The 57,671-nt window shown below is 44.8% G+C and carries 55 protein-coding genes and 1 pseudogene (1 of these 56 running past the window's edge); 23 read left to right on the top strand and 33 right to left on the bottom strand.

Annotation, left to right across the window (positions count from 1 at the left end; all coding sequences use genetic code 11):
- The 11 genes from JKP82_RS19295 to JKP82_RS19245 form a co-directional block, all read right to left on the bottom strand.
- Positions 1-299, bottom strand: partial view of a hypothetical protein gene (locus tag JKP82_RS19295; protein WP_218398317.1) — the 5' portion only. 43 nt of this gene lie to the left of the window's left edge; 299 of the gene's 342 nt are visible here — the first part of the coding sequence; the start codon lies at positions 297-299; its stop codon lies beyond the left edge, outside the window.
- A 125-nt stretch (positions 300-424) separates the two neighbouring features.
- Positions 425-925: a YcxB family protein gene (locus JKP82_RS19290; RefSeq protein ID WP_218398315.1), complete on the bottom strand. Its 501-nt coding sequence runs from the start codon at positions 923-925 to the stop codon at positions 425-427.
- A gap of 127 nt (positions 926-1,052) precedes the next feature.
- Positions 1,053-1,394 carry a hypothetical protein gene (locus JKP82_RS19285; RefSeq protein WP_044056449.1) on the bottom strand — a complete coding sequence of 114 codons (342 nt, stop codon included), beginning with the start codon at positions 1,392-1,394 and terminating at the stop codon, positions 1,053-1,055.
- 121 nt (positions 1,395-1,515) lie between these two features.
- On the bottom strand, positions 1,516-1,920 hold the full coding sequence (locus tag JKP82_RS19280; RefSeq protein ID WP_218398313.1) for an LBP/BPI/CETP family protein: 405 nt from the start codon (positions 1,918-1,920) through the stop codon (positions 1,516-1,518).
- A 126-nt stretch (positions 1,921-2,046) separates the two neighbouring features.
- Entirely contained in the window at positions 2,047-2,436 is a 390-nt protein-coding gene (locus JKP82_RS19275) for a GFA family protein (RefSeq protein ID WP_218398311.1), read from the bottom strand.
- Positions 2,437-2,565: 129 nt separating this feature from the next.
- On the bottom strand, positions 2,566-2,922 hold the full coding sequence (locus tag JKP82_RS19270; RefSeq protein WP_218398310.1) for a hypothetical protein: 357 nt from the start codon (positions 2,920-2,922) through the stop codon (positions 2,566-2,568).
- A gap of 109 nt (positions 2,923-3,031) precedes the next feature.
- Complete coding sequence (locus JKP82_RS19265) at positions 3,032-3,460, bottom strand: hypothetical protein (protein ID WP_218396303.1); 429 nt, start codon at positions 3,458-3,460, stop codon at positions 3,032-3,034.
- 105 nt (positions 3,461-3,565) lie between these two features.
- Positions 3,566-3,994, bottom strand: a complete 429-nt coding sequence (locus tag JKP82_RS19260; protein WP_218398308.1) for a hypothetical protein — start codon at positions 3,992-3,994, stop codon at positions 3,566-3,568.
- A 113-nt stretch (positions 3,995-4,107) separates the two neighbouring features.
- Positions 4,108-4,371, bottom strand: a complete 264-nt coding sequence (locus JKP82_RS19255; protein WP_218396084.1) for a hypothetical protein — start codon at positions 4,369-4,371, stop codon at positions 4,108-4,110.
- A 564-nt stretch (positions 4,372-4,935) separates the two neighbouring features.
- Complete coding sequence (locus JKP82_RS19250) at positions 4,936-5,352, bottom strand: hypothetical protein (RefSeq protein ID WP_218398306.1); 417 nt, start codon at positions 5,350-5,352, stop codon at positions 4,936-4,938.
- Between the two features lie 133 nt (positions 5,353-5,485).
- A complete protein-coding gene (locus JKP82_RS19245; protein ID WP_141152202.1) occupies positions 5,486-5,776 on the bottom strand; it encodes a hypothetical protein in 291 nt (96 codons plus the stop codon).
- Positions 5,777-6,777: 1,001 nt separating this feature from the next.
- On the opposite strand from JKP82_RS19245, the gene JKP82_RS19240 reads away from it, so the two are divergent.
- Positions 6,778-7,746 carry an integron integrase gene (locus JKP82_RS19240; protein ID WP_218398304.1) on the top strand — a complete coding sequence of 323 codons (969 nt, stop codon included), beginning with the start codon at positions 6,778-6,780 and terminating at the stop codon, positions 7,744-7,746.
- An 89-nt stretch (positions 7,747-7,835) separates the two neighbouring features.
- Here the strand turns inward: JKP82_RS19240 and fadA are convergent, their stop codons facing one another.
- Together fadA and fadB are read right to left on the bottom strand one after the other, a co-directional pair.
- Positions 7,836-8,999 carry an acetyl-CoA C-acyltransferase FadA gene (gene fadA, locus JKP82_RS19235; protein WP_013785548.1) on the bottom strand — a complete coding sequence of 388 codons (1,164 nt, stop codon included), beginning with the start codon at positions 8,997-8,999 and terminating at the stop codon, positions 7,836-7,838.
- Between the two features lie 18 nt (positions 9,000-9,017).
- The gene (gene fadB, locus JKP82_RS19230; RefSeq protein ID WP_159528512.1) at positions 9,018-11,168 is read right to left on the bottom strand and encodes a fatty acid oxidation complex subunit alpha FadB; all 2,151 of its coding nucleotides are present in this window, start codon (positions 11,166-11,168) and stop codon (positions 9,018-9,020) included.
- A 449-nt stretch (positions 11,169-11,617) separates the two neighbouring features.
- Here fadB and JKP82_RS19225 point away from each other — a divergent pair, with 449 nt between their 5' ends.
- From JKP82_RS19225 to JKP82_RS19215, 3 genes are all read left to right on the top strand, one after another.
- On the top strand, positions 11,618-13,681 hold the full coding sequence (locus JKP82_RS19225) for a transglycosylase SLT domain-containing protein (protein WP_309475348.1): 2,064 nt from the start codon (positions 11,618-11,620) through the stop codon (positions 13,679-13,681).
- Positions 13,682-13,965: 284 nt separating this feature from the next.
- On the top strand, positions 13,966-15,285 hold the full coding sequence (pepQ, locus tag JKP82_RS19220) for a Xaa-Pro dipeptidase (protein WP_218398301.1): 1,320 nt from the start codon (positions 13,966-13,968) through the stop codon (positions 15,283-15,285).
- Positions 15,286-15,463: 178 nt separating this feature from the next.
- Positions 15,464-16,183, top strand: coding sequence for a ZIP family metal transporter (locus JKP82_RS19215; protein ID WP_159528518.1), 720 nt, complete (start codon positions 15,464-15,466; stop codon positions 16,181-16,183).
- Positions 16,184-16,187: 4 nt separating this feature from the next.
- Here JKP82_RS19215 and ispB read toward each other — a convergent pair whose 3' ends face one another.
- Complete coding sequence (gene ispB / locus JKP82_RS19210; protein WP_218398300.1) at positions 16,188-17,162, bottom strand: octaprenyl diphosphate synthase; 975 nt, start codon at positions 17,160-17,162, stop codon at positions 16,188-16,190.
- Between the two features lie 791 nt (positions 17,163-17,953).
- Here ispB and rplU point away from each other — a divergent pair.
- The 3 genes from rplU to cgtA all read left to right on the top strand — a co-directional run bounded on the left by rplU (position 17,954) and on the right by cgtA (position 19,907).
- Complete coding sequence (rplU, locus tag JKP82_RS19205; RefSeq protein WP_013785542.1) at positions 17,954-18,265, top strand: 50S ribosomal protein L21; 312 nt, start codon at positions 17,954-17,956, stop codon at positions 18,263-18,265.
- A gap of 15 nt (positions 18,266-18,280) precedes the next feature.
- A complete protein-coding gene (gene rpmA / locus JKP82_RS19200) occupies positions 18,281-18,538 on the top strand; it encodes a 50S ribosomal protein L27 (protein WP_013785541.1) in 258 nt (85 codons plus the stop codon).
- 172 nt (positions 18,539-18,710) lie between these two features.
- Positions 18,711-19,907 carry an Obg family GTPase CgtA gene (gene cgtA, locus JKP82_RS19195; protein WP_159528522.1) on the top strand — a complete coding sequence of 399 codons (1,197 nt, stop codon included), beginning with the start codon at positions 18,711-18,713 and terminating at the stop codon, positions 19,905-19,907.
- A 56-nt stretch (positions 19,908-19,963) separates the two neighbouring features.
- Here the strand turns inward: cgtA and JKP82_RS19190 are convergent, their stop codons facing one another.
- Genes JKP82_RS19190 through JKP82_RS19170 form a run of 5 tightly spaced genes read right to left on the bottom strand, consistent with a single transcriptional unit; the run spans position 19,964 to position 21,947 of the window.
- The gene (locus tag JKP82_RS19190; protein ID WP_159528524.1) at positions 19,964-20,278 is read right to left on the bottom strand and encodes a S24/S26 family peptidase; all 315 of its coding nucleotides are present in this window, start codon (positions 20,276-20,278) and stop codon (positions 19,964-19,966) included.
- Positions 20,279-20,280: 2 nt separating this feature from the next.
- The gene (sodN, locus tag JKP82_RS19185) at positions 20,281-20,778 is read right to left on the bottom strand and encodes a superoxide dismutase, Ni (protein ID WP_159528526.1); all 498 of its coding nucleotides are present in this window, start codon (positions 20,776-20,778) and stop codon (positions 20,281-20,283) included.
- Between the two features lie 4 nt (positions 20,779-20,782).
- The gene (locus JKP82_RS19180; protein ID WP_159528528.1) at positions 20,783-20,989 is read right to left on the bottom strand and encodes a hypothetical protein; all 207 of its coding nucleotides are present in this window, start codon (positions 20,987-20,989) and stop codon (positions 20,783-20,785) included.
- A 31-nt stretch (positions 20,990-21,020) separates the two neighbouring features.
- Positions 21,021-21,566, bottom strand: coding sequence for a DUF2753 family protein (locus JKP82_RS19175; RefSeq protein WP_159528530.1), 546 nt, complete (start codon positions 21,564-21,566; stop codon positions 21,021-21,023).
- 12 nt (positions 21,567-21,578) lie between these two features.
- The gene (locus JKP82_RS19170; protein ID WP_159528532.1) at positions 21,579-21,947 is read right to left on the bottom strand and encodes a hypothetical protein; all 369 of its coding nucleotides are present in this window, start codon (positions 21,945-21,947) and stop codon (positions 21,579-21,581) included.
- 346 nt (positions 21,948-22,293) lie between these two features.
- Here JKP82_RS19170 and folA point away from each other — a divergent pair, with 346 nt between their 5' ends.
- Positions 22,294-22,782 (top strand): type 3 dihydrofolate reductase, encoded by a 489-nt coding sequence (folA, locus tag JKP82_RS19165; protein ID WP_159534347.1) that lies wholly within the window; start codon positions 22,294-22,296, stop codon positions 22,780-22,782.
- A gap of 62 nt (positions 22,783-22,844) precedes the next feature.
- Here the strand turns inward: folA and rpoS are convergent, their stop codons facing one another.
- The 11 genes from rpoS to JKP82_RS19110 all read right to left on the bottom strand — a co-directional run bounded on the left by rpoS (position 22,845) and on the right by JKP82_RS19110 (position 32,939).
- The gene (gene rpoS / locus JKP82_RS19160) at positions 22,845-23,837 is read right to left on the bottom strand and encodes an RNA polymerase sigma factor RpoS (protein ID WP_129736278.1); all 993 of its coding nucleotides are present in this window, start codon (positions 23,835-23,837) and stop codon (positions 22,845-22,847) included.
- 72 nt (positions 23,838-23,909) lie between these two features.
- A complete protein-coding gene (locus JKP82_RS19155; protein ID WP_159528533.1) occupies positions 23,910-24,773 on the bottom strand; it encodes a peptidoglycan DD-metalloendopeptidase family protein in 864 nt (287 codons plus the stop codon).
- Positions 24,774-24,783: 10 nt separating this feature from the next.
- Positions 24,784-25,362, bottom strand: a complete 579-nt coding sequence (locus tag JKP82_RS19150; RefSeq protein WP_159528535.1) for a YqaA family protein — start codon at positions 25,360-25,362, stop codon at positions 24,784-24,786.
- On the bottom strand, positions 25,359-25,994 hold the full coding sequence (locus JKP82_RS19145) for a protein-L-isoaspartate(D-aspartate) O-methyltransferase (RefSeq protein ID WP_159528537.1): 636 nt from the start codon (positions 25,992-25,994) through the stop codon (positions 25,359-25,361). Before JKP82_RS19145 ends, JKP82_RS19150 begins: the two co-directional genes overlap by 4 nt.
- A 42-nt stretch (positions 25,995-26,036) precedes the next feature.
- On the bottom strand, positions 26,037-26,780 hold the full coding sequence (gene surE, locus JKP82_RS19140) for a 5'/3'-nucleotidase SurE (protein WP_159528539.1): 744 nt from the start codon (positions 26,778-26,780) through the stop codon (positions 26,037-26,039).
- Between the two features lie 10 nt (positions 26,781-26,790).
- Complete coding sequence (gene truD / locus JKP82_RS19135) at positions 26,791-27,861, bottom strand: tRNA pseudouridine(13) synthase TruD (protein ID WP_159528541.1); 1,071 nt, start codon at positions 27,859-27,861, stop codon at positions 26,791-26,793.
- Entirely contained in the window at positions 27,858-28,331 is a 474-nt protein-coding gene (gene ispF / locus JKP82_RS19130; protein ID WP_159528543.1) for a 2-C-methyl-D-erythritol 2,4-cyclodiphosphate synthase, read from the bottom strand. The genes truD and ispF overlap by 4 nt, the downstream gene beginning before the upstream one ends.
- A complete protein-coding gene (gene ispD / locus JKP82_RS19125; RefSeq protein ID WP_159528545.1) occupies positions 28,322-29,053 on the bottom strand; it encodes a 2-C-methyl-D-erythritol 4-phosphate cytidylyltransferase in 732 nt (243 codons plus the stop codon). Before ispD ends, ispF begins: the two co-directional genes overlap by 10 nt.
- Positions 29,054-29,058: 5 nt before the next feature.
- Entirely contained in the window at positions 29,059-29,349 is a 291-nt protein-coding gene (ftsB, locus tag JKP82_RS19120) for a cell division protein FtsB (protein ID WP_013785529.1), read from the bottom strand.
- Between the two features lie 107 nt (positions 29,350-29,456).
- Positions 29,457-31,175: a TIGR03545 family protein gene (locus JKP82_RS19115; RefSeq protein ID WP_218398298.1), complete on the bottom strand. Its 1,719-nt coding sequence runs from the start codon at positions 31,173-31,175 to the stop codon at positions 29,457-29,459.
- Positions 31,176-31,316: 141 nt separating this feature from the next.
- Positions 31,317-32,939, bottom strand: a complete 1,623-nt coding sequence (locus tag JKP82_RS19110) for a methyl-accepting chemotaxis protein (RefSeq protein ID WP_159528551.1) — start codon at positions 32,937-32,939, stop codon at positions 31,317-31,319.
- 423 nt (positions 32,940-33,362) lie between these two features.
- Between JKP82_RS19110 and putA the strand changes: the two genes are divergently transcribed.
- Positions 33,363-37,160, top strand: a complete 3,798-nt coding sequence (gene putA / locus JKP82_RS19105; protein WP_159528553.1) for a bifunctional proline dehydrogenase/L-glutamate gamma-semialdehyde dehydrogenase PutA — start codon at positions 33,363-33,365, stop codon at positions 37,158-37,160.
- A gap of 148 nt (positions 37,161-37,308) precedes the next feature.
- Here the strand turns inward: putA and JKP82_RS19100 are convergent, their stop codons facing one another.
- Positions 37,309-38,568: a YHYH protein gene (locus JKP82_RS19100; RefSeq protein WP_218398297.1), complete on the bottom strand. Its 1,260-nt coding sequence runs from the start codon at positions 38,566-38,568 to the stop codon at positions 37,309-37,311.
- A 165-nt stretch (positions 38,569-38,733) separates the two neighbouring features.
- Between JKP82_RS19100 and JKP82_RS19095 the strand changes: the two genes are divergently transcribed.
- From JKP82_RS19095 to JKP82_RS19075, 5 genes are read left to right on the top strand one after another with little or no spacing between them, the layout of a single operon-like run.
- Positions 38,734-40,107 (top strand): TolC family protein, encoded by a 1,374-nt coding sequence (locus JKP82_RS19095; protein ID WP_218398295.1) that lies wholly within the window; start codon positions 38,734-38,736, stop codon positions 40,105-40,107.
- On the top strand, positions 40,104-41,480 hold the full coding sequence (locus JKP82_RS19090) for an efflux RND transporter periplasmic adaptor subunit (RefSeq protein WP_218398294.1): 1,377 nt from the start codon (positions 40,104-40,106) through the stop codon (positions 41,478-41,480). Before JKP82_RS19095 ends, JKP82_RS19090 begins: the two co-directional genes overlap by 4 nt.
- On the top strand, positions 41,473-44,604 hold the full coding sequence (locus JKP82_RS19085) for an efflux RND transporter permease subunit (protein WP_218398292.1): 3,132 nt from the start codon (positions 41,473-41,475) through the stop codon (positions 44,602-44,604). The genes JKP82_RS19090 and JKP82_RS19085 overlap by 8 nt, the downstream gene beginning before the upstream one ends.
- A gap of 13 nt (positions 44,605-44,617) precedes the next feature.
- Positions 44,618-45,298, top strand: coding sequence for a response regulator transcription factor (locus tag JKP82_RS19080; RefSeq protein WP_218398290.1), 681 nt, complete (start codon positions 44,618-44,620; stop codon positions 45,296-45,298).
- On the top strand, positions 45,291-46,628 hold the full coding sequence (locus JKP82_RS19075; protein WP_218398288.1) for a sensor histidine kinase: 1,338 nt from the start codon (positions 45,291-45,293) through the stop codon (positions 46,626-46,628). The genes JKP82_RS19080 and JKP82_RS19075 overlap by 8 nt, the downstream gene beginning before the upstream one ends.
- Positions 46,629-46,748: 120 nt before the next feature.
- Here JKP82_RS19075 and JKP82_RS19070 read toward each other — a convergent pair whose 3' ends face one another.
- Entirely contained in the window at positions 46,749-47,351 is a 603-nt protein-coding gene (locus tag JKP82_RS19070; RefSeq protein ID WP_201299236.1) for a TIGR04211 family SH3 domain-containing protein, read from the bottom strand.
- A gap of 177 nt (positions 47,352-47,528) precedes the next feature.
- Here JKP82_RS19070 and JKP82_RS19065 point away from each other — a divergent pair, with 177 nt between their 5' ends.
- Complete coding sequence (locus JKP82_RS19065; protein ID WP_218398286.1) at positions 47,529-49,034, top strand: CYTH domain-containing protein; 1,506 nt, start codon at positions 47,529-47,531, stop codon at positions 49,032-49,034.
- Between the two features lie 36 nt (positions 49,035-49,070).
- Complete coding sequence (locus JKP82_RS19060) at positions 49,071-50,156, top strand: helix-turn-helix domain-containing protein (RefSeq protein ID WP_218398284.1); 1,086 nt, start codon at positions 49,071-49,073, stop codon at positions 50,154-50,156.
- A 60-nt stretch (positions 50,157-50,216) separates the two neighbouring features.
- On the opposite strand, the gene mutH is transcribed toward JKP82_RS19060, so the two are convergent.
- Positions 50,217-50,891, bottom strand: a complete 675-nt coding sequence (gene mutH, locus JKP82_RS19055) for a DNA mismatch repair endonuclease MutH (RefSeq protein ID WP_159528570.1) — start codon at positions 50,889-50,891, stop codon at positions 50,217-50,219.
- 116 nt (positions 50,892-51,007) lie between these two features.
- On the opposite strand from mutH, the gene rppH reads away from it, so the two are divergent.
- The 7 genes and pseudogenes from rppH to JKP82_RS19020 form a co-directional block, all read left to right on the top strand.
- On the top strand, positions 51,008-51,550 hold the full coding sequence (rppH, locus tag JKP82_RS19050; RefSeq protein WP_041453052.1) for an RNA pyrophosphohydrolase: 543 nt from the start codon (positions 51,008-51,010) through the stop codon (positions 51,548-51,550).
- Between the two features lie 56 nt (positions 51,551-51,606).
- Positions 51,607-53,898: a phosphoenolpyruvate--protein phosphotransferase gene (ptsP, locus tag JKP82_RS19045; protein WP_159534349.1), complete on the top strand. Its 2,292-nt coding sequence runs from the start codon at positions 51,607-51,609 to the stop codon at positions 53,896-53,898.
- 60 nt (positions 53,899-53,958) lie between these two features.
- Entirely contained in the window at positions 53,959-54,765 is an 807-nt protein-coding gene (locus tag JKP82_RS19040; RefSeq protein ID WP_218398282.1) for a sulfite exporter TauE/SafE family protein, read from the top strand.
- A 4-nt stretch (positions 54,766-54,769) separates the two neighbouring features.
- Positions 54,770-55,573, top strand: coding sequence for a prolipoprotein diacylglyceryl transferase (gene lgt, locus JKP82_RS19035; RefSeq protein ID WP_218398280.1), 804 nt, complete (start codon positions 54,770-54,772; stop codon positions 55,571-55,573).
- Between the two features lie 12 nt (positions 55,574-55,585).
- Positions 55,586-56,419 (top strand): thymidylate synthase, encoded by an 834-nt coding sequence (locus JKP82_RS19030; protein WP_159528576.1) that lies wholly within the window; start codon positions 55,586-55,588, stop codon positions 56,417-56,419.
- 9 nt (positions 56,420-56,428) lie between these two features.
- The gene (locus JKP82_RS19025) at positions 56,429-57,454 is read left to right on the top strand and encodes a response regulator (RefSeq protein ID WP_159528578.1); all 1,026 of its coding nucleotides are present in this window, start codon (positions 56,429-56,431) and stop codon (positions 57,452-57,454) included.
- A pseudogene (locus JKP82_RS19020) lies at positions 57,454-57,671 on the top strand (PAS domain-containing protein); the annotation flags it as partial. The gene JKP82_RS19025 and the pseudogene JKP82_RS19020, both read left to right, overlap by 1 nt.

Genomic DNA, 57,671 nt, shown 5'->3' with positions numbered 1-57,671 from the left:
CTCTTTTTACTAATTCGGTGACCGCAATCTGGGCAATTAGTAGGAGCACTGACTTTTCCGTCTGCCTTGCCATCCCTTAAGTCAATCTCTTCTATTTTTGACTCAATTTTCTCTTTGCTAACACCTAGTTCATTTAATAACTCTAATGCAGCAAGATTCAATAAATATAAGGAATCAATCTTGTCCTCTAAAACCTTGAGGTGTGACTCATTTCCTTCTGAGCGGTATTTGGCTTGAGAAGTGTCAGCATCATTTCTACCGAATTTGAAATCTTGAAATGAATCATAAAAATTTGCCATGAAACTTCCTTTTATTTAAACCAGCACATAACTTTTAAATAAGGGGCGCAGGCGCGTGGGCTAAAATGCGAAGCAGCCCACGTGTATGCGTCCCAGCGAACGAAGTGAGTGCCTTTATTTTTTTGTTAGGCATGCTCCCAAAACTTCCTTGCAGCATTTGCAAAATCTATAAATGCCTTTGAATCCGAAAAACTACGAGACGGTATTGTATGGAACAATCCTGGTGCTATTTGGATATACAGAATAGGGCCATGCACTTTTACGGAGAGAACTCCAGACCATTTCGTAAGGGTTTCATTCGCATCCGTTTTTTCAAATAACCCAGCTTCCGAAATTTGGTAAATATGAGTGCCTAATACTCCATTTGATTGCTTAGACATTATAAGAAGGCAAAAAACGTTTATTGCGAATGATAGCGCTGCACCTAAAAATCCAGAGAATAAAGCTATGAAGAAAGCAGTAGCCCAGAGAACTGGTGAGTCTGGAAGTCCACTTTTATAAAATGAAAAGCATAGTACGAGTAGAGAGATCCCCAAAATAAAGTAATAAGTTCCTTTACTTCTTAGTGCTACAGATAGATTTAATTTCAGCAGATCCGATCTGACAATGTTAGTTGTAATTTCCATGTTACTCCTGAATGCCTAACTTTTAAATAAGGGGCGCAGGCATGTGGGGCATAATGGCGAAGCCGCCCCGCGTGTATGCGTCCCAGCGAACGCAGTGAGTGACTTAATTTTTTTGTTATATGCCATTCTATAAACAACGCCCCGTACTAGAGATTGAATGTTTGATGACAGCATTGTCTTGGATTTCTGTTGTAGCCACTAAAACCCAATCTTTGCAGGGGATACCATTGCCTTCTATGTTTTCTAATTTAGAAGAAATATTTCCCGATAACAAATTTACGAATGCTTCTGAATCTATTTCTTTTAGTTTATTTAAAGCTTCTTCTTGCGGAGTACCAGTAGGAATAATTTTATATAGTTCACTTTTCCAAAACACTAATCGTTCTTCTACGCGTGTTTCCTTTGCGCAAGAGGCCAAAGCTAGCAAACTAATTAAAAACAGCTGAAACTTAAAATTTTTCACTGGCATATAACGCCCAACTTAGGGGCAATAACACGTAGGCTAAAATTGGAGCGAAGCGACTGAGCCTACGTGTTATTGTCCCAGTGAGCGCCAGCGAATGGCTACAGTTGTTTGTTAGCTGCAAAGCTCAAATTGACGAATGCCTTTCAGTTATAGAATAGACCATATCGCAGGTTTGACACTCGACTTCCCACGCGCCAAACCGTTGAGTAATGTGTAAGTCACCTGAACATACTGGACAAACTTGATCTTGAAAAGTGCTTGGTACGCTATCCCTCAAGCGCTTTGAAAATAACTTTAAGATAGGCCATAAGTTATCGTCTAATGTAATTCTTAAGTCATCTCTGAGTGCTTCACAAAACTCTATGAAAACAATCTCGTCGTGAGAGCGTTTAATCTTGGGGTCTTGGGTGCGTAAAGCAATTAAGTCAAGAATTTCTCTATAGCGTTCGGGATATCTATCTTTATCAATGTTCTGTTTACAGTCCAGCAACTCTTCAATCGAATAGCTTGAAAAATCTGGCTTGCTCAAAAACTTCTCCTTGCAGCTAACTTTCCAATAACGGGCGCATACATGTGGGGCACAATGGCGAAGCCGCCCCGCGTGTATGCGTCCCAGCGAACGAAGTGAGTGCGTTAATTGGCTTGTTATGCTGCATTACGCTAAGCCTTGTTCAAAACACTTTAAACCGCTGATTTTGTCCACCCATTCTAGTTGTGATTCGCAAAAGATGTTTACAGCGGGATTAATTTCTAAATGAGAGTCGATAGCCCCTAGATGAATAATAATTAAACCAGCTAGCTTAGGGTTAGTATTGAAAATAGGTGTACCACAACGAGTGCAAAAATGCTTGGTAGCATGTTCAGACACCTTGAACGAGCTTAGACTTTGACCGGTGATAGAAAACTCGTTTTCGGGTACTACAACATAGGTTGAAAATGATGAACCATTCATTTTCCTGCACAAATTGCAGTGGCAATTTACGAATGCTTTAATTTGTTGGCTAGAGGAAAACGATATGGTTTTACAATTACAACTTCCCTTCATTTTTATTCCTTTATCTTAAACAAGCAGCATAACTTTTAAATAAGGGGCGCAGACGTGTGGGGCACAATGGCGAAGCCGCCCCGCATGTTTGTGTCCCAGCCCGCGCAGCGGGCGAACTTAATTTTTTTGTTAGGTGGCATTGTTTGCTCGAAGATACACACCAATATGGTCGACCGAATACTTATGATTTTTAAAGTTACCACGTTTTACAATTGGTATAGAGCCTAAAGTGTCGGTTATTTGTTGTCGAAGCTCTGGTGTATTGAGTTTAGAGTTTTTTGGAACAACTATGAGCGGCGTAAACAAGAAATGAGAAAAGTCTTGATTGCTATTGATTACTGTATACCCACTTTTTTCTAACTTGGTTCTTAGGCTGGTTAGCTTTGCTTCGTTAATTCCGTTGGAATGCAGATGGATAGTAGGTTTGGCGACTGATGTACACCCAGCTAACACAATGACAATAAATGAAAGTAATATCGTTTTCATCCCTGACACCTAACTTTTAAATAAGGGGCGCAGGCGCGTAGGGCATAATGGCGAAGCCGCCCTGCGTGTATGCGTCCCAGCGAACGAAGTGAGTGACTTAATTTTTTTGTTATGAGGCACGCTTAAAATAACCTACGGAATAATACAAACTGACCAAAAATAAACTAGTTAAATAGGTAAATGCAACTCTTGGATAGAGATTATCTTGAATACAATGTAGCTGCTGACGTGTATTTACTATTTGAGAACAGTCGATATTTGATGTTATGGAAAAAACTAAAAATAGAACTGAAGCAAGCAAAGAAAGGATGCAAAAGATTACAATTAAAAAACGTATTTGGGTAGCTAGCCAATAGACAGCAAAGGCTGCGGCGACAATCGGAACAGAGTTAGCTACAGCTGGTTTAGGGTATTCGTAAAAAGATACGCAGCCTATAACGAATAGCATACCTGCAAACCCAATCCATGTACCAAGAAACTCAAACTCTCGATCGCCGTGAAAGTTTTTGAGGTTAAACTTTACTTTGTATCTATGCATGTTCCTTTGCCACATAACTTCTAAATAAGGGGCGCAGACATGTGGGCTATAATGCGAAGCAGCCCATGTGTTTGCGTCCCAGCCCGCGCCAGCGGGCGACTTAATTTATTTGTTATGTGAAAATTGTTCAAAAGAGTTTATGCAAAATGATTCCACATATGCTTTCTTGTTTTCTTTGACAAAACCATAGTGAATACAAGCGTAAGCGTCCATTAAATTTGGCTTATAGGCAAAAAATACCTCTGGCTCTTTATCTTGGATTAGGGCATCACTCGATGACGCTGTTAAATCATTACCTGATAAATCAGTAGTCCCAAACTGAACTCTCATTGCAACTAAGCCGCTCTCTAGTTCTAGCGGAAATTTAGCTAGTCCGTATCTAAATCCTTCCTCGTCTATTTCTTCTATATGTACAAACCACCCAAGATCTTTAAAGTTAGAAGCGCTAACTTCTGTTACTGGAAGGGGAACACCCGCCACTGTAGTAAATGAAGTCAAAAACAGAATTAATGTAAATATTTTCATCGTTTTCACATAACTTTCCAATAACGGGCGCAGACATGTGGGGCATAATGGCGAAGCCGCCCCGCGTGTATGCGTCCCAGCGAACGAAGTGAGTGCGTTAATTGGTTTGTTATAAGCCATTGCTAATGATTACCATCCGAGCCGGCACCACTGCTATCTCTGGGGCCACCTCCAAACTCAGAATGCTTTTTAATTGGGAGATCTTGGCTTTTGTGAAATTGCCAAAGAGCAATTGCAGCTATATAGGGAATTAACCATACAAGAAAGATTTGCGCAATTTTTTGCACATTATCTAAGTCATCCCTTTTCGCCAAGAAAACTGATACGGCTAGGCTTATTGCAATGTAAATTGCTAGTGCAGCGTATATCATAAAAAGAGAGCCCATCTCATCAATTCCTTTGGCTTATAACTTTAAGCTAAGCGGCGCAGTTGCGTGGGGCATAATGGCGAAGCCGCCCCGCGTAAATGCGTCCGAACGACCAAAGGGAGTGACTTAAGCGCTTTGTTAGAAGCAGAGCCAGTTCCTTTGGTCTGTTTAAAAACTGATGAAGCCAGCATACGATTGATTGTTAACACAAACAAGCAAAACGACTGTGCAGTAAAGGTTTTGATTTGACTGAAGCAAGCCGCCACTTGAACTAACAAACGCATTGGCGCTTACTGGCGGTAAATAAGAACTTGGCGATAAAGCGCCTAATGCGCAACCTTTGAATTTAACGCGGCGACATTAAAGCTACCAAAAGCCCCGGCGATGCTAATGAAAACAGGTGAGGGTAGTTGAACTGATTACTTGATTGAGCCAAACGCAGTTTAGGCTGACGCCTTATAACTTTTAAATAAGGGGCGCAGATACGTGGGGCATAATGGCGAAGCCGCCCCGCGTATAGGAGTCCCAGCGAACGAAGTGAGTGACTTGATTTTTTTGTTATGTGCGTCGCCACTTACAGCGCTATTTTGCATTGAGTTTGCCGATTTCTTCTTGTGAAATTGCCCAAATGTGAACCCGCTCTAATTTCACTTTGCTGAGAGTAACCGCGATGATAAACGCAACAGGGGTAAGAATATAAGTTAGTGGGGTGAGCCCCAGCATGTAGCAGCCGAAAATATGAAGCAATGCGCCAATAGCGCCTACAGGAAGCCTATACTTTAAGCTATACATTTGTCCGGTAAATCGAGCAAACAACCCAATTGATGCTGGCGGGACAGCAAGCATAATGATAATTGCTGCTCCCATTTGTGAAATGAAAAGATAAAAAACAAAGCCGACAAATGCGCCGATGAATGCCCCTAATAGTCCTTGCACCGGTTTTTGCTTTGCGTTTAGTTCTTGTAACGCTGCTATCATTTCTTCATTAGTGAATCTCACAAAACTTCCTTATTTTCAAATTGACTCAAGCACATAACTTTTAAATAAGGGGCGCAGGCGCGTAGGGCATAATGGCGCAGCCGCCCTGCGTGTTTGCGTCCCAGCGAACGAAGTGAGTGACTTGATTTTTTTGTTATGTGCCATCGCTTGATACTTCCACGAAAAAACCACTAACTTTCTGACCTTTAATTTTTGCACACCACCGTTTATAAAATGGATACGCTACTAAGGCCATCATAACGCCATTTACAACCGAAACTGCCGGTGTTGCTACCACTGAAATTAAATCGACTATGGTCGGTTCTCCGAAAAGCGCAATAATAAAAATGAGAACTCCAAATACTAATCCACCTATAAAGTTAATGGTTGCAGATATTTTGATAAGTGACTTTAAGCTAAGTTGAGTATGAAAAATTCTAGTCATAGGTTTCTTATTCTAAGTGGCACATAACATTTAAGTTAAACGGCACGCTTGCCGAGCAAGAGAAACCCGCCGCTGGTATTCGTGTCCGTTTGAACGTTTTGTTATACGAGCACGAGAATCGATGTAAGGCCTTTTACTGAGTTAATTCCGTGTACCTAGCAAATTTTCCCTGTTACTCAGCCGCCGCGCGAGCAGTCTCTCGCAGTTTGAATGCTACACTTTTAGCGTAAGCGAAGCCTTTATCAAGCCGCGTCTTATACGGCTTCGCTTACGCTAAAAGCGTGACATAAAAGCTCAAACGTTACTACTGACCCTTGGGCCTGTTTACGCAGTTTACTACGAGTCAGGTGACCCTGGGAACCTGAATGCTCGTGCCGTATAACGCTTCGCATAAACAGCGGAGCAAGTTGGACGCATTTTTGCGCCGTGTTTTTTTGCAAAAAACCGGCCTACTTGCGGAGTCAGGTTTGATGCGTTTGTTAGGTGCGATTATTATCAATGTCATAACCACAATGATGGCACGTTTTGCTCGGGAGCCGCAATTTATATGGGCTTAATATTATTTGACTTTTTTGGCATTCAGGACAGAAGTAAGAAATCGCTTTTAGGGCGACTAAAATTCCGAGCAACATACCGCCTATGTAAAATGGATTAACAAAAAAATTATCTACTCTGACAATTTGAAATTGAAAACCAAAAATACAAATCACTAACAAAAATAGAATAATTTTGAATTGAACGCTTCTCTGCAAAATGTTGATTCCTTCCTTGAGCACCTAACAATTTAGTGTACGGAAAAAATCCTTTATGCAAGGCGGAAAGTTTCCATATATCACCCAAATAATATTTTAACTTTCTCACGTAAGTTAACTTATATCAATATCCTACACTTTGTATCTGAAAACACTGTACTTAAGTACGGAATGTTTCCTTTTTATTTTACGGCGTACTAAAAAATCGTAATGCTGTATGTAATTACAGTTGAAATGTGAAAAATAAAAATGAAATCAATGTTTATGCAAATGGTGGTTCAACACATGCGAAATCGCCGTTATGCTAAGCGCTCTATACAGCTTTATTGTGGGTGGATTGTTAGTTATATCCGGTTTCACAATACTAGGCATCCTGCCGAGATGGGAGACAAAGAAGTAGAGTTGTTTCTATCTCACTTAGTGAATAAAAAGAATGTAGCGCCGGCTACTCAAGCCAGCGCACTCAATGCGTTGGCATTTCTTTATCGAGACATACTAGAAAAGCCTCTTTCCTTGAGTCTTGATTTTGTTACAAGTCGCAGGCAAGCCAAGTTACCTGTTGTGCTTACGCAAGACGAAGTGGTTGCGCTTTTTGCTCAACTTCCTGCTCATTTAAAGTTACCTATTTCGTTACTTTATGGAAGCGGGTTACGTTTAATGGAGGCTGTGAGGTTGCGGGTAAAAGACATTGATTTCGACTATAACGCTATTCGAATTTGGGATGGGAAAGGCGGGAAACATCGTGTTGTTACTTTAGCAGCAGAGCTAAAACCTGGGCTTAATCGGCAAATAAGTGTAGTTGAAAATTACCTTGTTGCAGATTTAGAAAACCCTAGTTACCAAGGGGTATATTTGCCCCATCGTTTACGTGTTAAATATCAAAATGCACCTAGAGAGCTTGGATGGCATTATCTTTTTCCTTCTGCGCGTTTATCGGTTGATCCCGAGAATGGAAAAACGCGTCGCCATCATATTGATGAGTCAAGCATACAAAAGGCGATAAGAATTACCGCAAGTGCGTGTGGGCTTAAAAAGAAGGTTACGCCGCATACTCTGCGACATTCGTTTGCTACTCACCTTTTACAGTCGGGTGCCGACATTCGTACTGTGCAAACGCAACTTGGTCATTCTGATGTGAAAACTACGCAAATTTACACTCATGTATTACAACAGGGGGCGCAGGGTGTAGTTAGCCCGCTTTCCCGTGTTTTAAAATAGTCGTGTTTGCTCAAGCTGTATTGAGCTTTACGAACCTCATGCAACAAAAAAGGGCCCGAAGGCCCTTTCAATAAAACGTGAATAACTAATTAAACACGTTCAAATACAGTGGCTATACCTTGGCCTAAACCAATACACATGGTGGCTAAGCCTAGCTCTACATCTTGCGATTCCATCAGGTTAATCAAGGTACCTGATATACGTGAACCAGAACAACCTAGAGGGTGGCCTAGTGAAATGGCGCCGCCGTTAAGGTTAATCTTGTCATCAAGATTGTCCATCCAACCTAGTTGCTTAATGCATGATAGTGCTTGGGCAGCAAAGGCTTCGTTGAACTCAGCCAGTTGAATATCGTCCATGCTAAGGCCAGCACGTTTAAGGGCTTTTTGTGTTGCCGGTACTGGGCCGTAACCCATAATAGCTGCATCACAACCTGCCACTGCCATTGAGCGAATTTTAGCGCGAGGTGTTAAACCTAGTGCTTTTGCTTTGTCGGCAGACATAAGCAACATGGCAGACGCACCGTCAGACAACGCCGAAGATGTACCTGCTGTAACTGTACCGTTTACTGGGTCGAACACAGGGCGAAGTTGCGCCATGCTTTCAGCTGTGCTTTCTGGGCGAATAACTTCATCATGGTCAATCAGTTTAAGCGTACCGTTGGCATCATGGCCTTCGATAGGCACAATCTCATTAGCCCAGCGGCCTTCAAGGTGTGCTTTATGCGCTAGCTGATGCGAACGTGCGCCAAACGCATCTTGCATTTCACGAGTGATACCATTTTGACGACCAAGTAGCTCGGCGGTCATACCCATCATGCCAGAGGCTTTTGCGGTGTACTTAGCAAGGCCTGGGTGAAAGTCGATGTTGTAGTTCATAGGTACATGGCCCATGTGCTCAACACCACCAATCATGTATATATCGCCACGACCGCTCATAATGCCGCTAGTCGCATCATGCAATGCTTGCATCGATGAACCGCATAAACGGTTAACGGTTACTGCACCTGTAGTACGTGGAATTTGGGTTAGCAATTGCGCATTACGCGCAATGTTGAAACCTTGTTCTTTGGTTTGCTGTACACAGCCCCAAATAATGTCTTCAATTTCTGCTGGATCAACACCTGGGTTGCGCTCAAGTAATGCGGTCATTAGCGCGGCAGACATAGTCTCTGCACGAACATTTCTAAATACACCGGCTTTCGAGCGTCCCATAGGGGTACGAACACAATCGATAACTACGACTTCTTTCATTATTAGTCTCCTTGGGAATTAAGCGAAGTAAGATTTACCTTCAGCGGCCATCTTGCGAACGCCATCTGAAATTTGGTAAATCGGGCCAAGACTGGCGTATTTGTCAGCGAGTTCGACAAAATTCGCTAATCCCATTGTTTCAATCCAGCGGAATACACCACCGCGGAATGGAGGGAAGCCTAAACCGTAAAGTAAGGCCATATCTGCTTCAGCTGCAGTACCTACAATGCCTTCTTCTAGGCAACGAATTGCTTCGTTAGCCATAGGGATCATCAAGCGTGCAATAATGTCTTGCGCGTCGAAGTCTTTGGTATCGGCAGTAATAGGAGCAAGCAAGCTGTATGCTTCTTCAGCAGCCACTTTCGTAGGCTTACCGCGCTTGTCTTTACCGTAGTTATAAAAGCCTTTGCCATTTTTCTGGCCTAAGCGTTTTTCTTTATAAAGCACGGTTACTGGGTCGTCGCCAATACGTGCCATACGCTCTGGAATACCTGCAGCCATAACGTCTGCAGCGTGGTCGCCAGTATCAATACCAACAACATCCATTAGGTAAGCAGGGCCCATTGGCCAGCCGAACTGTTTTTCCATTACTTTATCAACAGCAACAAAATCAGCGCCATCTATTAGCAACTTACTGAAGCCTGCAAAGTAAGGGAACAATACGCGGTTTACTAAGAACCCTGGGCAATCGTTAACCACAATAGGGGTTTTACCCATGCGAAGTGTGGTGGCCACTACGGCATTGATGGTGTCTTCCGAGGTGTTTTCACCACGAATAATTTCAACCAATGGCATGCGGTGTACGGGGTTAAAGAAGTGCATACCACAGAAGCGTTCTGGCTTATCTAAGCTTTTCGCTAATTGGTTAATTGAAATAGTAGAGGTGTTAGAACAGATGATAGCGTCGTCGGCCACAACGTCTTCTACTTCTTTGAGCACTATGCCTTTCACTTTCGGGTTTTCAACAACGGCTTCAATCACAAGATCTGCATCTTTAAGCGTGTTGTAGTCAAGGGTAGGCGTAATAGCGTTAAGGGTTTTTGCCATTGTTTTGGCATCCACTTTACCGCGCTGCATACCTTTACCAAGAATATTGGCAGCTTCGTTTAAGCCTAGATCTAGTGCTTCAGTGTTAATGTCTTTCATTATCACTGGCATGCCTTTAACAGCACTTTGATACGCAATACCGCCACCCATAATGCCCGCACCCAGTACGGCATTAAGTTTTACCTCTTTTGTGGCAGCTTTGGCTTGTTTCTTACCTTTTCCTTTTACTAGCTGGTCGGCTAGGAAAATTCCAATTTGCGCTTGCGCTGCATCGGTTTTAGTTAGGGCAACAAAGCCAGCGTTTTCAAGCTTAAGTGCGCCATCGCGGTCAAGGCCTGCGGCTTTTTGAACGGTTTCTACCATTTTGTGCGGAGCAGGGTAGTGCTTGCCTGCTTGGGCAAATACCATGGCTTGTGCGGTAGAAAAACTCATCATAGCTTCGTTTTTATTTAGCTGTAATGGGGCTTTCTTCTGAGCACGACGTGCTTCCCATTTAAATTTGCCATCTACCGCGTCTTTCAACATAGAAAGCGCACTGTCGCGTAATGACTCTGGTGCAACTACGGCGTCAACGGCGCCTTCAGCAAGGGCTTTTGCGCCTTTTCTGTCTTTACCTGTGGTCATCCACTCTAGTGCATTGTCGGCACCAATTAAGCGAGGTAAACGTACGGTGCCACCAAAGCCAGGCATTATGCCTAATTTAACTTCTGGTAGGCCAATAGAGGCAGTTGTATCTGCAACGCGAAGGTCACAGGCTAGTGTCATTTCACAGCCACCACCCAATGCAAAACCGTTAATGGCAGCAACGGTAGGGAAAGGCAAATCTTCGAAGCGGTCAAACACCTGAGACGTGTTTGCTACCCAGTTTAGTACTTCGGCTTCATCCATCGCGAATAAGCCGGTAAATTCGGTGATATCAGCACCTACAATAAATGCAGATTTTGCGCTGCGTACTACTAAGCCTTTAACACCGCTTTCTTTAAGCAATGCTTGGGTTGCTTCATCAAGTTCTGTCACCGTTTGGCGGTCGAACTTGTTTACTGAACCTTCGGCATCAAATACCAGTTCAGCAAAGCCGTCATCTAATAGACTGACGGATAAACTCTTGCCTGTGTATATCATTATCATCTCCTTCGGCGTTGGCCGGGATAGTAGTGTAGCAATCTAACCATTCGCTATAAGCGTATAAACCAAACATGCATTCTGGTCGTACCACAACACTAATGCGTTAGGGTGGCTAGCTTTTTAACTAAACTTAAACAAAATATCAATGAAAAATTCAAACGAGTGTTTCAATTGTTAAAAATGGTGGCCATTCATTGAAAATCAAGCTCGATTTCAATAATAGTGCTTGTATAATGGGCACTATTGGCGCAAAGCGCCAATCCAGCATAAGAATAATCTACAATCATGGCACTAATGTTTGTAAGGTATAACTAACAGCGCTGGCACTTTTTACTTCTGTGGCATGGAGCCACGCCGATAATTTATCGGCTTTCAAGCAAGCATCATTCTATAATTACACACAACTCTGGTGTGTTTGAATGCAACAAGGGGTAGGAGTTCATATTGTGTCGAATAAAGTAGGTGTAAGTTTTCTATCAACAGCGGTAACGTGCTTCAAGCGATTACCTTTGCACAAGTCGTTTCACGTTTTCACGTTGATCGCTATCTCAAGCTGCTTTCAGCTAAGTCATGCGCAAGTTTCGCCGTTATTCCCCGATGACATCTACGCCGATGAGCGAGCTCGTTTCTTAATTTTAGAAAAAAGCTTACGAACCTTACCTAAAAGGCGTTTAGAAGATTTAGACGCAGAAATTTACGGGTTAGCGAATTACCCCCTTTATCCCTATCTACTACGTTTGCGATTAGAACGCACCATGTCGCTTAAAACCCAGCGTGAAGTCGAACAGTTCTTAGAGGATTACGCGGGGCAACCTGTCAGTTATGGTTTACGCTATCGCTGGTTAAACTACCTTGCCTCCCGGGGGCACGAAAACGCGTTTTTAAACAGTTATCGAAATGGCATGGGCGCTAAACTTACTTGCCAAGCGTTGGGTTACAAATTAAAACGTACCGACGATCCCAAACCTGTGTTAATTGATGTCGACCCACTTTGGTATAGCGGTCAATCACAGCCCGATGAATGCGACCCTCTATTTGCAAAGTGGCGAAGTAATGGCCTCATGACGCCAGACAAAGTAGTTAAGCGTATAGCCATTGCTGCGAAAGAAGATAATCGCCGCATTATTCCTTACCTTAAGCGCCAATTGCCAGTCAGTCATCAATATCTTGCCGATGCGTGGTCGGCAGTATCTCGCGATGTGAGTTTAGTTAATCGAAGCCGTTTGTTTCCTTTGAAACACAAAAACAGCGAAGCCGAAATATTAACCTGGGGTATAGAAAAGCTGGCGTGGAGAAACCCCAAAGCGGCAATGAAGGCTTACAATACCTACGCTCCGAAAGATATTTTCTCAGGGCCTGAATTACATATTATTCAACGGGCTATTGCGTTAAGCGCTACCTTAGATTTCTTACCTGAAGCCCACGAATGGCTAGATAAAGCCGATATCGCGGGTGCCAGCGATGATGTGAAACTTTGGCATGTATCGTTTTTGCTTCGCGGCAAACAATGGCAGCGGGTCGTCGATGTGATTGATGCCGCTAGTCCTGAACTCCAGCAAGAGGAAAACTTCCGCTATTGGAAAGCCCGCGCGCTCGAAGAACTTGGTAATGTGATGCAGGCTACGGTGATGTATCAGCAGCTAGCCAACGAACGCAATTATTATGGCTTTATGGCCAGTGCTCGTATTAAAAGCCAACCGAACTTGTCGCATACACCCGCGCCTCGAGTGCAAAGTGCGGTGCACGCTATTGCCAATACCCCTGCTACCCAGCGGGCAATGGAATTCTACCGCTTAGAACGTTCTACCAGTGCACGTCGAGAGTGGCGATATTTGCTATCGAATTTACCCGACTCTCAGGTAACCGATGCTGGTGTGCTGGCATACGAATGGGGTATATACGACCAAGCCATCATCAGCTTTGCAAAAAGTGGTTATTGGGACGATGTTGAGCGTCGTTTTCCTTTGGCCTACGAGTCACAATTTAGTGAAAAGAGTGAAACCTATGACGTATCAAAAGCATTTGCGATGGCTATTGCCCGTCGTGAAAGTTCGTTCATGGTAGATGCGGTATCGCCAGTAGGTGCGGCAGGGTTAATGCAACTTATGCCCGGTACAGCGCAGTATTTGGCTAAAGAGAAAGTCAGTCGAAATAGCTTGTTTCAAGTTGATAATAATCTCGACTACGGCGTGCAGTATTTACGTTATTTAGGCGATAAGCTTAACGATAATCCCGTGTTGGTGTCAGCATCGTATAACGCTGGCTGGCGTAAAGTGTTGGAATGGTTACCCGCAGGCGAAGCGTTGCCGGTAGATATCTGGATTGAGAATATTCCTTACAAAGAAACCCGAAGTTACGTGAAAGCGGTATTGGCTTATCAGTATATTTACGAGCATCAGTTGGGGGAAAATAAAAATGTATTTCCGCAGCTTACGCAAGATGTTATTCCTTCATCAAGTGCAGTTAGCACGCATCCTGTAACGGGAACCTTGCAATTAGCGCCTCGCTAGCGCAGATGTATAACTAATGCATACAAGCCGCTCGGTGAAAGCCGAGCGGCTATCGTGGTACACTATTCTCCTTTAAGAGAAGCCTACTTAAGTCGCCTTAAAAGAGAAGCGTATTTAAGTCACTTTAAAAGAGAAGCGCACTTAACGACAATGGCTAATATTATTCTCTTCTCGCATTTTAGCGAAGCTAGCGTGGAACCAGCGCATTTGAAACGGCGGGTAACCCATTGCTAATGGAAGAAGGCCAGTTAGCCATGCAAATTAAAAAACTTAAATGAGGTGTTATGTCAAAACATCAGGCAAGCTATCAGCAACATATCGAGGAACTTCAATCTCGCACTCGCGAAGCACTTCAGCGTGAAGGACTAGAAGGGTTAGTCATCCATTCGGGGCAAGGCAAGCGCTTGTTCTTAGACGACAACCATTACCCGTTTAAGGTAAACCCACAGTTTAAAGCATGGGTGCCGGTTATCGATAACCCCAATTGCTGGTTAGTGGTTAATGGTGAAGATAAGCCCACCCTTATTTTTTATCGCCCTGAAGATTTTTGGCACAAAGTACCGCCAGCGCCACAAGATTTCTGGACCGATAGCTTTAATATCATTTTGCTACAACAAGCCGATGCTGTTGAAAAGCACCTGCCTTACGATAAGCGCGGTTTTGCTTATGTTGGTGAATACATTGAAGTAGCCAAAGCGTTAGGGTTTGAGAACGTAAACCCAGACAGAGTGCTGCATTATTTACATTACCAACGGGCGTATAAAACCGATTACGAACTAGAGTGTATGCGAGAAGCAAACAAGCTGGCGGTAGCGGGGCATAAAGCAGCAGAACAGGCGTTTCTTGAAGGTAAGAGCGAATTCGATATCAATTTAGCGTACAGCGCAGCGTGCCGCCAAGGCGATAACGACGTGCCTTACACCAGTATTATTGCGCTGAATGAACACGCGGCAATACTGCACTACATGCAGTGCGATACCATTGCACCTAAGCAGTCTCGTTCGTTCTTGATTGATGCGGGGGCGAATTACCACGGCTATGCTGCTGATATCACCCGAACCTACAGTCAAAACTCCACGTTATTTTCCGACCTTATTCAAGCCGTTGATAAAGTCACGCTAACCTTGGTTGATTCCCTTAAGCCAAGTGTCGCCTATACCGATATCCATTTGCTTGCCCATGCAGGTATAGCTCAAATCCTACAAGACACTGGCATTGTGAATCTTCCTGCGGCAGATATTGTCGAACAAGGCATTACGCGAACGTTCTTCCCTCACGGTATTGGTCATTTCTTAGGACTACAAGTACACGATGTCGGCGGTTTAGTAAATGACGACAGAGGTACCCCTAAACCTGCTCCTGAAGAACATCCTTTCTTGCGTTGTACGCGCATGATTGAAGCGCGTCAGGTGTTTACCATCGAGCCTGGTTTGTACTTTATTGATAGCTTACTCAGAGACTTAAAAGCAACCCCAGCGTCGAAATACATCAATTGGGATACGGTAGATACGTATCGGCCATTTGGCGGTATTCGTATTGAAGACAATATAATTGTGCACCGCGACAAAAACGAAAACATGACCCGAGATCTTAATTTGAAATGATCTCATAATGGCGCATTACTATATGATTAATAGCGTAAGGCTTTATATTTTATAAATACGCTCAGCGAGAACAATGAAAAAAGACAGCCACTTGAGCTGTCTTTTTTAGTTGTGATTGAGCATTCTGCCAATAGTGCTAGGTCAAACGATGGAATTATTCAACGTATAGGGAGCAAACATGCAGCAACCCGATATCCTAAATCTAATTATTGTGGCAACGTTAGCTGGCCTGGCTATGCCAGCAGGTGCGCTGTTATCGAGGGTGAAAGGTTTGCACCCTAAATGGTTAGAGCAAGAAGTACGTCACGGTATTTTAGCCTTGGGGGCAGGGGCGTTAATTTCAGCGGTCGCATTAGTGTTGGTGCCTGAAGGTATCAAAGACGTATCAGTATTTATGGCGTGTTGCTGCTTTGTCGGCGGGGCACTTGCCTTTATGACGTTGGATATTTATCTGGCAAAAAAGAAAACCGCAGGAAGCCAACTTGCCGCCATGTTAAGTGATTTTGTGCCTGAGTCGGTAGCGCTAGGCACCACTGCCGCATTAGGTGGCGGTACTATGTTGTTAGGCGTGTTAATTGCGGTACAAAATTTACCGGAAGGGTTTAATGCTTATCGTGAAATGACCCCAACGAACAAAAACCGTAGCACTAAGCTTATTTGGATTTTTGTATTGATGAGCTTACTTGGCCCAATAATGAGTGCGATAGGGTTTTATTATTTGGCAGGCTTCCCTGTAGTCATGAGTGGCATTATGCTTTTTGCAGCTGGGGGAATTTTGTATTCAGTATTTCAAGACATAGCCCCAGGCATTCGCATGGAAAAACATTGGTTGCCACCATTAGGGGCAATATTCGGCTTCTTGGTGGGGCTGGTGGGGGCTATGCTTGAAGCGGGTTAACGCACTAGCTAGTGCGTTCTACCGAAATATGAGCAAGAGCAATCAATGCCTCTTTATAAGGTGAATCTGGAATAATAGATAAACTATCAATGGCCATTTTCACTTCATCGTTGGCACACGTGCGGGTGTAATCTAGCGCACCAGTGCTTTCCATAATTTGCTGGATGCGATCAAGATGGGGTAGCCCGTTGCTTTGCTCGATAGCATCACGAATAAGCGCTTTATCTTCTTCGCTGTCGGTATTCCACATAGCGTATAGCAATGGTAGCGTTGGCTTTCCTTCCGCTAAATCATCGCCAGCGTTCTTGCCCATTTCATCACTGTCGGCCATGTAATCTAAAATATCGTCGGCTAACTGAAAGGCGGTACCTAAGTGCTTGCCGTATTCTTGCATGGCATGCTCTACGTTTTCTGGTTGGTCGGTTAATACCGCTGCCAGTTGCGTAGCCGCTTCAAACAAGCGGGCGGTTTTACCGTAAATTACATCGAAATACCGTGCTTCTGTGGTAGAGGCATCGTTGCAATTCATTAACTGCAATACTTCACCCTCAGCAATTTGATTGGTTGCTTCAGATAAAATGTCCATTACGCGCATGCGCTTCAAACTTACCATCATTTGAAATGAGCGGGTATACAGGAAGTCACCTACTAAAACCGATGCTTGGTTACCAAATACAGCGTTAGCGGTTTCACGTCCACGTCGCATGGTCGATTCATCTACTACATCATCGTGCAACAACGTTGCGGTATGTATAAATTCAACAATAGCGGCAAGGGTGTGATGCTCCGCATTCTCAATGCCCATTGCACGTGCACTTAGCACCGTTAATAATGGGCGAAGGCGCTTACCGCCACTATTAACAATGTAGAATCCCAATTGATTAATAAGCGCAACATCAGAGTCGACTTGCTGTTGAATCAGGTGGTTAACCGCTTGCATATCGTTATCTGATAGTGCGCGTATTTGATTTATATCCATTGGCATGGGCGTAAAAACTTATTCATTTCATAGGCAATTATAGGGGCTGATTGTACCTGAATGCAGCATACTATCCACCCAATTAAACGTATTTTGCCACCCAATTGAACTTATATAGGCTCTGAATTAACCTCATTTAGCCCTAGAACGGCTTTTAAATAGGAGCGCTTTTTTGTATTCGTCTTAATTCTCAACATACTGTTTTAATGTTCGAGGCTGCGTTAAGTATGTAAGAACGAATGCAAAAACGTGAGTTTGCGCTATTTTCACATCCCATCTAAGCGTTTTATACGATTTTTATTATTAATATAAGTCTCATTATGAGCCCTACTACTTAATTTGGGTCTGAAATGTGTATTTTTGGAAAAATTCTTTTTTGCTAGCTGCGAAGTGACGATCAAAATGCTACAATCTCAGATCTGTTATTCGATCGTTTTAGATCATCGTGATTAAAGTGCGTGGTTCATGCGTGTTTTTCATGATCAGATCGCCTCGGTTGGATCGTATTCGATTTTCCATCTACAGATAACGCATCCCATGCTTTTTTAAGTAAAAAATGCTTATCGAATTTGGCGGCTATCATCTTGAATTTTACCGTTTGTCATTCACTTAGTTCTGTTTTCTAAGTGTGGCATCGTGCATTTTTGGGTGAATTCACGCAAAAATTCACCCATGTTGGAAAAATAATCTACTTTTATCAGAATCGGGGTTGTGATTTACGGATGTTTCACGTACAATTCGCGCCCTGTTTTTTGAATTGATTGCGTCAGTGACGCAGAGCGGAGTTAACTATGTACGCGGTTTTCCAAAGTGGCGGTAAACAACACCGTGTGGCCGAAGGCCAAACCGTTCGTCTAGAAAAAATCGAAGTTGCCCCAGGTGACACGATTGAATTCGACAAAGTTTTAATGGTAAGCAACGGTGACGACGTAAAAATCGGCACACCAAACGTTGCTGGTGGTAAGGTGACTGCTGAGGTGGTTACACACGGTCGTGGCGATAAAATTAAAATCGTTAAGTTCCGTCGTCGTAAGCATTCACGCAAGCAGATGGGTCACCGTCAGTGGTTCACGGAAGTGAAAATTACTGGCATTAACGCTTAATAGGAGCACGAACACATGGCACATAAAAAAGCTGGTGGTAGTACCAAAAACGGTCGTGATTCAGAGAGTAAACGCCTAGGTGTTAAACGCTTTGGTGGAGAATCTGTTCTTGCTGGTAACATCATTGTTCGTCAACGTGGTACTCGTTTCCACGCTGGTGACAACATGGGTATCGGTAAAGACCACACGTTGTTTGCATTAAAAAGCGGTAAAGTTCAGTTTGATGTTAAAGGACCGAACAACCGTAAATTTGTAAGCATCGTAGCAGAGTAAGCGCCTTAGCTACTCGCCGAACAGGCTTAGAAAAACCCCGCGCTTGCGGGGTTTTTTGTTTTATGGAAACCCGAGCTTTAGTATTTGGGCAGTACATAATAATTTGGTGTAAACTTAGTAGTTGAATACTGAGTATAAATAACCCCTACGGCAACAATGCCCGGAGTGATAAATGAAATTTGTAGATGAAGCTGAAATTCGTGTTGAAGCCGGCGACGGTGGCAACGGCGTAATTGGCTTTAGACGGGAAAAATATGTTCCCAAAGGTGGCCCTGATGGTGGCGATGGGGGCGACGGCGGTAGTGTTTTTCTTCTTGCCGATGAAAACCTGAATACATTGATCGACTATCGTTTCGAGCGTTTTCACCGTGCAGAGCGCGGCCAAAATGGTCAAGGTGCTAACTGTATAGGCCGTGGCGGTAAAGATTTAACGGTAAGTGTTCCTGTGGGAACCCGCGCTACCGATAGCGATACTGGAGAAGTACTTGGCGACCTTACTCGTCATGGGCAACAGCTTAAAGTGGCACAAGGTGGATTTCACGGTTTAGGTAATGCGCGTTTCAAAAGCAGTACTAACCGTGCACCACGTCATAAAACCAATGGTACGCCAGGCGAAATTCGTAACTTAAAACTCGAATTAATGCTTCTGGCTGATGTTGGTCTTCTAGGTATGCCGAATGCAGGTAAATCTACCTTTATTCGCTCTGTATCTGCAGCAAAACCTAAAGTGGCTGATTACCCGTTTACTACGCTTGTGCCAAACCTAGGTGTAGTTCGTCAAGACGCACAACGCAGCTTCGTCGTCGCCGACATTCCTGGGCTTATTGAAGGTGCAGCTGACGGCGCGGGCTTAGGTATTCGTTTCCTTAAGCATTTAGAGCGCTGTCGTATACTGCTACATGTTGTAGACATTATGCCAGTGGATGAAAGCGATCCAGCTGAAAACGCCAAGGCTATTGTTGAAGAGCTCGAAAAGTACAACCCTAAACTAGCCAGTAAGCCTCGCTGGTTAGTGTTTAACAAAGTTGATTTGATGCTTGAAGAAGAAGCCAACGAGCGCTGCAAAGAAATTGCCGCACAACTTGGTTGGGAAGGCCCAATTTATCAAATATCTGCTTTCCAGAAGATTGGCTTAGAGCCGCTTTGCCGAGAAATCATGAACTTCATCGATACGCTTCCAACCGAAGTTATCGCAGAAGAAGAAACGAAAGATGTTGAGTTCAAATGGGATACTTACCATCGTAATACGTTAGAAGCACAAGAGGCCGACTTGGGCGACGACTTCGAAGACGATTTAAGTGATGACTTAGATGATGATGAAGATTGGGACGAAGATGACTACGACGTTGAAGTAGAGTACCGTCGTTAATTAACCCACATCGCTGACAGCAACAATCCAAATATTACGCCGCGAGTTAACATTAACTAGCGGCGTTTATCGTTTAAAAGATGGTTAGCGGGCGATGAATAAATAACCTTGCCTACAATGGCGTTGGGGCTAATCCAACCCATCGCCTTAGTACTCACACTCTCATAAGCATTATCACCGCGCAGTAGTACGCCTCTTTGGCGGCAAACTTCAATGACGCGTTTAACGATAACACCATATTTTTCACTGTGAACAACGACAAGATGGCCGCTTTTTAGCCAAGCCATTGGCCATTTGCAGGTTAAGATAAAATCCCCTGCAAATAGCACAGGCTGCATGCTGTTGCCCTCAATCGCTAATAGTCGAAACACGATTAAAGCTTAGGGTAAACAACGTTCTCTGCTGGTGGGTAGGGGCAGGTAGCTGTATAGGTTTCAACGCCTTTAGTTGCCCAGAAACTCGCGGCAAACTCATTCACTAAACGAAGCAATGCCTCTGCTTTTTCTCGTGAAACATGCTGTTTACATGCCGAGCCGGTTAGCATAATGTTATGCACCAGTTTGTGAGTATCGGGGTATTGTTCAAACTGAGGTGCCTTAAAGTAGTCGCCCCAAATTACCCTAGTCTCGTGTTTGACTTTTTCAGCGTGGATCTCTTTTTCGCTGATCAAGCGGCTAAATTGAGCATGGTCGCTAAAGGATAGATTTTCTTTTTCGCTCAATTCGTTCAGCAAATCAACAAAACGAATAACGCTAAGTGCAGCTAATTGCGCTGAAATAGGGTCGTATATTTTACAAGGAATATCGCAATGCGCGCTGGCTTTGGCAAAGGGGGCACGGCGATGAAGAGAAGAGAGTAAAGTATTTAACATAGTTTCAGGCTCTATTTAGTTGTCTTTTTTTACGAGAAAAGGCCTTATAGCCAGCGAATACACATGCAGCACCTACCGCGGCAAGTGAAAGGAAAAAGAGCCCGTGTAAAATTTGGCTGCTCCAATGACCATGGTCATGACCTGCATGGGCGAAAGCCGGTGATGACGATAGCGCTGCTGCGTAGATAGCGTTATTAATCGCTGTTTTCATATAAACTCCTAATCAAGTGAAATAGCATCTGTTAATGGTTTGCCTGACTAGCAGCGACCTTACTCGTATAAGCCACTAGGGGTGTGGACGATGTGTCGAATGCTAGCGTGCTAGTTAAGTCTGTCGCCAATTGAGGATGTTGCTTTGATAACAACCATCGCTGTTGATGCGCTATGCATTTAGCACGGCGTACATCGGGATTATCTGGAAGCAATATGGCTACTGCATCTATCCGATTCTTCACTTCACATAAAGCCGTAAGCGCCATTTGGTATATACCCATTCTCTCATCGGGTTTAGTCTCGGTAGCGAACTGCAAGTAGGTATCGGAAAGGTTATGAAAACTCACGAGTAAGGAAACCGTAGCTTCCTTACGGTAAGGAGAAACTCTCATTAATTGGTTAGCTAGCGCAATAGCTTGGTAGTACAACGCGATACTTGATAACCAGTGCTTTTGAGAGAACGCATTGTTGCCTGCTACTATGCGCTTTTCCCAGTTACCTAATAAGGTTTTAAAGTCGGTAGTATCATACTTTTTAACGTTGCGATTAAGGGGTGCTGCAAGATAAGTATGCATAGTATTTTCAACTTATGGATGTACAGATTTGAGTAAAAATGCGGTCAGCAAAGCCGACTCTGTAGCTTGCAATACGGAATTCGCCCTGTCTAAAATGGCATTTCTGTAAACGGGAAGCTTAAGGTGGTAATAAGTTTCTTCGAGTAATCCTGCCAACCCCTTTACTTTGCTCTTCATGGCTTCATTTTCGCCGCCATCCACTTCTAAAAGAATGACTGCAATATCAAAAGCACAACCTAAGTAAGGTATGGCATCGGTGTATTGGCCGCAATGCAGTAAAAGCGTGCCCTGCATTTCATCTCTGGCCATAAAGTGAAGCGCTTGCTCCGGGTTGCTATAAATCCAATCTTCGTGTTTTGCACACAAGTACGTTATTTGCATTTGCTTGCCCTCCTGATTACACCCTAGTCGATATAAATCACGATCGCAAATGATAATTGTTATTATTTACATTTGATTGGATTTTAATAAGAAACAAATGAGTAATCACTATAGGGGAACAGAAGTTTTTACCACTACACCACAGCTCGTATAATTCGGTTGATATTCGGTTAATTGAAACAAGATAGGTAAATAAAATGGACAAGGTGTAATAGAGGGGCCAATTTACACAATGAGGCGGGGGAATAACGGATTGTTATTAACGCAAGAGTTATCGCGATGGTGGTAATCAGTTATCATAGTCGTTATTGAAACACTTTTGGTCAGTATCACTATGAAAATTGCCATGATTGCCGCAATGGCAAGCAAACGCGTTATCGGCGCAGATAACGACATGCCCTGGCATTTGCCAGCAGATTTGAAACATTTCAAGCAAATCACCATGGGTAAGCCTGTCATTATGGGCCGTAAAACTTATGAGTCTATCGGCCGTGCTTTGCCGGGAAGGCCGAATATCGTTATCACTACTAACAGTGCTTACAGTTTGCCAGACGCAACGGTGGTATCGTCACCTGAAGCGGCCATTGAGCATGCTTTAGCTTTAGAGAGTCAGCCAGATGAGGTGATGATTATCGGTGGTGGGACCATTTATCAGGCCTTTTTGGATAAGGCTGATACCTTGCACCTGACATTTATCAAATTAGCGGTAGAAGGCGATACGCAATTTCCCGATTATGAAGCCCAGGGATCGTGGAAGGAGATTAGCCGCGAAGCACACTCTGCGGATGAGAAAAACCCACATGACTATGTTTTCGTGAGCTTAACTAGAGCTTAGTACTACAAACAAAAATGCCGAGGACAGAGTGCGCCTCGGCATGGTGTTGGTGCAATGTGCTATTAATTCATTTGGTTAAATAAATTTTCTAGCGATAGGCCTTGATGGCCTAGAATATCTCGCAACCGACGTAACGCTTCTACTTGAATTTGGCGAACTCGTTCCCGAGTCAGACCAATTTCAGCACCAACATCTTCAAGCGTTGAAGGCTCATAACCCATTAATCCAAAGCGTCTTGCCAACACTTCACGTTGTTTAGGATTGAGCTCTTCAAGCCAGCCAACAATATTTGATTTGATGTCTGAATCTTGTAAGTTCTCTTCTGGACCGAATTCTTTTTCATCGGCCAGAATATCTAGCAACGCTTTATCGTTTTCGCCGCCAATTGGGGTATCTACTGACGTAATACGTTCATTAAGTCGCAGCATTTTGGTAACGTCTTCGACAGGTTTGTCTAAGGCAAGTGCAATTTCTTCGGCAGTAGGTTCGTGATCAAGTTTTTGAGATAACTCACGAGCTGCACGTAAATATACATTAAGTTCTTTAACGACGTGAATAGGCAAACGAATAGTGCGCGTTTGGTTCATAATTGCGCGTTCAATGGTTTGTCTAATCCACCACGTTGCGTACGTTGAAAAACGAAAACCACGTTCGGGATCGAACTTTTCAACAGCACGTATAAGTCCTAGATTCCCTTCTTCGATTAGATCTAACAGAGCAAGGCCGCGGTTGTTGTATCGACGCGCTATTTTTACAACTAGGCGTAAATTACTTACAATCATGCGCTTGCGTGAGGCTTCACATCCACGTAGAGCCTTTCTGGCGAAAAACACTTCTTCTTCTGCACTAAGCAGAGGCGAGAAACCGATTTCACCTAGATATAACTGAGTGGCGTCTAGATTTTTTGGTTGGTCGTCTTGGCTTAACACTAATTCTTCTGAATTGGTGTCAGTGTCATCAGATATTATTTTATCCGTTTTCAGATCGGCTGGCATATCAATGACGTTTAAGTCATCTTTCGTATTTGATTCTAGGCTTTGATTTATATGACCCACAATGAATCTCCTGCTTCAAGGTTACCTTACGACGTTTCTCCTTAATTCGTTTCTTATTATTATTTGTTATTATTATGGTCGTGTAGCTGGCAGATAACGCAGTGGGTCTAAAGACTTACCACGATATCTAACTTCAAAATGAAGTTTTACCGAATTTGTTCCGCTGTCTCCCATGGTGGCGATTTTTTGCCCCGCTGACACCCAATCTCGTTCTTTTACGATTATTGTGTCGTTGTATGCGTAGGCACTTAAAAAGGTGTCGGTATGTTTGATAATAACCAATTTACCATAGCCTCTTAAGGCGCTTCCTGAGTAAACAACTTTGCCATCTGCTGCCGCGTGTATCGATGTACCTTTAGCCGCAGCGATATCAATTCCTTTGTTGCCCGACTCTGACTTACTAAACGTTTCAACAATCTTGCCCTTGCTAGGCCAAACCCACTTTTTTATCTTGTTAGGAAAACTGTTGGGTGCCGTTATTTTGACGCTTTCTGGCGGCCTGTTGACGCTCGTAACGTTTTGTCGCTTAACAACTTTTTCACCTTCACCATACGCCCGTGGTTTAGGGGGGTCAATCAAACTTTTGTCTACTGTTGTTGTGGTCGGATCTGCTGACTGAGTGGTCTGTGGCTTGGGTCTTGACAAAATCTTTACAATTTTGGGTGGGGGAGAAATGCGTAATTCTTGACCAGGGAAAATGCGATAAGGTTCTGATAAGCTGTTAAATTTAGCAATATCTCGATAGTCATTTCCTGTGTACCAAGCGATACCAAAAAGGGTGTCCCCTGGCTGTACTTTATAGGTATCTGATGTGAATCCACCAGACTCTTGATCTGCTTGACTATTTAATAAAACAACAGGGGCAGGATCGGTACGGCTACTGCAACTTTGTAGTAGCAGTAGCACAACACTGATCAGAAAGAAGCGGTATGACATCGCTTTGCCATTATCGCAAGATGAGGTAAGCGGCAACAGCCAATAGCACCACTGCCCAGCCTAATACTTCCACATATTGGCGCAGTTTGGCTTCCATAGGGGCACCGCCCCAGCGCATAAGTCCTGCGACCAAGAAGAATCTTGCGCCACGGCCTACCGCAGACGCAATAAGAAAAGGAAAAAAGGCCATCTGTAGAAAGCCAGCACTTGTGGTGAAGACCTTATAGGGAATAGGCGAGAACCCAGCAACAAACACCACCCAAACGCCATAATCGGCAAACCACTGCGTGGCAGTTTCTATTTTGTGGGTATAGCCCCAACTATCAATGATAGGCGCTAACCATGCATCAAAGGCAAAATAACCCAGCCAATAACCTGCAATCCCCCCCAAAATAGACGCAAGCGTAGTAATAAGGGCGAAGCGCCACGCTTTGTCGGGTTGAGACAACGACATGGGCGCGAGCATGACATCAGGCGGAATAGGGAAAAATACTGACTCAGCAAAACTAAGCCCCCCTAAATATTTAACCGCATGGCGGTGTCTAGCCCATCGAAGTGCCATGTCGTACATTGGCTCGAACAATTTCACAATAGCTCTCCTGCTACTAAGGGAACAAAACGTACCGCCTCTATGGTGGTGGTTTTTAGTTCGCCTTCTATCCTGTCGATACATAATAGAGACTGCTGTTCATTTCCTACAGGAATGATCAGACGGCCTCCTTCTTTTAATTGATCGCATAAATCTTGCGGCAAACTACTGGCCGCAGCCGTCACAATAATGGCATCGTAAGGACCTTTAGATGTCCACCCCTTCCACCCATCGCCGTGTTTCATGGCAATATTGTGTAAATCGAGTTGGTTCATCCGTCTTTTTGCATGAAATTGTAGCGATTTGATTCGTTCTACGCTAAATACACTCGAAAAAAGTTGCGCAAGAATAGCGGTCTGATAACCAGAGCCTGTACCAATCTCTAACACTTTTTCGGGTTTATTCGGACTATCTAGCAGCAGTTCAGTCATTTTCGCAACAATATAGGGTTGCGAAATAGTTTGCCCCTGCCCGATAGGCAGCGCAGTATTCTGATAGGCTTTATGCTTAAGCGCATCAGGTAAGAATGTTTCCCGGGGTGTACCGGCAATGGCGTTGAGCACAGGCTGCGAACGGATCCCTTCGTCATAAAGCAGTTGTGCTAGCGCATCCCCTTTTCTGGAGGCTCTCATGGTGGTGCTTATTATCCTTGTTATCGGCTGCGCGCAATTAGGTTATTTTGCTAACCATTCTTTCATATTGTCTAAGCTTTGGTAGGCAGTCATATCAACACTGAGTGGGGTAACGGAGCAATACCCGTTTGCCACTGCATGAAAGTCTGTACCTGGGCCGGCATCTTGTTCTGAACCTGCTGGGCCATACCAATAGATGGTTTGGCCAAACGGGTCTTTATCTTCAAACATAGGTTCAGCGCGATGTCGGCGACCCTGTCTGGTTACTTCTATACCTTTAAGCTCATCATAAGGTATATCCGGAACATTTACGTTCAAAATTTGATTTGCAGGTAAAGGATGAGATTGAAGTTTACGAATAATATCTAGCACTACCCGTGCCGCCGTTTCAAAGTTTTCACCTTTCTTGCTGGCAAGCGACACTGCAATGGCGGGTAAGCCCATATATCTGCCTTCCGTCGCCGCCGCTACCGTACCCGAATAAACTACATCATCGCCTAAGTTAGCACCATGATTAATACCAGATACTACCAATTCTGGGTCATCTTTTAGAATTCGGCTGATACCTAAATGAACACAGTCTGATGGCGTGCCGTTGACAGAATAAAACCCACTATCCATACGTTGAATACGAAGGGGTTGATGTAACGAAAGGGCGTTACTTGCGCCACTACAGTTACGATCGGGGGCGATAACAGTAATATCGTGCTCGCTGGAGATGGTTTCGTGCAAAATAGCTAAGCCTTTTGCAAACACGCCATCGTCGTTACTCATTAGGATCTTCATACAATCTCAACTAAATACTATGAATGGGAGAAACGGTTTCAACACATTCCCTAAGTACGGATGTGGCAAAACAGCCGCTAGGTAATGAAAACGATAGGGTTAATGTATCACCCTTACTTTGCCATTCAAGTTGCGATGGCCATATTTTTATAGCACGGCGTTCTTGCTCGAACCCACATTGCCCTAAGAAGTCGATAACTTCTGGGTGAGTAGATGCAACCTGCTCTTCGGTGGCGTTTGCCTCTGACGTGGTGATCAAGTCACCCTTACCCCACAGCGGTGCCGAAGGACATACATCTTTGTCTTCATAACGTTGCTGACTGTCTTGCTGCTTGTCATCGTCAATGAAGAAGCTGTTTGAGCCGGTTAATACCAATGCGTCACCGGTAAGTACTTTATCGAAGGTCTCCTTTTCTAAACGAATAGATATGACCTCATTGAATAGCCAGCTACGCAAGGCCGACAGTGCCATAGAGCGCTTATTTCTGTGGCGAATGGTTTCGCCATTTATCATACGCTCGGCCATGGCCAGGTTGCCACCGCGCTGTACTTCTCCTTGCTCGTTCACCCGCATGACGCCAAATCGCTGTTCGCCATAGTAATTTGGCACACCATGTTTAGCGATTTCCTGAAGACGCGCTTCAATGGCTTCTGGATGCACAACTTGGCGTAGAGTAATGGTAAAAGCATTGCCTTTTAATTGGCCGGTGCGAAGTTTTCTATTGTGGCGAGTTTGTTTAATAACCCGTACACCTTCTAGCTCAAAATCACTAAAGTCGAAATCAGCTTGCCCTGGCGCATGTAAACCAAACCACTGACGGGTAAGAGCATATTTATCTTTCCTGCCTGCGTACGTCACTTGGCGAAGGGGTAATTTGGTGTAACGAGCAAGTTGCTCAGCAACAAAAGCAGTATTGGTATTCACTTTCTCGACAAAGACAAACTGATGCTCGCCTTCACCGCAGGGCTCGTAACCTAAATCTTCCACCACTTGAAAGTCGTCGGCTTGAAACTTAAATAAACCGGTAGATACGGGTTTACTATAATAGTAATTCCAGTGTTGTGTATGTAATGGTTTCATATCTTTTCCAGTAGCACTACCGCGTGAGCAGCTATGCCTTCTTTTCTGCCTGTATATCCTAACTTTTCTGTCGTGGTAGCTTTTACGTTGATCGCATCAAGCTCGCAATGACAGTCTTTGGCAATGATTTCTCGCATGGCCTGAATGTGGGGTGCCATTTTCGGGGCCTGCGCCACTATCGTCATATCTGCATTGCCTAAGGTATAGCCTTTTTCATTTATTACGTGAACAACATGCCTGAGTAATACACGGCTATCGGCGCCTGAATAGGCATCATCGGTATCGGGAAAATGCTTGCCAATATCCCCTAAGGCTGCAGCACCAAGTAATGCGTCACATAATGCATGTAGCAATACGTCGCCATCAGAATGGGCGACTAGGCCGTGTTCATAGTCAATGCTTACACCACCAATAACGATGGGGCCTTCGCCACCAAATTTATGAACGTCGAAACCGTGTCCTATTCGCATTCTGTTTGTGCCTTCTGTCGTTGATGTAAGTAAAAATCTGCCAAGGGTAAGTCCCCTGGGTGGGTTATTTTAATATTTGCAGGGTCGCTATCAATAAGTGCAACCGTGTGGCCAACGTACTCTATGGCTGATGCTTCGTCGGTAATTGTTGCGCCAGCAGCTAGGCCATCCCGCAAGGCGCTTTTAAGTAGCGTAGTGGGAAACAACTGCGGCGTAAGGGCATGCCATAAATTTTCTCTGCTTTCAGTATGAAGAACAGTGGGGAAGCCGGCATTAACCGCTTGCTTGGCAGAGCCTCGTTTCATGGTGTCTCGAACCCGAGAAGCTAAAATACCACCAGCTACCTGTCTATTATCCATCACCGCCAGCAAATTAGTAATGTCATGAGCGCTTACACAAGGGCGCGCGGCATCGTGCACTAATGCCCAGGTATTTTCTGGTAGGGTATTTATTGCATTTAGCACAGAGTCAGCCCGTTCATTGCCACCCTCTACAACTTTCACCTTGGGATTATTAGCAAGGGAAAGAGAGGGAAAGTAAGTATCGTGAGAGCTGATGGCTATAACAAGGTAATCGATGGCGTGATGATTTAGCAGTAATTCAGCGGTGTGTTCAAGAATCGTTTTCCCTTGAAGGGGTAAATACTGCTTGGGGCGATCAGCCTGCATTCGGCTGCCAATACCAGCTGCGGGAATAACCGCAACTACAGAGGAGGATGTCATGTTACTCACTTAGTTTCTGGCGGTAAAATCCGGTAAAAAGTTTCCCCTTGCTTAATCAGGCCTAGTTCGTTGCGAGCGCGCTCTTCAATAGCCTCTAAACCCACTTTAAGGTCGGTGATATCTGCGTTTAGCAGGGCATTTCGCTGTGCAAGGTTTGCGTTTTGCTGCGCTTGAGTTTTCACTTCCTGCTCTCGACTGAGGTAGTCAGGAATACTATTTTTCCCAAACCATAGCCGATACTGCAACAACCCTAATAGGGTGATGAGTACAATAGGAAGCCATTTATCTTGCCACACAAAGTCACCTGAAAACCGGTAAGCGGAGGAAAATTTAAAAAGGGCAGTAAACTGCCCTCTGCGTTATTACCTATTATGCCGCGAAGGGCAAAGGAATCAAAGGTGCTTTATTCACCTTGTCCTAATTTACCTTTGAGTTTGTCGAACAATTTATTCTTTTGTTCTTCAACCACACTGCTCAATTGGCTTTGAAGCAATTCTTGTAAGGCGCCGCTGTCGCCCTGTGCCGCACTTAGCATTGCATTAATATCAACCAATTCACCAGACAGGGCATCTTGCTCACTGGCAACCATCGTATTTAGCTTGGTATTAAGTTCATCAAGCTTATCTTGCTGAGACGCGGTGAGCTGAGAAATAGCGGCTTGCGCCAGTTTGTTATCTAAATCTGACTTAATATTAAATCCAGGGTTAGCTATGGTGCCATCAAGTAGCATGGTCATTGATAAACTACTTAACGATTGAAGTGCAGAGGCAATAGCGCTAGTTACATCGCTAGTACCTGTGGCTTCCATCACTAACTCTTGCAAGTTAACTTTACCGTTGCCGCTAAGCTGATTATCAACGACTTTCATTGAGCCGGTAGTCGCCATGAGTGCGGTTTTCATTACGGCATTAAGTGTTTCATTACCGCTTACTGGAATATTCGACATATTCACACCAGCTAGTTCCCACACTTGGCTTGCATCTACACCACTCTCATCAATCCAGAATTCACCACTTGAGGTAAATTGCTTAAGCATGTCGCCTGCCGCTTCAATGGTAAAGGTCGTTGGGTCACCAAACACACTGTGGGTGTTGGTGATGTTCTGCCATGAGCTGCTTATCGACTCGTTTTGCCAAAGCACAGACACGTTTGCTTGTTTCACCAAAATAGAAGGCATATCGGCTGCAGGTTCCTCGGGCGTATCACCGCCTTGAAGTAGTGGCATCACAATTTGCATGGCCGACATTAAATACTCTGTATATTCAGCGGCTTTGTCGCCAAATACAAAGTAAGTCACTTGAGATAGGGCTGCTTCATCGCCCGCAATTATGCCTTTAAGTAACGCATAATCTTCACCAGGCGCTTCTTTTAAGGCCTTTACCGAGTTGCTCAACGCACTCTTAGCATTCGACGCTTTATCGGTGAAGCTGCTGATAAGCGCACGATCTGCACTCATTTCTTCTTTTAATTTATCTAACGATGATTTGGCTTGAATGAGGGCTTGAGGATCTTTGTAATTCGTTTCTTTAAGCGCAGCAACCTGAGTTTTGTAATAGTCGATACGTGCTTTGTCAGGCAAGTTTTCATAATCTTGCTTTAAGCCTTCAGAGTAGGTGGCATAGGCTTTTTTTGCCTCGGCAACGGCGGCGGTCGTTTTTAGTGGATTACGGGCAAGCAATTCGTCTACAGAAGGCACCGCTTCTTTGGCTTTTGCTTTTATTTCATCGTAGGACAGTGAGCTTTCAGGCACCCGGTAAACTTCACCTTCGTGCTCGCGGGCCTGGTCAAATTGCACATCAAGTAAGTTAAGGTTGTTTACCACAACTTGATTGGAAAGCAGTGGCATGAGGGCAACGTCCGCATTTGCTTCGCCAACTAGCACTTGATTGTGAGAAGGCTTTGTTGCGTTGGTTAAGCCAATGCCTCTAAGAGTAACAGTGGTAGGGTATAAAGAGTGATCAAATTCGGCAATGTTGACTTCAGCACCATAAGACTCGCCTAATTTCGATTCTAGTACGGCTTTAATAATGGTATTAGCAAGTAGAACATACACTAAGATAAGTAAAACAAAAAAGCCCAATACCCAAAATTTGATTGGGATCCCTTTACTATCACTGCTCATATATCACTCCTTGTAAACGACGTTTAGCGGGTTATCTACAGTATGTAGATAACCAGTCTAAAGCACCGCTTTAAATACTTCCATACGCAGGAAGTAGTATAAACCTGTGAATACCTTCCTTTTTACGACTAATTTGGTTCACTAAAGTTTAAATTTGCTAGCAATTTCTTTTATCGCCATACAGCTAGCTTTTAGTGCCTGACTGGCACTCGCTAATTTTTCCGCCGTTTTTAGACTGTTATCGGCAGCGCCAGACAGCGCATTGATGCGAATGTTGGCTTCATTGGCGGCCTCTGCCTGTTGTTCTGTCGCACGAGCAATTTGGCTACTCATACCTGAAATCTCATTCATAAGCCGGTCGGCTTCTTTTAAGCTATCGTTCGCTTTGTTGGCATTATCCACCGTACTTGCTGAAGCATTCTGACTGACTTGCACGGCGTCTACGGCGGCTTTTGCATTGCTTTGTAGCTTCTCAATCATCGCCTGAATTTCATCGGTACTTTGGCCTGTACGACTGGCTAGGGTACGCACTTCATCGGCCACCACGGCAAATCCTCTGCCTTGTTCCCCAGCGCGAGCGGCCTCAATAGCAGCATTCAGTGCAAGTAAGTTGGTTTGATCGGCAATGCCGCGAATAACGTCTAGTACCGCGCCAATACTGTTAGTTTGTTCGGCAAGCTCGCTTACCACATGGCTCACGCTCTCAATGTTCGACGTCAAAGAACGAATATCACTCACGGTACTTTCTACTACGCTGGTGCCTTGTTCTACATTGGCTCGTGCGCCGCTAGTACTCGTTTCAGCAGTATCTGCATTTTGGCTCACTTGCTGAATTTGGGTGGTCATTTGTTCCATGGCCACGGCAACTTGCATCATGTTTTCATTTTGGCTTTGCGCTTGGCTGTTACTGTCTTGGCTAACGGTTTCAACCAGAACGGCTTGCTGCGTTAGGGCGGTGATATTTTCACGTATACCTAACAAGGATTGCCGCATTTTATTGGTGTATTCATTGAAGTAGCGAGCAAGGCGCGTTATTTCATCGTGGCCTGATTCTGGAAGTGACCGTGTTAAATCGCCCTCTCCCATGGCAATATCTTTCATTCTTTCAGTGACTTCATGGACAGGTTTAACAATACTGCCGCCAATATAGAAGATAAGCGCTACCACCAATAACACGCTAATAATACAAATAACGATAAGCAAATTGCGTAAGTTGGCGTACTCTGCTTCAAGAGTGGATAAGTAAATACCTGAACCTACAGTCCAACCCCATGGTTTGAACTCTTTAACATACGAAATTTTGTCTACCGGCGTTTCCTCACCTGGTAGTGGCCAAACATAATCAACAAAGCCACTGCCTGAAGACTTAACCAGTTGGGCCATTTCCACAAAAAACGCTTTACCGTTTCCATCTTTAAAGCTTCGTAAATCTTGCCCGTTCAGCGATGGTTTGATGGGGTGCATTACCATAGCGGGGGTGGCGTCTTGAATCCAAAAATAATTGGTTTCATCATACCGAAGACGGCTAACTGCGGTCAGCGCCTGCTGTTTAGCAGCTTCCTCATCAACCCCTTCCAGTGCTTCAAAATTAGCCAGCAAGGTATGAACAACTTCTACTAGATGTTGATTTTCTTTATACGACTTTTCTTTCAGAGCCTTATAGTGCTGGTTTAATACCACACCGGTTAGCACCAGAAATAACAGCGCTGTAAGCGCAACAATAATGCTGAGCCTTTGAATTAAACTAAAATTGCGTAACCACATTAGCGTTAACCTCCACTTTTTATATTATCTAGTGTAGACCTTATATTAGAGATATTGGCCTTAATTTTAGATTTTTTAAACATTTAATTAACATTCTTGGCGCGTCGCTTCTTATTTATAAATATCTGCGAAATGTTATTCATCTGCATTCTTAGGTGCCCTATCACAGTGGTGCAAAAAGTTGACAGCGAGGGCTTGGCGAAAGACGCATTTATGCTAGTATCCGCGCAATTTCGGCGATATCGTGATCTTCATTGAGAAGATCGAAGTTTAAATACCTATTGACGCAAGCGCGGCCCACTTTAGGTGGGGCGCTTCAAGCAAAGCTTAGCTTTACTTGTTAATTCATTTTTTCCATGTAACGTTATGCTAGTTTTACGTTACCGGAACCATTTTCTACAGCTATTCGAATAAAGGGTTGCAATGCTCATTAACGACACACTTCATACTACATCTCCCCTACGCCAGCGCATTCGAGACTACTATCGAATTAGTGAATCTGTGGCTGTAGATCAAATTTTACCCATTGCTGAGGTAAACCCTCGTGCGAGAAGTCGTGCGTGGGAACGCGCCCGTAAAATGGTACTGCAAATTCGTCGAGACCAAGAAGGCCATGGTGGCGTAGATGCGTTGTTAAATGAGTATTCACTATCCACCTCAGAAGGTGTGGTATTGATGTGTTTGGCTGAAGCCTTGTTGCGTGTGCCTGATGGCGATACGCAAGATGAACTCATCCGCGACAAATTATCTAAAGGGCAGTGGACACCACACCTTGGCAATTCAGATTCTTTGTTCGTGAACGCTTCAGCATGGGGCTTATTGTTTACTGGCAACATGGTCAATTATGCTGACAAGCGCAAGAAAGAACAGTTTGGACTGTTGAAGAAAACCTTGGGTCGCTTAGGTGAGCCGGTTATCCGCCGCGCAATGAATATTGCCATGCGGGTAATGGGTCGTCAGTTTGTGATGGGCGAAACCATTAAAGACGCAGTAGAACGAGCGAAGGAAAAAGAAACCAAAGGCTATGTGTATTCTTACGACATGTTGGGTGAAGGCGCCCGCACGATGGAAGATGCAGACCGCTATTACGATTCTTACGTTAAAGCCATTGAAGTGATTGGTAAAGCCGCTAACGGCCGCGGACCTAAGCGTTCGCCGGGCATTTCAGTTAAGTTGTCGGCAATACATCCGCGCTTTGAATTCTTGCACAGAGAGCGCGCAATGCGTGATATTCCGCCGCGCTTAAAAGCGCTATGCATGCTGGCTAAAGAGTACGATATAGGCTTAACGGTAGATGCAGAAGAAGCCGACCGTTTAGAGCTATCGTTAGATATTATTGAAGCGGTTTTCCGTGATGAAGATTTAAACGGATGGACGGGTTTTGGTCTCGCAGTTCAGGCCTACCAAAAACGTGCTATCCATGTGATTGAACATTTGCGCGTGCTTTCACTCGAAGTCGGCCGTTCGTTAATGGTTCGACTGGTAAAAGGTGCCTACTGGGATACGGAAATTAAGCTTACCCAACAAGCGGGCTTAGAAGAGTTTCCTGTATTTACCCGTAAGTCATCTACCGATGTGTCTTACCATGCCTGTGCAAATCGCCTATTAGAATACCGCGATACCTTGTACCCGCAGTTTGCTACTCACAACGCCTACTCAGCGTCAGTAATTATTGAACTGGCTGGCGACGATAAAGAAGGATTTGAGTTCCAGTGCTTACATGGCATGGGCGATACCCTTTACGATACGGTAGTAACCGAAGAAAAAATTCAGTGCCGTGTTTATGCGCCTGTGGGTGAACATGAAGACTTATTAGCTTACCTAGTTCGTCGCTTATTAGAAAATGGCGCAAACTCGTCGTTCGTTAACGCTATAGTAGACGATGAAAAGCCGGTAGAGTCATTGCTTGAAGATCCGGTTGAAAAAACCCAGCGCCTTAAAGTGCGTTTCAACAAACTAATTAAAACACCACGTGGTTTATACGCACCTGAACGTGATAACTCTCGCGGACTAGATTTAACCGACGTGAACGCGGTTACCGCGCTACAACACGAACTAGAGCGTTGGCAAGAGTTTTACAGTGTAACCGATGGTGTTCCAGAGGGCGCAACAGCGGTAAGAAACCCAATGAACCACGACGATGTGGTGGGTTACCATTATTACGCACAACCTGATGATATGCGCAAAGCGTTGGACGACGCAGATGCAGGCTTTGACGCCTGGTCTAAGCGCGACACTTCAGAACGTGCTGAAATTCTTAATCGCTCCGCTGATGCCCTAGAGCGCCACATGGCAGAACTTATTGCTATTTGCATGCGTGAAGCAGGTAAAGTCGCGCAAGACAGCATTGATGAAGTACGTGAAGCGGTGGATTTTTGTCGTTACTACGCGGCCCGTGCCCAAGAACTTGCAGAAGACAAGCGCTTGCTTCCTCGTGGTGTGGTGCTGTGTATTAGCCCGTGGAACTTCCCTCTGGCAATATTTTTAGGTCAGGTATCCGCAGCATTGGTTACCGGTAATACGGTTATTGCCAAACCAGCTGAACAAACCAGCATGGTGGCGAAACGCGCTGTGGACATTATGCAGTCGGTAGGCCTACCTGAAGACGCGTTAAAACTCATTATTGCCCCAGGTAAAGAAGTAGGTGAAACCCTGCTTTCTGATGAACGCATTAAAGCGGTGATGTTTACCGGTTCTACCCAAACGGGCACGCTAATTTCGCAAGAACTTGCCAACCGTGGTGGCGAGCAAGTACCGTTAATTGCTGAAACTGGCGGGCAAAACTGCATGATTGTGGATTCAACCGCGCTACCAGAGCAGGTAGTTGATGATGTTATTCATTCTGGTTTCCAAAGTGCGGGGCAACGCTGTTCAGCCCTTCGCGTATTATTCGTGCAAGAAGAAATTGCTGATGATCTTATCAGGATGTTAACCGGTGCCATGAAAGAGTTAACCATTGGCGATCCGACCATGCTGGCCACTGATGTTGGCCCAGTTATTGACGAAAAAGCACTGAAGAGCCTAACCGACCATGTAGACTTTATGGAAGGAAAAGGAAAACTGCTTTATCGAAACGAGCTGCCTGAAGGCACTGAAAACGGCACTTTCTTCCCACCTACGCTTTATCAGATTGATAACTTGGATGTGTTGGAAAAAGAAGTCTTTGGCCCAGTGGTGCATCTAGTGCGCTTTAAATCTAAAGAGCTAGACAATGTTTTAGAGCAAATTAATGGTACGGGTTACGGCCTAACCATGGGTATTCACTCGCGCATTGAAGAGCGTGCATACGAGCTTGCTGCGAAGAGCCGTGCAGGTAATGTCTATATTAACCGCAACATGATTGGCGCTATTGTTGGCGTACAACCCTTCGGTGGACGAGGGTTATCAGGTACGGGTCCAAAAGCGGGTGGGCCTAACTACTTGCCACGTTTAATGATGGAACGTGCTACACCGAAACCAACATTGATTGATGATGTTGATGGTACTGATAACGCGCTAGTCGGTGACGATAAAATTGCCGAACGTGCCCATGTAGTGATGGATCAAGCTAAGGAAGTTGAAGCCCAGTGGCGTCATATGGCGTTAAACGACCGTATATCTATGGTGCGTCAGCTATTAGCCAAAATTGCGAAGGTCGACATTGTTGACGACCTAGCTGATGATTTAAACCGCACGTTGGCCACTGCCCGCCAGCAGTTAACCAGTGTTGAGCGTAAGTTAGCGAAACCTACCGAGCTTCCTGGTCCTACAGGTGAATCTAACAAACTTTACCTTGAACCCAGAGGCACCCTGGTATGTTTCGCCGATAAAGACGTATCGTTTGAGTACTGGATGCTGTCTATTGTTACTGCACTTGCCACAGGCAACACGGTGGTGTCGGTGGTATCTGAAATCTTCTACGAAGAAGCTATTGAGATTCAAAACAAGTTTGAATCTACTGGTGCGCCGAAAGGGGTATTCCAAGTAGCGCGTTTAGGTCACTTCGATGCCTTATTGATGGATGAAGACTTAGCGGGCGTGGTTGTGGATTCAAGCACTGAACGTACGGCGCGAATTACCGCAATGCTGTCATCGCGTGAAGGGGCTATCTTGCCAGTGATCACCGCTGAATATAACGACAAGTTGATTCAGCGTTTAATGACTGAAAAAACCATTAGTATCGATACTACAGCATCCGGTGGTAATACATCACTAATGACCTTAGTTGAAGATGACGAGTAATTATTATTGCGCAAATGTCGCTAACTAAACCTTAGAGACAAAGCGAGTAGCGCTTAGCTCGCATAAAAAATAAAAAGCCAGTCTGGTAAAGACTGGCTTTTTTGTTACTGAACGGTTTTGCAATAGAGGGTTGTATCAACAAACGCCCTTAGCGCTTGGGAGGTTTGGGCAATGCCGCTTTTAGGTCGGCTTCACTTACGCCAAGGTCGGCCGCTACCGCAGATAAGTCGGCGTTTCTTCCGCCATTTGCTTTCAGCGCCTCCATTAGGGCTTGCTCACTTATCCCTAAAGCCTCAGCCGCCTCACCAAAACCTGGTGGCATTCTGCCTGATTGAGGTCCTTGCTGATGACCTGCTTGCGGGCCTTCTTGTCCTTCAGGACGGGCAGAGCCAATACCTATCTTGGCAGTAGTAGAAAAATTATCTGCGGCCGGTACGCCGACCAAACATGTCGGTAGATTGGGAAATTCGGTCGATGCATGATAGTGATATTGCGCTGCCTCACCTTCTTTTAACGCACCCGTATGGCCATTACATTCATCTAAATCTTCAGGTTGAATGTGGGTGTTGTCAGTACTGCCTAAAATAGGGTAACCATCGAACGCATAGCCAAACTGTGCTGAGCTATCTTGATGAACGTGACAATCGGCGGTTACCCCTTCGGTCGCGAACGCGGTATCTATGTCACTAGCTGTGGCGTGCCAATGGTAATAACCGCCAGGATCGACATGTCCACCACAGGCGTCAAGCGCAGGCATGTGGCCTGTCTCTTGAATGCTGGGCGCATCGGCAAAAATAGGTACACCGTCTAAACCAACGCCAACCTTTGCTACCGTATCTAAGTGAGTAGCCGAGGCCGCTTTCTTTGGCTCGGTAGGGATTAACATCGTCATGGTCACCGAGTCATCTAAGGCAACATTAATGCAGGTATTGTCTTCTTCTGGCGCTGACATAAGGGTATCAACCACATGTACAGAGCCGTCATCATCGTAAAAATGATAGCCCAGTTCATTTAGCATCTTTAAAAATGAAGCATTTATTCGATAGGTACCCGCGTTTTCGCCAGTCCATCCCCATACGCCGCCTTCATCATCTAGGGTTGTTGGGCAAAAAGGGCCAATTTCCAAATCATCAGGTACGTGCTTAACCGTAATTTGCATGCACGCACTGCTACTCCCATCTTCTAAAGTACAGTCAACAGTAGTTACTGGCGTTACTAAAGAAGCGTTGTTAAATGCTGACGTATTGCCTTCTCTCGCCTCTTGATTCACGGCGCTAAGCTTTGACTCAGGCTTTGACTCAGGCTCTGAACCAAGTTTGCCATCTGACTGGGCATCAGATTGATCGCCATAACAACCCGCTAATGCGATAGCGACTGCAAGGGGCACAATTTTACATGAGTTATGCATTAGTCCATTTCCTGTCAAAACTTAAAAAATTCAGTACGTCTCATTACATCCTAACTCAGATTATTGTTCATAAGTTGAGTTTTTATTACCGTGAATATTGCGTTAACCCTGCCTTAACCCTCGTTATGTCATCCTGTGTTCAGGATAGGTAATAAAAGAATTCTTATGAACGGGTTAGGTAAAAAATCACTCATGCCAATGGCCATAGCGCTTCTGATTGGCTTAAGTGCGTGTGCCAGTCATGATACGCCCTCGCTGAGCGAGTCGGCCTCTGAAATGACAGGTGACGATATTGCTTGGCAAGCACAATCAAGTGAAGCGGCAACGGCAACGTCACTAACGAACTTGGTATCGGTGCAAGGTCTGCAAGGCTATTTAAATGAAGCACTTGAAAATAATGCCAGCTTGCAGCAAACCCTTATCACGCTGCGAAAAGCACAGGTGGCGATAAAGTCGGCAGATTCAGCAGACAACCTAAATCTTGATGCGAGCTTTTCAGGCAGTAAAATTGAAGGTAGTAATGAAAGCTATACTGCAGGGCTAACCGTAAGTTGGGAGTTGGACTTATGGCAGAAAATTAGCGATAGCGTGGACACTGCCAGTTTTGATGCTGCCAGCGCACGTTCTGCTTATCAGTCTTCTCGCGATGCACTGGCAGCTAGTGTCATTCGAAGTTTTTTAGATATTATTACACAGCAGCAACTGCTTGCGATTGAAAAAGAACGTTTGCGCGTTTATGAAAATAGCGAAAGTATTATACTTAAGCGTTATCGCACAGGGCTAGGTACATTAGACGATTTAGACAACGCGAAGACGAGTAGTGCAACAACCCGCGCCTCTATCGCTTTGTATGAAAACAGCATTAGTGTCGCGAAGCGCACATTGGCCGTATTGCTAGGTCGCCAAGAGCAATCCTTGTCAGACTTTCCCTTAGTCAGCGAATTTCCAGAGGTACTTGAGCCTTTAATTTCTTTACCCGAACAAGATTTAGCAAGACGCCCAGATTTACAAGCGGCTTATTTCGGAATAAAGGCCAGTGAAGCCAACGTAAAAGTGGCATACAAAGCACTTTTACCCAGTATTAATTTATCAGCAGGTCTTACTGACACTGGCACTTCGCCGTCTCAATCATTATTTACTAACCCATTGTGGAATATATTGGGGCAGGTAACCGCGCCCCTATTTCAAGGCGGGGCCTTACGAGCACAAATCGATGATGCTGAATTAACCGCGCTGAATAGCTGGTGGGAATATCGTGAAACCTTACTAACGGCTGTGCAAGAAGTACAAGACGCATTAGACAATGAAAAAGCGCTCAGCCAGCGCCAGTACTACACAAATATCGCCTATCAGAATGCCTTAAGTAGCGCCGACACATTTTCGGGGCAGTATCGCCAAGGCTTGGTGGATATTTTAGATTTACTGTCGGTTTACGACACTACCTTCAATTTGCAGGCGCAGCGCGTCGAGCTTCAATATTCTCAATTAAGTAATCGTATCGACTTAGGTCTTGCGCTAGGCCTTGGAGTGTCACTATGAACAAGAAAAAAATTATCGTAACCCTTGCTGCTGCTATGACTATTGTCATCGCCGTAGTTTATACCATGAGCCAACTAGGCGGTGGTCGTCCGGGGCCAGGATCTAAAGGAGCCAATGGCCCTAGAAATGCTAACGCCGAAAACGTGATTGAGCAGGCCGATAGTCAACGTGCAGAAAAACCAACTAGCGACAAAATTAGCCGAAAGGGTATGGAAACGGCGGGTGGACCTCAGTCGGGCAAGCCTGGCCCGCGCGCAATGTCTAACCCAAATCAAGGTATGGCAAAACGTTCAGGGCAGCAACAAGCTCAAGGAACAACAAGCACTGCCGCAGATATAGCTGAAGTAGGCGTAGTTAAAATATTTCCAACTACGTACAGTGCAAAAGTAAAAGGCTATGGACAGGCAGCAGCCATTCATATGCTAACGTTATCCGCGCAGGTAAGCGGACAAATAACGTCTTTGTCGCCACGTTTTGAAACCGGTGCTTTATTGAAGCAAAACGAAGTATTGGCTTATATAGATGAAACTGACTATAGCCAAGCGTTAGCCGCCGCAGAAGCCACTTATGAAACTGCCTACGTAGCCCTTGAAGAGGAACGACTTCAAGGTATTCAGGCGCAAGATGAATGGACGCGTTCAGGCCTAACTGGTGAGCCTGAGTCAGCGTTAGTTTTGCGCGCGCCACAGCTCAAATCGGCCCAAGCTGCATTACGTGAAGCCGAGCAAAACGTAGCAGCTGCAAAGCGGGATTTAGCGTTTTCACATATTAGTACGCCATTTAATGCATTGGTCGTGAGCCGCAGCATTCAACCTGGAAGCTATGTACAAATTGGCACACAAGTGGCCGAGTTGTATTCCATCGATGTGGCTGAAATATCCATCCCACTTTCTCCGAGCCAATGGGCGCAGTTACCGCAAGCAAAGGTGGGTGAAAAGCCAGGTTGGGACGTGTCGTTAACCGATACCACAGGCGAGCACCACTGGCGGGCAACTATTGAACGTATAGAGCTTCATCAAGACGAAGATACCCGTCAGCGCCGCGCCATTGCCGTGGTAGAGAACCCACTTATGCTATCTAGTCCTTTATATTTCGGTACATTTTTAGCGGCCGAAATAGAAGGGCGCGAGCTAGACAACGTATGGAAGATCCCCTCTTCGGCAATATCTCAAAAACAAGAAGTATGGTTTGTTGCACCAGATACAAACTTACTCAATAAATTCACCCCGACCGTACTTTTTGAGTATGAAGGTTACGCCTACATTGAGCCCAATGCTTCGACTTCCGAGGCCTTAATTGTAGCGCGGCCATTGAATAACTACCTTGTGAATACGCCAGTGAAGCCCGTAATAGACGGGAGTGGCAATGAATAATCATAAAGGCATTATTGCATGGTTTGCGCAAAATTCAGTTGCCGCCAACCTTTTGATGGTTGGTCTTATCGTGTTGGGCTTGGTGTCTTACGGCGACATTAGAAAAGAAGCCTTTCCTAGCATGGAGCCTAGGTTTGTCACTATTTCTATGACTTACGAAAGTGGTGATGCCGAGCAAGCTGAAGAAGGCATTGCGATAAAAATCGAAAATGCACTAGAAGCCGTGCCGGGAATTAAGCGCATTACCTCTACGTCTAATTCGAATGGCGCCAGTGTTCAGGTAGAAAAAGAAACAGACTACGATTTAGATACATTGTTCAACGACATAAAAACCGAAGTCGACAGTATTTCAAACTTACCTTCTGATGCCGAAAACGCCATTATTGATAAAGCAACTCGTGACGAACACGTAATTTGGGTGCAGCTTTTCGGTAATGCCAGCCATGCCGAATTACAGTATTTAGGAGAGCAATTAGAGCGAGATTTGTTGGCTCAAAACGATATTCGAGATGTTAATGCGGGCAGTTTTATCGACCCGATGATGTCGATAGAAATAGATGAAGCCAAGCTACAAGCGTACGGCTTAACCTTATCTGATGTGGCTTCGCGAATAAACGAAGAGTCTTCTACCGCGTTAACCACAAGCCTACGTAACGAAGAGAAGGTTATTCGCTTAAAAGCGTCAGAACAAGCTTATTACGCGGGTGATTTTGCCAAGATCCCCCTTGTTACCTCAGACGACGGAACCGTGTTAACCGTAGGTGACGTGGCAGAAGTTACCGACACATTCGCCGACGATAGTTACTCTTTAGCGAGGTATAACGGTCAAAATGGTTATGGCCTGCAAGTTCTCATGGATAAATACGGCGATGTGACTGACATGGTTGCACAGGCGCATGCCGTAGTTGATAACTGGCACGAGCGTGGCTTATTGCCCGAAGGCGTGCAGCTAGAAACCTGGTATGACAGAAGTACGCTTATTACCGAACGTTTAGACTTGTTAACCAGCAATGCCTTGATGGGGATCGTGCTGGTTTTTATCACCTTGGCAGTATTTCTTAATTTGCGTGTCGCTTTTTGGGTGGCGGCAGGTTTGCCATTTATCTTCTTCGGTACTTTGTACTTCATGACCGATTCGTATACCGGTATGACCCTTAATGAGATGACCACCTTTGGCTTCATTATGGCGTTGGGGATTGTGGTGGACGATGCCGTAGTGGTGGGCGAGAGCGTTTATTCCACACGGCAACGATACGGCGACACCTTGGCGAACACCATTGAAGGAACCCGTAAAGTAGCGGTGCCCACCATATTTGGCGTGTTAACCACAGTGGCTACCTTTTTTGCATTGTCGAACGTATCAGGTGGTTTGGGTACCTTGTACTCGCAGTTTGGCACCATTGTTACGCTTTGCCTTTTACTGTCAGTAGTGGAATCTAAACTTATTTTACCTTCCCACTTAGCACACCTTCCCACTAAAAAAACGGCCAAAAAGGGCATTGCCGGGTTATGGGGAAAAGTGCAGGGCGGAGCGGATAATGGGTTAAATTGGTTTAACGAAAAACTTTATCAACCCGCGCTAAGCGCGACGATTACTTATCGCTATGCCGCGGTGTTGCTGTTCATCACATTATTTATTGTGGTGATGAGTTTGCCGTTAACCGGCGCGGTTAGAGTAGGCTTTTTTCCAAGTATGCAGGGCGATACGGTATCGGCCAATATGTCTTTGTATAGCGATGCTAGTTTTGGTCAAACTGAGCGAAATTTATTACGTTTAGAGCGCGCAGCGATTGAAGCCGATAAACAATTGATGGAAGAAAAGGGCGTTGGTGAAAGCGGTATGAAGAGTTTGCAGGTAACTGCAAGTGGCGATCAAAGTGGTACTATCACCATATCATTAGCCGAAAAGCAGCCTTACACCTTAGATGAATTAGCCGCCCGTTGGACTGCGCTAAGTGGAAACTTAGAGGCCGTGAAAAAGCTTAAAATACAGGCTAGGCGGGAAATGGTAGATGCGTTTCGTGTAGAGCTGAAAAGTATTGATGACGCCACGTTAACCGCTGCAAATACAGCGTTCCAAGAAGCATTAGAAGAGATAGACGGTGTCTTCGGCGTGGAAAGTTCGTTAACGCCAGGTGAAGCCATGATGCGTTTTGAACTTACCCCCGAAGGGCGTGCCATGGGAATGGATACCCAAAGCTTATCGCAACAGTTGTTGAAAGCGTTTGGCGGCGAAATTGTTCAGCGTTACCTACGTAACAAAAACGAAGTGAAAGTGCGTGTGCGTTACCCAGAAGAAGACCGAATGGACCCATCGGATGTAATGAATACTCGTGTTCGTTTAGATGATGGAACGGTAGTACCGTTAAGTGTTATTGCCACTATGACGCCAGCTGTTCAGCAAAAGCAAGTCGTGCGTATAGACGGGCTACGTGCACTCACTGTTAGTGCGTCAGTAGATAGCGATGTAATAACCGCCACTGAACTAGTGAACTATCTAAACGAAAACTTTGTTCCAACACTATCTCGCCAGTACCAAGATTTATCACTGCATTTTGCTGGTGAAGCAGAACAGCAAGAAGAAACGCAAAGCTCCATGGAAAGCGTATTTATATTAGCGTTAATCTCTATATATGCTTTGCTGGCTATTCCGCTTAAGTCTTACATTCAGCCGCTGATTATTATGACCGCCATTCCATTTGGCATTGTTGGTGCAGTATTAGGGCATTGGAGTAATGGTTTAATGCTCAGCATTTTGTCGCTCAATGGTATTTTGGCATTAAGCGGTGTGGTGGTAAACGACAGCTTGCTATTGGTGTCACGCTATAATGCATTGAAAGAAGCGGGTATGCGGGTGCAAGATGCTGTGGTTGAAGCCTGTTCAAGTCGTCTTCGGGCGGTATTACTCACGTCTATCACCACCTTCTTAGGGCTGTACCCAATATTGGGTGAAACCTCTATTCAGGCACAATTTCTAATACCAGCCGCCGCATCACTGGGTTATGGTATTTTGTTTGCCACCGCCATTACATTAGTATTAATCCCCGCATTGCTGTTAATTTATGAAGATGTAGCACGATTTGGTAGTAAAACCAAAAATGCCGCCATGCAGGTGGCGGGTTAAGAAGGTGGAAGAGATGATTCGGGTGTTGCTGGTTGAAGATGATATCGGGTTAGCCGGTAACGTTCTTGACTACTTAGAACTAGAAGATATGCAATGCGACCATGCCAGTAATGGCGTGGCAGCCTTGCAGCTAATCAATCAACATCAATACGATGTGTTAGTACTTGATATTAATTTGCCTCGATTGGATGGGTTGAGCGTGTGCGAACGCATGCGTAATGATGGAAATGACACCCCCGTTATCATGCTGACAGCCCGTGATCAGCTTGAAGATAAGCTTGCAGGCTTTCAAAAAGGTGCCGACGATTATCTGGTGAAACCGTTTGCTATGGCAGAATTAGTCGCACGAGTTACCGCCTTAGCGGGTCGTCGTTCGGCGCAAGTGAATCAGGTGGCGATGGGAAACGTAACCTTGAAAATAAACGGGCAAGAAGCACAGGCTGGTAGCAATGATATCAAGCTAAGCCCAATTACCTACGCCTTACTTAAAAAATTGATGTTGGCGAAAGGTGAAGTAGTGAGCCGTGAACGCCTGATAGAAGCAGCATGGAAGGACAGTGTGCCTGAAAGCAATGTGCTAAAAGTGCATATGCATCATTTACGCAAAGCATTAGAGCATGCGAACGCCTCTATTTCAGTATCAAGTAAGCCCAATAGTGGTTTTTACCTAGCCCAGGATGCAGACCATGGTTAAGGGCTTGCATCTAAGTTTACGACGATACGTTTTATGGACGTTGTTGGCCGTCGGCGGTGTGTTGATAACCGTATTCTCTATATTTTCTTCAGATCGGTTTTTCCAAGGTATGGACGGTATGTTGCGCCACACCATGGTGCGTGTCGCCACGACCACAGACATATCTGAAAGCTCACCACAAAGCGTTTTGAACTTCTACATTAGCGCTCAATTTGATCAGCAGCCAAATGAAATTCTTGAATCATTTTCAAGTAAAAAGCTCATTCCCTACCAGCTTGAAAAAGACCTTAAAAGAGATTGGTTTTTTACGCGACCTTATGCGGCACGATTCCTAGTAATGGTGCCACTAGATAATGGCGAAATACGGTATGTTTCACAAATGTTTAGTGGGCCACGGGGGAGGGGTAAAGGGCCTGTATGGCTAAGTCATGAACTGGTGAGTATTTTTATTGGATTAGCGGCGCTGGGTGTTTTCGCCGCCAGCTTGCTATTGATTATGCGCAGTGTAACCAGGCCCGTTGAAACACTTCAACAGTGGGCTGCTGGGCTGGATGAAAAGCAACTTGATGCGCCTATTCCAACATTTAGATATCAAGAACTTAATGTACTTGCTTCTCTCATTCACAACAGTTTGCAAAGTGTCAGGCAAACGCTGGAGCGAGAGCGCACCTTCGTGAACCATGCTAGCCATGAACTACGTACCCCGATAGCGGTGATACGTAGTAGCACCGAACTCTTGCAACGGGTGTTATCAAAAGAACAGCAACAATCGCATATGCCGACTACCAACAGTAAAAGAGTAAACGCATTGGCACGTATTGATAATGCGTCGAAAACCATGACGGATTTAACTGAAACCTTACTTTGGCTTGCCCGCGATAACGACCAAGCGTTGCCTTATCACAATGTAGATGTGTCAGAAATGGTGCGACAGCTTTGTGACGATCTTAGTTATTTATTAAAAGGAAAGTCGGTGGAGGTCGAGTTAATCGTACCGAGTACCGAAATGTTCCTTCCTGATACGGCCAGTAGAATAATTATTGGCAATGTTATTCGTAATGCCTTTCAGCATACCGACTGCGGTGTGGTGAAAATTAATTTACAGGGCAATACATTAACGGTAGAAAATCATGAGCGAGTGGGCGGTGTAGACAATGCTGATGATGCTATGTTTCACAAACCAGAGCTAGACGATACAGGTTACGGCCTAGGACTTAAATTAATTACCAAGCTAACAGAGAAGTTAGAGTGGGAATTTGAAGCGGGCGCTGTGCCTAGTGGGTATCACGTTAAACTCGAATTACATGAACCGAATGATCCAGATACTTAAAAAATGAATTTGCTTTTGCGTGCATGATGTTTCGTCCTGAAATAAAAAAGCGGCTTTTAAAGCCGCTTCTTCTTTATTTACATTTTTAGTACCAGCGTTATCGCGAGTGCTCGCAATAAATTACATCCACTCTTTACTGCGATTACGCTTTTTAGGCATATAGGTAATCAAAACACCTAGTATAATACCGATACCGGCTACCATACCGCCACGGGTGAACCAGGTGACCAATTCATCTTTATCGGCACTTTCTACTTGTGCACTTAAGCGTTGAATATCGTTGCTTTGCTGTTCAGTGTCAGTGGTAAGTTGCGTGATTTGCTGGCGGGCTTCATTAAGCTGCTGGCGCAGGTTCGCATTCTCCCGCTGTGCAGTTTGTAAGCTGGTTTGGCTTTGTGCCAATTGCTCACTTAGCATAGGGAGTTTCTCCGCTTGCGACATTTCTGTACTAACAAACTTTGATTCAACCCACCCTTTACGGCCTTCATTATCGGTTACTTGCGTAAACTCAGCATCAGCATCACGGTCTATCACAGTAATCGGGGTGCCTGCCTCTACAGACCCGAGAATACGGTAGTTCCGGCCTGGTCCCGTGTGTAGGAAAATAAATAAATCATCGCGAATATAGTGCGACGACGACGCTTCTAGCGTATCGCTCTCTTGAAGAGCCAGCGCTTGGCAAGAGCATGCAAAAAGGGCAACTGCTAACCACTTTCGAATCATAGGTAGTCCAAATACTCGTCTAAAACAATCAGATGGTATTGGTTGACCGCGATAAAGGCAAGTTTGTTCCACTTTTGTCTACTGGTTAATTTCATCGCAACCAGTTAACAGTGTCATTGCGAATTAGTTTGGAGACAGGTAAGGTTGCAACATTACCTCGTGTGCCACTGCGCAAATATGTCTGAAATTGAACTAAAATTTGTTACTCAAGATGGTGCGCATCAAGCATTTAAAGACCGCGTACTTCCGCTTTTTGAAAAGAATAATATCACCCTAATTTCTCACACAGAACTTCGGCTTGAAAACGATTATTACGATACCGTCAATCATGATTTTCAAGAAAGTAAGATGGGGTTTCGTGTACGCGGCAATAATGGCAGCTACGAGCAAACCTTAAAAACCAATGGGAAAGTCAGTGGTGGTTTACATCAACGTGCAGAATACAATATTGATCTTGATTCGCCTGAACCCGACTTAACCCTGTTTGATAATTCAGTATGGCCTTCTAGCTGGAATATTCCCAGCATGAATAGTAAATTGGAAAAGCAGTTTAGTACCCACTTTACCCGTCATGCTTATATTCTAGAGGTGGAGAAGAGCCGTGTAGAGGTGGTACTCGATTGCGGCGAAGCGGCTACCGATAAAGCCAGTTCGCCCATCAACGAAATTGAGCTCGAACTGCAAAACGGTGACCTAGACAGTCTGTTTATATTAGCTACACACATCAACTCGTGTATGGATGTCAGGCTAAGTGATGTGTCTAAAGCAGCGCAGGGGTATCAGTTACTGCATGGTTTTAACGCCAAAGTAAAACCCTTGCCCGATTTTTTAGCGCTCAATCCAAAGTCGTCTACCGAAGAAGCCTTTTCAAATGCACTTCAATTGGCTTTAGCCCATTGGCAGCACCATGAACACGTGTTTATTGAAAGTGGCTCTATCAAAACTTTAGCTGAAGTGGCCAAAAGCGTACGTTTGCTTTTACAAAGCGTGTCTTTGTATTTGCCGGTACTACAATGCCCTGAAATGCTCGCGTTACACAAAAAGCTAATTGCTTATGCGCAGCAATGGGCATGGCAGGACGATTTACAAAGCTTGCGGTATTTATTGTCTAAAAAAAGTTTGTTTCACAAAACGTTGAGCAAACACCCCGCTATAGTCAGCTACTTGCAGGGGCGTAAAGCTGGGCTATTGCATGCCCATGATCCCGCGAGTTTGTTTTTCGATAGCATGGCTACCGATATTAAGTTACAAGCTATCGATTTAATCAACGCGAAGCCATGGCGTAGAGAAGCCACAGGGTATGATTTGCTGGTTTTAGATCATGCCAAAGGATGGTTATCTCAGGGGTGGCAAACGGTGCAGCAAAGTATGCCTGCCAATAAAACCATGGGGCCTGCAAACTATACGCTAGTAGAGATCGTGCTTCGACAAACCTTGTGGAGTGGTTTTTTACTCGGCGATTTATTTGTAGAAGAGCGGGGCAATTTCAGAGCACCTTGGTTAGATTTGTTAACCGGTATTGAAGAGCTTAATGCGTTGCTTATGCTTCGCCAAGCAGTACAAGATTCAGAATTAGAAACGCAAGATGAACTTAGCAAATGGACAAGCAGCAAGCTTACCGTGCTCGTCAAAGTGATGGAGCGAACCCGCGCAGTTGCATTAGAACGAGATATTTACTGGTAATGCTATTAGGTAAATCGCGAACAAGGATGCAGTAAGGTGAAAGCAGATATTGTGTACAACTACGCCCTTTATGCGGCGCTGTTCTTCTATTTTATTGTGGTAGTAAGGTTTGTTTATTATCGTCACCGTATATTTAAAAACCCTTGGCTAGCGGCTGCAATTCTGTGCTGGCCCATTTTCATGTTAGATGAATGGATGCGGTTGTGGCAGTTAACCCAACTGGCGCCTCTTTATGGGCTGTCAGACGTCTTTGCGGTGCTGATGATGACGTGTAGCTATAGAATGGTAAAGCCTATGTTGTTGGCTTATCCATCTAAGCGCTCACGATTGTGGGTGCCTTTTTGGGTAATGTCCGTGTTGCAACTAACGATTTTACTAATTCCGACTGAAGCCAAACTACAGTGGCTCGAAGCCTCTCCAAGCGGTGAGCCATTAATGCTTTGGCCTGCTTATTTGGCCTCTTTAACCACGGGGTTCTGCGTGCTGCTCATTGGCATTCTCATCACTGAACACATTCAAATGTACCATAGACATTTACCTGAGCAGGCGGCTGACGTTCAAGAGTTTCGCGTACCAAGGCTTGCCAGCGTAATGGCAAACACGGTTGTAGTGGCGTTTGCCAGTATTTTACTGGTGACTGCTGCTACCTTTGGCTTTTTTATAGTGCCTTATTGGGAAAGCCTACACCATATGGCCCTTGGCGTTTCTCTACTTGTGGTGTTATTCAGCCTTACTTTTCCCAGGACTACGTCACCGTCACCGTTAGATTACGAGCGACTGGACGAAGGCGTGGTAAAGCCGGCTGAAATACGAGCGGTTATTGGCCAAGCTAAGCGAACCATGATTGATGGTAAAAACTACAAAAAACTCGGGCTAACATTAAAAGGCTTTAGCGAAGAGGCGGGAGTAGATCCCACTACGCTGGCTATTGCTTTACACCAAGAACTAAAGAAGAACTTCCGCGGCTTTGTGTATCAGTACCGGCTAGACTACGCCAAAAATGTGCTACTGCGAAGTGATGCAAAAATAGCGAAAGTAGCAAAACGCTTAGGTCTAAACTCTGATAAGTTTCTAGGTGATGTGTTAGTGAAACATCTACGCAACAGCGAAGAGACAAGCTAGTTCAGTAGAATTTTACTTACTCAACTTACTCCAAGCTACAACGCCATGCTCAAGGTCATATTAGCTAAATGCGTTATAAAGCACTTGCTGGGTAAAGGTTTTACGCAAGTAGAACCCTCGAGGGCGAGTTTTAATTCGTTCACCTTGCGGACCTAAAGCATCAGTTAAGATCTTGCCGCTGGCGGCTTTAGGGCGAAGGTGTAATGCCTCGCCTTGGCGAGAGGTAATTGATTCCACATGCCCCGTTAGAATTTGCTCTGTGAGCTCTTCCCAGTCTTGCTGTAACATGGCATTTTCATGCTCACTGGGCTGCCAATAAAAAGCACTGGCTACTCTGCGCTGTGCCAATGGAATACGTCTGTCTCCTTCGATAGGTAACCACAGCACTTGTTGAATTTTATTGCGCACATTACTTGTTTCCCATGTTAATCCTGGCTGCATCAACAAGGGGGCGTAGCAAACATAGGTGGTTTCAAGGGGCATAAAGTTGGCATCAATGGGAATAGTTTTAAGCTCAATGCCTAATTCTGGGAAGTCTTGTTGAGGCTTAGAGCCGGCACTGGCACCTAGCCAACGCTCAATCAGCATGCCAGGCCACCCTTTATGACGCTGTAAATTTTCTGGTATGGCAACGTCAGCCATGGCTGCTAATTCCCCTAAGGTTAAGCCCGCAATCGCATCACAGCGCGCTAATAATGTGGTTGAATTTTCAGGTGGAGAGTCGGGTGGACGCATAGTTAAGCTCAGTAATTTTCTATAAGGAAAGCATGAATTTCGATTAATGCTTTGAATGGTGTATATATTATGGAAGAATGCAGAGATATAAAAGTATAGTGTGCCCGGGAGTCTATGTGATAGATGCCGATGGATTCCGTGCGAATGTGGGCATAGTGATTTGCAACAAAATGGGTCAAATATTTTGGGCAAGGCGTTATGGTCAACATTCATGGCAGTTCCCTCAAGGCGGAATTGATGAAGGGGAATCTGCCGAACAAGCTATGTACCGTGAGCTGCACGAAGAGGTGGGGCTGACACCGAAAGATGTCACCATTTTAAGTGTTACACGTAACTGGCTTAGATATAAGCTACCTAAGCGATTAATTCGTCAGGGAAGTAATCCGGTCTGTATAGGCCAAAAACAAAAGTGGTTCCTGCTGCAGCTTGACTGTAATGAGCGGGACGTGAATGTATTGAAAACAGGGCACCCAGAATTTGATGATTGGCGTTGGGTGAGCTATTGGTATCCAATTAGAAATGTCGTGTCGTTCAAGCGAGACGTATACCGCCGGGTTATGAAGGAATTTTCCCCTGTTGTCATGGCTGCTCAACAGCGCCCACAACAGCGTCATAATACGTCGTCGCAAAAGCGCGGTAAAAAGCGAAGACGAGGCTAGGCGAACGAGGAAAGTATAGGGAGTAGCGATTGGACACTAAGGGTCACAAAGGCGCAATGTTAACCACGCTTAAACGTATTGTGCAGGAAATGAATCAAATTCCTGCGCTTGATACTGCCTTGTTTCGTCTGGCATCTCGCGTTAAGCAAACGCTGGATGTAGACTCATGCTCTATTTATCTTGCCGATTACGAGAAACAAACCTTTATTCTTAAGGCCACCGATGGTCTGCACCCTGATGCAGTAGAGCAAGTTCATATTGGCTTTTCTGAAGGCTTAATTGGTCTAGTCGGTCAGCGTGAAGAACCGCTTAACATTGTAAACGCCCAGCATCACCCTCGATTCAAACACTATCCTGAAGTTAAAGAAGAAAATTATAACGCATTTTTGGGTACGCCCATTATTCACCAGCGTAAAGTGTTAGGTGTCATAACCCTACAACAAAGTGAAATGCGCCGTTTCAGTGAAGACGAAGAAGCGTTCTTAGTTACCCTAGCGGCGCAACTTGCACTTGAAATTACCAATGCTGATATGCGCGGTGCACTGAACAATACTGCCAGTGTGAACAGTATTGCCCTACAAAAAAATGTCTCTGGTATTGCGGGGTCGCCCGGGTTAGCTATCGGTAAAGGCTTCTCACCCGATAAATCACTTAACCTAAAAAACTGGGTTGTTAAACGCAGTAAAAATCCAAACGACGAAATACAAACCTACCGTAAAGGCGTGGAAGTCACGCGCCAACATGTAGATGGTTTATCGAAAAGTTTAGATGATGATATTCCTGATGACGTTAAATCTATATTTCAGCTTTACCACCATTTGCTAGATGCCAATAGTTTAGGTCGTGAAGTAGAAGAGAAAATCAGGCAAGGGTGGGATGCCGCGTCGTCACTTAAAATGGTAGTCGATGGGTATGCCGCGCGGTTTCGCGCCATGGACGACCCTTACATGCAAGAGCGTGCCATTGATATTGTTGACCTTTCCGATCGCATACTGGCCAACATTCTTACCGAAGGCCAAGGGCAAAAGCTGGTAGAAAAACTCGCTACCGAAGACAGTATTTTGGTGGCAGATGAAGTATCGGCAACTATGCTGGCTGAATTTCCAAGAGAAAAGCTCAAAGGCATTATTTCTATACGTGGGTCGAATAACTCTCATGCCGCTATTCTAGCAAGGGCAATGGGGGTGCCAGCAGTAATGGGGTGTCAGAATGTGTCTCCTGCACTGCTTGAAGGTAAAGAGCTTTTACTCGATGGTTATGCTGGCGAAGTCATTGTTTCCCCAGAGCGGAACATCAAAACTGAATTTATTCAGCTTATTGAAGAAGAGTCTGCGATAACAGAGCGTATAGACGCTGAAGCTGGGCAGCCTTGTGAAAGCGTAGATGGCTGCCGCATGTCGTTGTATATCAATGCGGGATTGTCAGCCGAAGCCGAGCTAAATGCTGGCCATATTGGCTCGGGTATTGGCCTGTACCGTACTGAAATTCCCTTTATGCTGCGGGAGCGTTTTCCATCTGAGCAAGAGCAAGTCGAGCTTTACCGACAAATTTTAGAATCTGCACCCGATTTACCTATTACCATGCGTACGCTTGATGTTGGGGGGGATAAACCTCTTCCTTATTTTCCCATCAATGAAGAGAATCCATTCTTAGGGTGGCGGGGCATACGATTAACACTCGATCACCCTGAGATATTTTTGGTACAAGTTCGAGCGATGCTAAGAGCCAGTATCGGGCTTAAAAACTTACGCATTATGCTACCGATGATATCCACGGTGGCAGAAGTGCAAGAAGCCAAGCGCTTAGTTAACCAGGCTTACTTTGAGATATGTGACGAGGTTTGCGAGTCGAGTGAAACACTTCAGCGGCCTAAGTTAGGTATTATGTTAGAAGTGCCCTCGGTGTTGTATCAACTGCCTCAACTTGCGAAACACGTGGATTTTTTCTCGGTGGGCAGTAACGATTTAACGCAATATTTGTTGGCCGTAGACAGAAACAATACCCGTGTGGCGGGGCTGTACAACAGTTACCATCCGGCGGTATTAGCTGCACTCTACGATATTGTGCAGCAATCAAACGAGAACCAGATCCCTGTTACCATTTGTGGCGAGATTGCCGGTGAACCAGCAGGTGCCATTTTATTAATGGGCATGGGGTATCGACGTTTAAGTATGAATGCGTTCAACATTCGAAAAATTAATTGGCTTATTCGTAAGGTGTCGCTGGCAGAAAGCAAACAGCTTCTTTCTCTCGCGTTAACGTCGCAAAGCCATGAACAAGTATTCGGACATTTAAACGAATATTTAGAGACAAAAGGCTTAGGTGGGTTAATACGGGCAGGTGCGTAAAATTAGACATGGCGCTAGCAATGTAAATGCTAGATTCTGCTGTGTGATAAAGGATGTTGAATGGAACCGTTAACCATCATTTTTGTGAGCTGCTTAGCCCTTGGCGTGGTCGTCGGTTTATTAGCAGGTATGTTAGGTATAGGTGGTGGTCTTATCATCGTTCCTGTACTCTCTTATTTACTGATTCACTTTGCTGGTATGACCGTAGAGACAGTGATGCCAGTGGCCATTGCTACCTCACTTTCTACCATCATATTTACCGGCATGTCGTCTGCGTTCGCACACTACCGCTTAGGTAATATCCATAAACCAACGGTGACTTATACTGGGTTGGGCATAGCCATAGGTGCTATCTTAGGGGCACAAATTGCCAGTCATATTTCTGGTGCACTGTTAAAAGACATTTTTGCAATTTTGGTGATTATTATTGCTGCACAAATGATATTTGGTAAGCAGAAAACATCAGACAGTGAAGCATCTCCATGGGTGCTAAGTTGCGTTGGTAGTGGCACAGGTTTAATTAGCGCACTGATGGGCATTGGTGGTGGTGCCTTGTTAGTGCCTGCCTTAGTGTGGTTCAGAATTAATATAAGGTTGGCGATTGGCTGCGCTGCATTTAGTGGATTGTTAATCGCGGTTTTTGGCACCGCCAGTTTTGTTGCTGCGGGTTGGCAGCAACCAGGTATGCCACAATGGAGTTTAGGTTACGTATATTTGCCAGCCACGGCAGGTATCGTCACTACATCAATATTTACCGCAGGTGTTGGCGCTAAGTTGGGCCAGCGGGTAAATACTCGGGTTTTAAAAGCAATGCTAGCGTGTTTGCTGGTGTTGGTAAGTATCAAAATGTTTGTAGGAATTAATTAAGCGTATGGCTGAAAGCAGTTATTTGGTTTTTCCCAGTATAGACCCTATTATTTTTAGCCTCGGGCCATTAAGTGTCCGTTGGTACGGCATGATGTACCTTGTTGGTTTTATCGCCGCGTATTTGTTAGCGCAAAAGCGCTTGTCTCGAACTGAATGGACGCGAGAGCAACTTAGTGATTTATTGTTCTGGAGCTTTGTTGGTGTGATCTTAGGTGGACGCATAGGCTATGTGTTCTTCTATCAGTTTGGCATGTTTTTAGATAACCCACTCTACCTGTTTAAAATATGGGCAGGTGGCATGTCGTTCCATGGTGGACTTATTGGCGTATTAGTGGCCTTGATGTGGCAAGCTAAGCGAATGAAAACCACGTTTTTACGTTTAGGTGATTTTGTTGCTCCCTTAGTGCCAATTGGTTTGGGCGCGGGGCGCATTGGAAATTTTCTTAACGCTGAATTATGGGGCCGTACCACTGATGTGCCCTGGGCTATCATTTTTCCGAATGCCGGTAATGTACCTCGCCATCCGTCCCAGCTATACGAATTTGCCTTGGAAGGCGTATTATTGTTTGTTATTTTATGGCTTTATTCTGCTAAACCTCGACCGGTTGGCGCGGTAAGTGGCGTCTTTTTACTTGGCTATGGGAGTTTCCGATTTATCGTGGAGTACTTTAGAGAGCCAGATGCTCACATTGGTTTGTATCAAATGGGGCTAAGCCAGGGGCAGCTATTATGTTTACCTATGATTGCATTGGGCATAGGGTTAATAGTGCGAGCCTACACCCGCCAACAGCAACAAACTAAACAATAAATAAGAAGAAAGATGAAAGAATATCTCGCATTGATGCGCCATGTACGTGATACAGGTGTAAAAAAGGAAGACCGCACTGGAACCGGTACGTTAAGTGTATTTGGCTATCAAATGCGGTTTGATTTACAACAAGGCTTTCCGTTAGTTACCACGAAAAAATGCCACCTTAAATCCATTATTCACGAACTGCTATGGTTCTTGAAAGGCGAAAGTAACATCGCTTATTTAAAAGAAAATGGCGTGAGCATTTGGGATGGTTGGGCAACAGAAGATGGCGAATTAGGCCCGGTATACGGCAAGCAATGGCGCAGTTGGGACAATGGCGATGGCACAACTATCGATCAGATAGCTGACGTGATTGAACAAATTAAAACCAATCCAGATTCTCGCCGTCTTATTGTCAGTGCATGGAATCCGTCTGTACTGCCTGATACGCAATATTCACCAAGTGAAAATGCGAGTATGGGCAAGCAGGCGCTGCCGCCTTGTCATACCATGTTTCAGTTCTATGTGCTTGATGGCAAATTGAGCTGTCAGTTATATCAACGCAGCGGTGATATTTTCTTAGGTATACCTTTTAATATTGCCAGCTATGCCTTACTTACCATGATGATCGCCCAAGTATGTGACCTAGCACCAGGTGATTTCATTCTGACATTAGGCGATGCGCATTTATACAGTAATCATCTAGAGCAAGTTGACCTGCAATTAAGCCGAGAGCCTTTCGCGCCGCCCGTTATGGAATTAAACGAAAGCGTGAAAGATATTTTTGATTTTTCATTTGAGGACTTTACGCTTAAAGGCTATCAGTCTCACCCTCACATAAAAGCACCCGTCGCAATATAAGGAGGTTTTGTGTCTACACCTATTCTTATATGTGATGATTCAGGCTTTGCACGACGTCAAATGGCGCGTAGTATCCCAGACGGTTGGGATGTAGAAATTTCATTTGCCGGTAATGGGCAAGAAGCCCTAGAGGTTATACGTGCTGGTAAAGGCGATGTGGTCTTTCTTGACTTGAATATGCCTGTCATGGATGGCTATGAAACGATGGAAGCCATTCGTAAAGAAGACCTACCTTGCTTAGTTATCGTGGTATCGGGAGATGTGCAAGCGCAAGCGCGAGAGCGAATGTTGGCCTTAGGTGCCATCGATTTCATTCGTAAACCTATCGATAACGAAAAGCTCACCAACATTTTAGCCTCGTATGGTGTTTATAGTGGTGTTTCGACTGCAGTGCAGCGAGAAGCTGTTGCAAGAGACACCGATGCGTCGTCGTTGGACGACAAACTAGATGCATATCGCGAAATGGTTAACATCGCTATGGGCCGGGCAGGTGAAAGCCTAGCACAGCTTATGGGCGAGTTTGTCCACCTGCCTATTCCCAATGTCAATTTGCTAGAAAGTAACGAACTGTCGATGGCTATCGCCGAGATAAATCGCAACGACTGTGTGTCGGCGGTGTCAAAAGGTTTCGTCAGTGCGGGAATTCGTGGTGAAGCGTTGGTTATCTTCAATGATACTAACTCGCAAAATATTGTTGAGTTATTAAAATATGATGCCCACCAATCCACTGGAAGCTTAGAGCTTGAAGCGTTAATGGATGTGTCGAACATTTTAATCGGCGCATGCCTAAATGGACTGTCTGAACAATTAAACGTGTCATTTAGTCATACGCTTCCCGTATTGCTCGGTCGTCATCAGGGGCTTGCTGCGTTACTTAACGACAACGTTAAGAAGTGGGGTAAAGTAATGGCAATTGAGATTGGTTACGCCATTAAAGCCAGAGATATTGCATTCGATTTATTACTGCTGTTTCCCGATGAAGCGATGAACCATATTTATGGTCGTTTAGTGGATGTAGAAAAGGAAGCTTCATAATGATTTCACTTACCAAAAACGGAAATTTACCTGCTGAACTGCTCGACTCTATAGAAGTGGGTATTGTCGTGTTAGACAGAGATTTCACAGTTGAAGCGTGGAACAAATTTATGGAAAACCACTCTTCAATCTTACCGCACGATATTAAAGGCTCCTCGTTGTTTAGGCATTTTTCTGAGATTGATGAAAAATGGTTAAGGCTTAAATCAGGCCCTGT

The organism is Alteromonas lipotrueae, from assembly GCF_019249215.1.
GTDB classification, from domain to species: domain Bacteria; phylum Pseudomonadota; class Gammaproteobacteria; order Enterobacterales; family Alteromonadaceae; genus Alteromonas; species Alteromonas lipotrueae.
This window is presented reverse-complemented; position numbering and strand designations above follow the sequence as displayed.

Excerpts from the sequence above, each read along its gene's own strand:
- JKP82_RS19290 (WP_218398315.1), bottom strand. The coding sequence starts at position 925 with ATGGAAATTACAACTAACATTGTCAGATCGGATCTGCTGAAATTAAAT.
- JKP82_RS19285 (WP_044056449.1), bottom strand. The coding sequence starts at position 1,394 with ATGCCAGTGAAAAATTTTAAGTTTCAGCTGTTTTTAATTAGTTTGCTA.
- JKP82_RS19275 (WP_218398311.1), bottom strand. The coding sequence starts at position 2,436 with ATGAAGGGAAGTTGTAATTGTAAAACCATATCGTTTTCCTCTAGCCAA.
- JKP82_RS19270 (WP_218398310.1), bottom strand. The coding sequence starts at position 2,922 with ATGAAAACGATATTACTTTCATTTATTGTCATTGTGTTAGCTGGGTGT.
- JKP82_RS19265 (WP_218396303.1), bottom strand. The coding sequence starts at position 3,460 with ATGCATAGATACAAAGTAAAGTTTAACCTCAAAAACTTTCACGGCGAT.
- JKP82_RS19255 (WP_218396084.1), bottom strand. The coding sequence starts at position 4,371 with ATGGGCTCTCTTTTTATGATATACGCTGCACTAGCAATTTACATTGCA.
- JKP82_RS19245 (WP_141152202.1), bottom strand. The coding sequence starts at position 5,776 with ATGACTAGAATTTTTCATACTCAACTTAGCTTAAAGTCACTTATCAAA.
- JKP82_RS19240 (WP_218398304.1), top strand. The coding sequence starts at position 6,778 with ATGAAATCAATGTTTATGCAAATGGTGGTTCAACACATGCGAAATCGC.
- fadA (WP_013785548.1), bottom strand. The coding sequence starts at position 8,999 with ATGAAAGAAGTCGTAGTTATCGATTGTGTTCGTACCCCTATGGGACGC.
- fadB (WP_159528512.1), bottom strand. The coding sequence starts at position 11,168 with ATGATATACACAGGCAAGAGTTTATCCGTCAGTCTATTAGATGACGGC.
- pepQ (WP_218398301.1), top strand. The coding sequence starts at position 13,966 with ATGTCAAAACATCAGGCAAGCTATCAGCAACATATCGAGGAACTTCAA.
- JKP82_RS19215 (WP_159528518.1), top strand. The coding sequence starts at position 15,464 with ATGCAGCAACCCGATATCCTAAATCTAATTATTGTGGCAACGTTAGCT.
- ispB (WP_218398300.1), bottom strand. The coding sequence starts at position 17,162 with ATGGATATAAATCAAATACGCGCACTATCAGATAACGATATGCAAGCG.
- rplU (WP_013785542.1), top strand. The coding sequence starts at position 17,954 with ATGTACGCGGTTTTCCAAAGTGGCGGTAAACAACACCGTGTGGCCGAA.
- rpmA (WP_013785541.1), top strand. The coding sequence starts at position 18,281 with ATGGCACATAAAAAAGCTGGTGGTAGTACCAAAAACGGTCGTGATTCA.
- cgtA (WP_159528522.1), top strand. The coding sequence starts at position 18,711 with ATGAAATTTGTAGATGAAGCTGAAATTCGTGTTGAAGCCGGCGACGGT.
- sodN (WP_159528526.1), bottom strand. The coding sequence starts at position 20,778 with ATGTTAAATACTTTACTCTCTTCTCTTCATCGCCGTGCCCCCTTTGCC.
- JKP82_RS19180 (WP_159528528.1), bottom strand. The coding sequence starts at position 20,989 with ATGAAAACAGCGATTAATAACGCTATCTACGCAGCAGCGCTATCGTCA.
- JKP82_RS19175 (WP_159528530.1), bottom strand. The coding sequence starts at position 21,566 with ATGCATACTTATCTTGCAGCACCCCTTAATCGCAACGTTAAAAAGTAT.
- JKP82_RS19170 (WP_159528532.1), bottom strand. The coding sequence starts at position 21,947 with ATGCAAATAACGTACTTGTGTGCAAAACACGAAGATTGGATTTATAGC.
- folA (WP_159534347.1), top strand. The coding sequence starts at position 22,294 with ATGATTGCCGCAATGGCAAGCAAACGCGTTATCGGCGCAGATAACGAC.
- JKP82_RS19155 (WP_159528533.1), bottom strand. The coding sequence starts at position 24,773 with ATGTCATACCGCTTCTTTCTGATCAGTGTTGTGCTACTGCTACTACAA.
- JKP82_RS19145 (WP_159528537.1), bottom strand. The coding sequence starts at position 25,994 with ATGAGAGCCTCCAGAAAAGGGGATGCGCTAGCACAACTGCTTTATGAC.
- surE (WP_159528539.1), bottom strand. The coding sequence starts at position 26,780 with ATGAAGATCCTAATGAGTAACGACGATGGCGTGTTTGCAAAAGGCTTA.
- truD (WP_159528541.1), bottom strand. The coding sequence starts at position 27,861 with ATGAAACCATTACATACACAACACTGGAATTACTATTATAGTAAACCC.
- ispF (WP_159528543.1), bottom strand. The coding sequence starts at position 28,331 with ATGCGAATAGGACACGGTTTCGACGTTCATAAATTTGGTGGCGAAGGC.
- ispD (WP_159528545.1), bottom strand. The coding sequence starts at position 29,053 with ATGACATCCTCCTCTGTAGTTGCGGTTATTCCCGCAGCTGGTATTGGC.
- JKP82_RS19115 (WP_218398298.1), bottom strand. The coding sequence starts at position 31,175 with ATGAGCAGTGATAGTAAAGGGATCCCAATCAAATTTTGGGTATTGGGC.
- JKP82_RS19110 (WP_159528551.1), bottom strand. The coding sequence starts at position 32,939 with ATGTGGTTACGCAATTTTAGTTTAATTCAAAGGCTCAGCATTATTGTT.
- putA (WP_159528553.1), top strand. The coding sequence starts at position 33,363 with ATGCTCATTAACGACACACTTCATACTACATCTCCCCTACGCCAGCGC.
- JKP82_RS19100 (WP_218398297.1), bottom strand. The coding sequence starts at position 38,568 with ATGCATAACTCATGTAAAATTGTGCCCCTTGCAGTCGCTATCGCATTA.
- JKP82_RS19095 (WP_218398295.1), top strand. The coding sequence starts at position 38,734 with ATGAACGGGTTAGGTAAAAAATCACTCATGCCAATGGCCATAGCGCTT.
- JKP82_RS19090 (WP_218398294.1), top strand. The coding sequence starts at position 40,104 with ATGAACAAGAAAAAAATTATCGTAACCCTTGCTGCTGCTATGACTATT.
- JKP82_RS19085 (WP_218398292.1), top strand. The coding sequence starts at position 41,473 with ATGAATAATCATAAAGGCATTATTGCATGGTTTGCGCAAAATTCAGTT.
- JKP82_RS19080 (WP_218398290.1), top strand. The coding sequence starts at position 44,618 with ATGATTCGGGTGTTGCTGGTTGAAGATGATATCGGGTTAGCCGGTAAC.
- JKP82_RS19075 (WP_218398288.1), top strand. The coding sequence starts at position 45,291 with ATGGTTAAGGGCTTGCATCTAAGTTTACGACGATACGTTTTATGGACG.
- JKP82_RS19070 (WP_201299236.1), bottom strand. The coding sequence starts at position 47,351 with ATGATTCGAAAGTGGTTAGCAGTTGCCCTTTTTGCATGCTCTTGCCAA.
- JKP82_RS19065 (WP_218398286.1), top strand. The coding sequence starts at position 47,529 with ATGTCTGAAATTGAACTAAAATTTGTTACTCAAGATGGTGCGCATCAA.
- mutH (WP_159528570.1), bottom strand. The coding sequence starts at position 50,891 with ATGCGTCCACCCGACTCTCCACCTGAAAATTCAACCACATTATTAGCG.
- ptsP (WP_159534349.1), top strand. The coding sequence starts at position 51,607 with ATGTTAACCACGCTTAAACGTATTGTGCAGGAAATGAATCAAATTCCT.
- JKP82_RS19040 (WP_218398282.1), top strand. The coding sequence starts at position 53,959 with ATGGAACCGTTAACCATCATTTTTGTGAGCTGCTTAGCCCTTGGCGTG.
- lgt (WP_218398280.1), top strand. The coding sequence starts at position 54,770 with ATGGCTGAAAGCAGTTATTTGGTTTTTCCCAGTATAGACCCTATTATT.
- JKP82_RS19030 (WP_159528576.1), top strand. The coding sequence starts at position 55,586 with ATGAAAGAATATCTCGCATTGATGCGCCATGTACGTGATACAGGTGTA.